Source organism: Rhizobium sp. CBN3 (assembly GCF_030518245.1).
Classification (GTDB): domain Bacteria; phylum Pseudomonadota; class Alphaproteobacteria; order Rhizobiales; family Rhizobiaceae; genus Rhizobium; species Rhizobium aethiopicum_A.
In genome coordinates, this window is sequence record NZ_JAULSE010000010.1 from 162,101 (window position 1) to 216,927 (window position 54,827).

At 60.7% G+C, this 54,827-nt stretch carries 57 protein-coding genes, 1 tRNA gene and 2 pseudogenes (2 of these 60 running past the window's edge); 32 read left to right on the forward strand and 28 right to left on the reverse strand.

The annotated features are described in order from the left end of the window. The 3 genes in view from nirB to QWJ46_RS17135 are tightly spaced (at most 10 nt apart) and all read left to right on the forward strand, a layout consistent with a single transcriptional unit that may run on beyond the window. Nucleotides 1–1,143: the 3' end of a nitrite reductase large subunit NirB gene (gene nirB / locus QWJ46_RS17125; protein ID WP_302752283.1), read on the forward strand. 1,308 nt of this gene lie to the left of the window's left edge; 1,143 of the gene's 2,451 nt are visible here — the last part of the coding sequence; its start codon lies beyond the left edge, outside the window; it ends in the stop codon at nucleotides 1,141–1,143. A gap of 10 nt (nucleotides 1,144–1,153) precedes the next feature. Beyond that, nucleotides 1,154–1,498, forward strand: a complete 345-nt coding sequence (gene nirD, locus QWJ46_RS17130; RefSeq protein ID WP_302752285.1) for a nitrite reductase small subunit NirD — start codon at nucleotides 1,154–1,156, stop codon at nucleotides 1,496–1,498. Next, nucleotides 1,499–4,156, forward strand: coding sequence for a nitrate reductase (locus tag QWJ46_RS17135; RefSeq protein ID WP_302752287.1), 2,658 nt, complete (start codon nucleotides 1,499–1,501; stop codon nucleotides 4,154–4,156). It begins immediately after the preceding gene. 25 nt (nucleotides 4,157–4,181) lie between these two features. Here QWJ46_RS17135 and QWJ46_RS17140 read toward each other — a convergent pair whose 3' ends face one another. Then, nucleotides 4,182–4,859 carry an HAD family hydrolase gene (locus QWJ46_RS17140; RefSeq protein WP_302752288.1) on the reverse strand — a complete coding sequence of 226 codons (678 nt, stop codon included), beginning with the start codon at nucleotides 4,857–4,859 and terminating at the stop codon, nucleotides 4,182–4,184. A gap of 248 nt (nucleotides 4,860–5,107) precedes the next feature. On the opposite strand from QWJ46_RS17140, the gene QWJ46_RS17145 reads away from it, so the two are divergent. Then, entirely contained in the window at nucleotides 5,108–5,434 is a 327-nt protein-coding gene (locus QWJ46_RS17145; RefSeq protein ID WP_184452628.1) for a hypothetical protein, read from the forward strand. 157 nt (nucleotides 5,435–5,591) lie between these two features. Here QWJ46_RS17145 and QWJ46_RS17150 read toward each other — a convergent pair whose 3' ends face one another. After that, nucleotides 5,592–6,428 carry an SDR family NAD(P)-dependent oxidoreductase gene (locus QWJ46_RS17150; protein ID WP_302752291.1) on the reverse strand — a complete coding sequence of 279 codons (837 nt, stop codon included), beginning with the start codon at nucleotides 6,426–6,428 and terminating at the stop codon, nucleotides 5,592–5,594. Between the two features lie 99 nt (nucleotides 6,429–6,527). Further along, nucleotides 6,528–6,989, reverse strand: a pseudogene (locus tag QWJ46_RS17155) (cupin domain-containing protein); the annotation flags it as partial. A gap of 255 nt (nucleotides 6,990–7,244) precedes the next feature. On the opposite strand from QWJ46_RS17155, the gene QWJ46_RS17160 reads away from it, so the two are divergent. From QWJ46_RS17160 to QWJ46_RS17180, 5 genes are all read left to right on the forward strand, one after another. Beyond that, the gene (locus tag QWJ46_RS17160) at nucleotides 7,245–8,282 is read left to right on the forward strand and encodes a cysteine synthase A (RefSeq protein ID WP_302752294.1); all 1,038 of its coding nucleotides are present in this window, start codon (nucleotides 7,245–7,247) and stop codon (nucleotides 8,280–8,282) included. 6 nt (nucleotides 8,283–8,288) lie between these two features. Further along, the gene (locus tag QWJ46_RS17165; RefSeq protein WP_302752296.1) at nucleotides 8,289–9,026 is read left to right on the forward strand and encodes an alanyl-tRNA editing protein; all 738 of its coding nucleotides are present in this window, start codon (nucleotides 8,289–8,291) and stop codon (nucleotides 9,024–9,026) included. Between the two features lie 14 nt (nucleotides 9,027–9,040). Then, nucleotides 9,041–9,910, forward strand: a complete 870-nt coding sequence (gene sseA, locus QWJ46_RS17170; protein WP_302752298.1) for a 3-mercaptopyruvate sulfurtransferase — start codon at nucleotides 9,041–9,043, stop codon at nucleotides 9,908–9,910. Between the two features lie 5 nt (nucleotides 9,911–9,915). After that, nucleotides 9,916–10,476 (forward strand): GNAT family N-acetyltransferase, encoded by a 561-nt coding sequence (locus tag QWJ46_RS17175; RefSeq protein ID WP_184452638.1) that lies wholly within the window; start codon nucleotides 9,916–9,918, stop codon nucleotides 10,474–10,476. A gap of 164 nt (nucleotides 10,477–10,640) precedes the next feature. Further along, complete coding sequence (locus QWJ46_RS17180) at nucleotides 10,641–11,816, forward strand: MFS transporter (RefSeq protein WP_302752301.1); 1,176 nt, start codon at nucleotides 10,641–10,643, stop codon at nucleotides 11,814–11,816. 55 nt (nucleotides 11,817–11,871) lie between these two features. Here QWJ46_RS17180 and QWJ46_RS17185 read toward each other — a convergent pair whose 3' ends face one another. Beyond that, a complete protein-coding gene (locus QWJ46_RS17185; RefSeq protein ID WP_368046091.1) occupies nucleotides 11,872–12,111 on the reverse strand; it encodes a hypothetical protein in 240 nt (79 codons plus the stop codon). Between the two features lie 23 nt (nucleotides 12,112–12,134). Between QWJ46_RS17185 and QWJ46_RS17190 the strand changes: the two genes are divergently transcribed. After that, a complete protein-coding gene (locus tag QWJ46_RS17190; protein ID WP_184452644.1) occupies nucleotides 12,135–12,644 on the forward strand; it encodes a DUF1203 domain-containing protein in 510 nt (169 codons plus the stop codon). A 16-nt stretch (nucleotides 12,645–12,660) separates the two neighbouring features. Here QWJ46_RS17190 and ald read toward each other — a convergent pair whose 3' ends face one another. Next, nucleotides 12,661–13,779 carry an alanine dehydrogenase gene (gene ald, locus QWJ46_RS17195; protein WP_302752304.1) on the reverse strand — a complete coding sequence of 373 codons (1,119 nt, stop codon included), beginning with the start codon at nucleotides 13,777–13,779 and terminating at the stop codon, nucleotides 12,661–12,663. 156 nt (nucleotides 13,780–13,935) lie between these two features. Between ald and QWJ46_RS17200 the strand changes: the two genes are divergently transcribed. The 4 genes from QWJ46_RS17200 to QWJ46_RS17215 all read left to right on the forward strand — a co-directional run bounded on the left by QWJ46_RS17200 (nucleotide 13,936) and on the right by QWJ46_RS17215 (nucleotide 18,215). Next, nucleotides 13,936–14,397 (forward strand): Lrp/AsnC family transcriptional regulator, encoded by a 462-nt coding sequence (locus tag QWJ46_RS17200; RefSeq protein WP_064802037.1) that lies wholly within the window; start codon nucleotides 13,936–13,938, stop codon nucleotides 14,395–14,397. A 72-nt stretch (nucleotides 14,398–14,469) separates the two neighbouring features. Further along, complete coding sequence (locus QWJ46_RS17205; protein WP_302752309.1) at nucleotides 14,470–15,381, forward strand: DMT family transporter; 912 nt, start codon at nucleotides 14,470–14,472, stop codon at nucleotides 15,379–15,381. Nucleotides 15,382–15,536: 155 nt separating this feature from the next. Beyond that, entirely contained in the window at nucleotides 15,537–15,938 is a 402-nt protein-coding gene (locus QWJ46_RS17210; protein WP_302752311.1) for a PilZ domain-containing protein, read from the forward strand. A 288-nt stretch (nucleotides 15,939–16,226) separates the two neighbouring features. Beyond that, complete coding sequence (locus QWJ46_RS17215) at nucleotides 16,227–18,215, forward strand: bifunctional 2',3'-cyclic-nucleotide 2'-phosphodiesterase/3'-nucleotidase (RefSeq protein WP_302752312.1); 1,989 nt, start codon at nucleotides 16,227–16,229, stop codon at nucleotides 18,213–18,215. 39 nt (nucleotides 18,216–18,254) lie between these two features. Here the strand turns inward: QWJ46_RS17215 and QWJ46_RS17220 are convergent, their stop codons facing one another. After that, nucleotides 18,255–19,223 (reverse strand): LysR family transcriptional regulator, encoded by a 969-nt coding sequence (locus QWJ46_RS17220; protein ID WP_184452654.1) that lies wholly within the window; start codon nucleotides 19,221–19,223, stop codon nucleotides 18,255–18,257. Between the two features lie 139 nt (nucleotides 19,224–19,362). On the opposite strand from QWJ46_RS17220, the gene QWJ46_RS17225 reads away from it, so the two are divergent. After that, nucleotides 19,363–19,977 carry an FMN-dependent NADH-azoreductase gene (locus QWJ46_RS17225; protein ID WP_064802027.1) on the forward strand — a complete coding sequence of 205 codons (615 nt, stop codon included), beginning with the start codon at nucleotides 19,363–19,365 and terminating at the stop codon, nucleotides 19,975–19,977. A gap of 48 nt (nucleotides 19,978–20,025) precedes the next feature. On the opposite strand, the gene QWJ46_RS17230 is transcribed toward QWJ46_RS17225, so the two are convergent. Continuing rightward, a complete protein-coding gene (locus tag QWJ46_RS17230; protein WP_302752317.1) occupies nucleotides 20,026–20,601 on the reverse strand; it encodes a TetR/AcrR family transcriptional regulator in 576 nt (191 codons plus the stop codon). 106 nt (nucleotides 20,602–20,707) lie between these two features. Here QWJ46_RS17230 and QWJ46_RS17235 point away from each other — a divergent pair, with 106 nt between their 5' ends. Beyond that, a complete protein-coding gene (locus tag QWJ46_RS17235; protein WP_302752318.1) occupies nucleotides 20,708–21,484 on the forward strand; it encodes an SDR family oxidoreductase in 777 nt (258 codons plus the stop codon). 75 nt (nucleotides 21,485–21,559) lie between these two features. Here QWJ46_RS17235 and QWJ46_RS17240 read toward each other — a convergent pair. From QWJ46_RS17240 to ilvA, 4 genes and pseudogenes are all read right to left on the reverse strand, one after another. After that, nucleotides 21,560–21,682: pseudogene (locus QWJ46_RS17240) on the reverse strand (MFS transporter); the annotation flags it as partial. 35 nt (nucleotides 21,683–21,717) lie between these two features. Then, nucleotides 21,718–22,989: a diguanylate cyclase gene (locus QWJ46_RS17245; protein WP_302752319.1), complete on the reverse strand. Its 1,272-nt coding sequence runs from the start codon at nucleotides 22,987–22,989 to the stop codon at nucleotides 21,718–21,720. A 234-nt stretch (nucleotides 22,990–23,223) separates the two neighbouring features. Then, a complete protein-coding gene (locus QWJ46_RS17250; protein WP_302752322.1) occupies nucleotides 23,224–23,550 on the reverse strand; it encodes an HlyU family transcriptional regulator in 327 nt (108 codons plus the stop codon). 37 nt (nucleotides 23,551–23,587) lie between these two features. Beyond that, nucleotides 23,588–24,838, reverse strand: coding sequence for a threonine ammonia-lyase (gene ilvA, locus QWJ46_RS17255; RefSeq protein ID WP_302752324.1), 1,251 nt, complete (start codon nucleotides 24,836–24,838; stop codon nucleotides 23,588–23,590). 179 nt (nucleotides 24,839–25,017) lie between these two features. Between ilvA and QWJ46_RS17260 the strand changes: the two genes are divergently transcribed. Next, nucleotides 25,018–25,392, forward strand: coding sequence for a VanZ family protein (locus tag QWJ46_RS17260; protein ID WP_302752326.1), 375 nt, complete (start codon nucleotides 25,018–25,020; stop codon nucleotides 25,390–25,392). A gap of 391 nt (nucleotides 25,393–25,783) precedes the next feature. Here QWJ46_RS17260 and QWJ46_RS17265 read toward each other — a convergent pair. Next, nucleotides 25,784–25,869, reverse strand: a tRNA-Leu gene (locus QWJ46_RS17265). A 252-nt stretch (nucleotides 25,870–26,121) separates the two neighbouring features. On the opposite strand from QWJ46_RS17265, the gene QWJ46_RS17270 reads away from it, so the two are divergent. Both QWJ46_RS17270 and QWJ46_RS17275 read left to right on the forward strand, forming a co-directional pair. Continuing rightward, nucleotides 26,122–26,898, forward strand: coding sequence for a competence/damage-inducible protein A (locus QWJ46_RS17270; protein WP_184452670.1), 777 nt, complete (start codon nucleotides 26,122–26,124; stop codon nucleotides 26,896–26,898). A 91-nt stretch (nucleotides 26,899–26,989) separates the two neighbouring features. Continuing rightward, nucleotides 26,990–27,832, forward strand: a complete 843-nt coding sequence (locus QWJ46_RS17275) for a universal stress protein (RefSeq protein ID WP_184452672.1) — start codon at nucleotides 26,990–26,992, stop codon at nucleotides 27,830–27,832. Nucleotides 27,833–27,864: 32 nt separating this feature from the next. Here QWJ46_RS17275 and QWJ46_RS17280 read toward each other — a convergent pair whose 3' ends face one another. Then, nucleotides 27,865–27,990: a hypothetical protein gene (locus QWJ46_RS17280; protein WP_302752330.1), complete on the reverse strand. Its 126-nt coding sequence runs from the start codon at nucleotides 27,988–27,990 to the stop codon at nucleotides 27,865–27,867. A gap of 16 nt (nucleotides 27,991–28,006) precedes the next feature. Between QWJ46_RS17280 and gpt the strand changes: the two genes are divergently transcribed. The 5 genes from gpt to QWJ46_RS17305 all read left to right on the forward strand — a co-directional run bounded on the left by gpt (nucleotide 28,007) and on the right by QWJ46_RS17305 (nucleotide 36,227). Next, on the forward strand, nucleotides 28,007–28,501 hold the full coding sequence (gene gpt / locus QWJ46_RS17285) for a xanthine phosphoribosyltransferase (RefSeq protein ID WP_184452674.1): 495 nt from the start codon (nucleotides 28,007–28,009) through the stop codon (nucleotides 28,499–28,501). 622 nt (nucleotides 28,502–29,123) lie between these two features. Beyond that, entirely contained in the window at nucleotides 29,124–32,936 is a 3,813-nt protein-coding gene (locus QWJ46_RS17290; protein WP_302752334.1) for a vitamin B12-dependent ribonucleotide reductase, read from the forward strand. A gap of 617 nt (nucleotides 32,937–33,553) precedes the next feature. After that, nucleotides 33,554–34,000 carry a hypothetical protein gene (locus QWJ46_RS17295; protein ID WP_302752335.1) on the forward strand — a complete coding sequence of 149 codons (447 nt, stop codon included), beginning with the start codon at nucleotides 33,554–33,556 and terminating at the stop codon, nucleotides 33,998–34,000. Continuing rightward, the gene (locus tag QWJ46_RS17300; RefSeq protein WP_302752337.1) at nucleotides 34,000–35,025 is read left to right on the forward strand and encodes a serine/threonine-protein kinase; all 1,026 of its coding nucleotides are present in this window, start codon (nucleotides 34,000–34,002) and stop codon (nucleotides 35,023–35,025) included. The genes QWJ46_RS17295 and QWJ46_RS17300 overlap by 1 nt, the downstream gene beginning before the upstream one ends. 665 nt (nucleotides 35,026–35,690) lie before the next feature. After that, nucleotides 35,691–36,227: a histidine phosphatase family protein gene (locus QWJ46_RS17305; RefSeq protein WP_302752339.1), complete on the forward strand. Its 537-nt coding sequence runs from the start codon at nucleotides 35,691–35,693 to the stop codon at nucleotides 36,225–36,227. A gap of 274 nt (nucleotides 36,228–36,501) precedes the next feature. On the opposite strand, the gene QWJ46_RS17310 is transcribed toward QWJ46_RS17305, so the two are convergent. After that, nucleotides 36,502–37,770, reverse strand: coding sequence for a patatin-like phospholipase family protein (locus tag QWJ46_RS17310; RefSeq protein ID WP_302752341.1), 1,269 nt, complete (start codon nucleotides 37,768–37,770; stop codon nucleotides 36,502–36,504). Between the two features lie 90 nt (nucleotides 37,771–37,860). Next, the gene (locus QWJ46_RS17315; protein WP_302752343.1) at nucleotides 37,861–39,192 is read right to left on the reverse strand and encodes a hypothetical protein; all 1,332 of its coding nucleotides are present in this window, start codon (nucleotides 39,190–39,192) and stop codon (nucleotides 37,861–37,863) included. Nucleotides 39,193–39,518: 326 nt separating this feature from the next. Here QWJ46_RS17315 and QWJ46_RS17320 point away from each other — a divergent pair, with 326 nt between their 5' ends. Beyond that, complete coding sequence (locus QWJ46_RS17320; RefSeq protein WP_302752344.1) at nucleotides 39,519–39,989, forward strand: MEKHLA domain-containing protein; 471 nt, start codon at nucleotides 39,519–39,521, stop codon at nucleotides 39,987–39,989. 3 nt (nucleotides 39,990–39,992) lie between these two features. Here the strand turns inward: QWJ46_RS17320 and maiA are convergent, their stop codons facing one another. From maiA to hppD, 4 genes are read right to left on the reverse strand one after another with little or no spacing between them, the layout of a single operon-like run. Further along, nucleotides 39,993–40,625, reverse strand: coding sequence for a maleylacetoacetate isomerase (gene maiA, locus QWJ46_RS17325; protein ID WP_302752345.1), 633 nt, complete (start codon nucleotides 40,623–40,625; stop codon nucleotides 39,993–39,995). Further along, complete coding sequence (locus tag QWJ46_RS17330; protein ID WP_302752347.1) at nucleotides 40,622–41,647, reverse strand: fumarylacetoacetate hydrolase family protein; 1,026 nt, start codon at nucleotides 41,645–41,647, stop codon at nucleotides 40,622–40,624. Before QWJ46_RS17330 ends, maiA begins: the two co-directional genes overlap by 4 nt. 49 nt (nucleotides 41,648–41,696) lie before the next feature. Next, nucleotides 41,697–43,058, reverse strand: a complete 1,362-nt coding sequence (hmgA, locus tag QWJ46_RS17335) for a homogentisate 1,2-dioxygenase (RefSeq protein WP_302752349.1) — start codon at nucleotides 43,056–43,058, stop codon at nucleotides 41,697–41,699. 38 nt (nucleotides 43,059–43,096) lie between these two features. Continuing rightward, nucleotides 43,097–44,206, reverse strand: a complete 1,110-nt coding sequence (hppD, locus tag QWJ46_RS17340; protein WP_302752351.1) for a 4-hydroxyphenylpyruvate dioxygenase — start codon at nucleotides 44,204–44,206, stop codon at nucleotides 43,097–43,099. A gap of 131 nt (nucleotides 44,207–44,337) precedes the next feature. On the opposite strand from hppD, the gene QWJ46_RS17345 reads away from it, so the two are divergent. Next, on the forward strand, nucleotides 44,338–44,838 hold the full coding sequence (locus tag QWJ46_RS17345; protein WP_064801992.1) for an Lrp/AsnC family transcriptional regulator: 501 nt from the start codon (nucleotides 44,338–44,340) through the stop codon (nucleotides 44,836–44,838). Between the two features lie 3 nt (nucleotides 44,839–44,841). Here the strand turns inward: QWJ46_RS17345 and QWJ46_RS17350 are convergent, their stop codons facing one another. Further along, nucleotides 44,842–45,303, reverse strand: coding sequence for an Lrp/AsnC family transcriptional regulator (locus tag QWJ46_RS17350; protein WP_064801990.1), 462 nt, complete (start codon nucleotides 45,301–45,303; stop codon nucleotides 44,842–44,844). A 123-nt stretch (nucleotides 45,304–45,426) separates the two neighbouring features. On the opposite strand from QWJ46_RS17350, the gene QWJ46_RS17355 reads away from it, so the two are divergent. Continuing rightward, nucleotides 45,427–46,218 (forward strand): phenylalanine 4-monooxygenase, encoded by a 792-nt coding sequence (locus tag QWJ46_RS17355; RefSeq protein ID WP_302752355.1) that lies wholly within the window; start codon nucleotides 45,427–45,429, stop codon nucleotides 46,216–46,218. 117 nt (nucleotides 46,219–46,335) lie between these two features. On the opposite strand, the gene QWJ46_RS17360 is transcribed toward QWJ46_RS17355, so the two are convergent. After that, on the reverse strand, nucleotides 46,336–47,091 hold the full coding sequence (locus QWJ46_RS17360; protein ID WP_302752357.1) for an AraC family transcriptional regulator: 756 nt from the start codon (nucleotides 47,089–47,091) through the stop codon (nucleotides 46,336–46,338). Nucleotides 47,092–47,181: 90 nt separating this feature from the next. On the opposite strand from QWJ46_RS17360, the gene QWJ46_RS17365 reads away from it, so the two are divergent. Further along, nucleotides 47,182–47,718: a peroxiredoxin-like family protein gene (locus tag QWJ46_RS17365; RefSeq protein ID WP_302752358.1), complete on the forward strand. Its 537-nt coding sequence runs from the start codon at nucleotides 47,182–47,184 to the stop codon at nucleotides 47,716–47,718. A gap of 73 nt (nucleotides 47,719–47,791) precedes the next feature. Here QWJ46_RS17365 and QWJ46_RS17370 read toward each other — a convergent pair whose 3' ends face one another. The 6 genes from QWJ46_RS17370 to QWJ46_RS17395 form a co-directional block, all read right to left on the reverse strand. Next, nucleotides 47,792–48,784, reverse strand: coding sequence for a L,D-transpeptidase (locus QWJ46_RS17370; RefSeq protein WP_302752360.1), 993 nt, complete (start codon nucleotides 48,782–48,784; stop codon nucleotides 47,792–47,794). Nucleotides 48,785–48,885: 101 nt separating this feature from the next. Beyond that, the gene (locus QWJ46_RS17375) at nucleotides 48,886–49,770 is read right to left on the reverse strand and encodes a hypothetical protein (RefSeq protein WP_302752361.1); all 885 of its coding nucleotides are present in this window, start codon (nucleotides 49,768–49,770) and stop codon (nucleotides 48,886–48,888) included. Between the two features lie 63 nt (nucleotides 49,771–49,833). Further along, nucleotides 49,834–50,148, reverse strand: coding sequence for a hypothetical protein (locus QWJ46_RS17380; RefSeq protein ID WP_064810147.1), 315 nt, complete (start codon nucleotides 50,146–50,148; stop codon nucleotides 49,834–49,836). Between the two features lie 114 nt (nucleotides 50,149–50,262). Beyond that, on the reverse strand, nucleotides 50,263–50,844 hold the full coding sequence (locus QWJ46_RS17385; protein WP_302752363.1) for a BA14K family protein: 582 nt from the start codon (nucleotides 50,842–50,844) through the stop codon (nucleotides 50,263–50,265). Continuing rightward, nucleotides 50,841–51,005 (reverse strand): hypothetical protein, encoded by a 165-nt coding sequence (locus tag QWJ46_RS17390; RefSeq protein WP_302752366.1) that lies wholly within the window; start codon nucleotides 51,003–51,005, stop codon nucleotides 50,841–50,843. Before QWJ46_RS17390 ends, QWJ46_RS17385 begins: the two co-directional genes overlap by 4 nt. Before the next feature lie 112 nt (nucleotides 51,006–51,117). Then, entirely contained in the window at nucleotides 51,118–51,516 is a 399-nt protein-coding gene (locus QWJ46_RS17395) for a DUF1236 domain-containing protein (protein WP_085777859.1), read from the reverse strand. Between the two features lie 192 nt (nucleotides 51,517–51,708). Between QWJ46_RS17395 and QWJ46_RS17400 the strand changes: the two genes are divergently transcribed. After that, the gene (locus tag QWJ46_RS17400; RefSeq protein WP_302752367.1) at nucleotides 51,709–51,981 is read left to right on the forward strand and encodes a hypothetical protein; all 273 of its coding nucleotides are present in this window, start codon (nucleotides 51,709–51,711) and stop codon (nucleotides 51,979–51,981) included. A 95-nt stretch (nucleotides 51,982–52,076) separates the two neighbouring features. Here QWJ46_RS17400 and QWJ46_RS17405 read toward each other — a convergent pair whose 3' ends face one another. Next, nucleotides 52,077–52,928, reverse strand: a complete 852-nt coding sequence (locus QWJ46_RS17405; protein WP_302752368.1) for a class I SAM-dependent methyltransferase — start codon at nucleotides 52,926–52,928, stop codon at nucleotides 52,077–52,079. A gap of 159 nt (nucleotides 52,929–53,087) precedes the next feature. Here QWJ46_RS17405 and QWJ46_RS17410 point away from each other — a divergent pair, with 159 nt between their 5' ends. The 3 genes from QWJ46_RS17410 to QWJ46_RS17420 all read left to right on the forward strand — a co-directional run. After that, nucleotides 53,088–53,264 carry a hypothetical protein gene (locus QWJ46_RS17410; RefSeq protein ID WP_176439481.1) on the forward strand — a complete coding sequence of 59 codons (177 nt, stop codon included), beginning with the start codon at nucleotides 53,088–53,090 and terminating at the stop codon, nucleotides 53,262–53,264. Between the two features lie 64 nt (nucleotides 53,265–53,328). Next, nucleotides 53,329–54,717, forward strand: a complete 1,389-nt coding sequence (locus tag QWJ46_RS17415; protein WP_302752372.1) for a sensor histidine kinase — start codon at nucleotides 53,329–53,331, stop codon at nucleotides 54,715–54,717. 2 nt (nucleotides 54,718–54,719) lie between these two features. Beyond that, a protein-coding gene (locus tag QWJ46_RS17420; protein WP_302752374.1) for a response regulator transcription factor crosses the window boundary here: on the forward strand, nucleotides 54,720–54,827 show its 5' portion. It continues 516 nt past the right edge of the window; the window shows 108 of its 624 coding nt (coding positions 1–108); its start codon is at nucleotides 54,720–54,722; the stop codon falls past the right edge of the window.

Here is a 54,827-nt window from a genome sequence, read left to right on the forward strand (position 1 = left end):
AGCAAGGGACTGACGTCGCTTGACGACGTGCGCGCCCATACGAAGGCGTCGGCCTCGTGCGGCTCGTGCACGGGCCTTGTCGAGCAACTCATGGCGCTGACGCTCGGCGACAGCTATAACCCGGCTGCTGTTCAGCCGATGTGCACCTGCACCGAACTCGGCCATGACGACGTTCGCCGGCTGATCAAGGCGAAGGGACTGAAGAGCATTCCCGCCGTTATGCAGGAGCTGGAGTGGAAGACCTCCTGCGGCTGCGCCAAATGTCGGCCGGCGCTCAACTATTACCTCGTCTGCGACTGGCCGGATGAATATGCCGACGACTACCAGTCGCGCTTCATCAACGAGCGCGTCCACGCCAACATTCAGAAGGACGGCACCTATTCCGTCGTTCCGCGGATGTGGGGCGGCGTCACCAATTCGAACGAGCTGCGCGCCATCGCCGATGTCGTCGACAAGTTCGAGATCCCGATGGTGAAGGTGACGGGCGGCCAGCGCATCGACCTGCTCGGCATCGAGAAGGAAGACCTGCCCGCCGTCTGGGCCGATCTCGGCAAAGCCGGCTTCGTCTCGGGCCAGGCCTATGCCAAGGGCCTGCGCACCGTAAAGACCTGCGTCGGTTCGGACTGGTGCCGTTTCGGCACCCAGGATTCTACCGGTCTCGGCATCCGCATCGAGAAGTTCATGTGGGGCTCCTGGACCCCGGCCAAGCTGAAAATGGCGGTGTCCGGCTGCCCGCGCAATTGCGCGGAAGCAACCTGCAAGGATATCGGCGTGATCTGTGTGGATTCCGGTTTCGAGATCCACTTCGCCGGTGCGGCCGGTCTCGACATCAAGGGCACCGAGGTGCTCGGGCTTGTGAAGACCGAAGACGAGGCGCTGGAGCATATCGTGGCGCTGACGCAGATGTACCGCGAGCAGGCCCGCTATCTCGAGCGTATCTACAAATGGGCCAAGCGCATCGGCCTGGAGGAAATCCGTCGGCAGATCATGGGCGACGCCGAAAAGCGCAAAGCCTATTACGACCGCTTTGTCTTCTCTCAGAAATTTGCCCAGGTCGACCCCTGGTCGGAGCGTGTCTCCGGCAAGGACAAGCATGAATTCAAGCCGATGGCGACGATCGGTTATCCGCAGGCAGCTGAATAGGGAGATTGATATGACCTGGTCCAATGAAAACTGGCATCCGATCGGTGACATCTCCGACATCCCCCTTCGCGGTGCGCGCTGCGTAAAGACACCGCAGGGCAAAATCGCCGTCTTCCGCACCGCCGAAAACGAGGTCTTCGCCATCGAGGATCACTGCCCGCACAAGGGTGGTCCGCTCTCCCAAGGCATCGTGCATGCCAAGGCCGTCACCTGCCCGCTGCACAACTGGGTGATCTCTCTCGAAACCGGTAAGGCGCTCGGCGCCGACGAGGGCGCGGTGCGGACCCTACCGGTCCGCAACGAGGGCGGCGCCCTCTTCATCACGTTCGAAAGCCTGATGATGGCGGCGGAATAGATGACGACAGAGGTCAAGACCACCTGTCCCTACTGCGGCGTCGGCTGCGGCGTCATCGCCACGGTCGATGAGGCGGGCGCCGTCAGCGTCAAAGGCGATCCCGAGCATCCGTCGAATTTCGGCCGGCTCTGCTCGAAGGGTTCGGCCCTTGCCGAAACCATCGATCTCGACGGCCGGCTTCTCTATCCCGAAGTCTCGGGCGAACGCAGCGGCTGGGACGAGGCGCTTGATCTCGTCGCCCAGCGCTTTTCCGAAACGATCGCCGAACACGGGCCGGATTCGGTTGCCTTCTACGTCTCGGGGCAACTGCTGACCGAAGACTATTACATCGCCAACAAGCTGATGAAGGGTTTTGTCGGCTCAGCCAATATCGACACCAATTCCAGACTTTGCATGTCCTCATCCGTCACGGGGCATCGCCGCGCCTTCGGTGCCGATACGGTGCCCGGAACCTATGAGGATATCGAACTCGCCGATCTGGTGGTCCTGACCGGCTCCAACCTCGCCTGGTGCCACCCTGTCATCTACCAGCGGCTTGCCGCCGCAAAGGCGGCACGCCCCAGCATGCGGATCGTCGTCATCGATCCGCGCCGGACGATGACCTGCGACATCGCCGACCTGCATCTCGCAATTCGCCCGGACGGCGACGTCGCGCTGTTCATGGGATTGTTTGCGCATCTCGCGACAAGCCCGGCAATCGACCAGAATTATATTGCCGCCCATACCGAAGGTTTCGGTGATGCTTTTGCGGCAGCGGCCGCGCTTGACATCAACGACCTCCTGGAACGGACCGGCCTGCCGGCCATGCAGATCCGGGAGTTCTTCCGCCTGTTCGAGACGACTGAGAAAGTCGTCACTTGCTACAGCCAGGGCGTCAACCAATCCTCCTCCGGCACCGACAAGGTCAACACCCTTCTCAATTGCCACCTGGCGACCGGCCGCATCGGCCGCCCCGGCATGGGGCCGTTCTCGCTGACCGGCCAGCCGAACGCCATGGGCGGGCGTGAGGTCGGCGGCCTTGCCAATATGCTTGCCGCCCATATGGCGATCGAGAATGCGGATGACCGCGACCGCGTGCAGCGCTTCTGGAATTCGCCCGTCATCGCCGCAAAGCCCGGCCTGAAGGCGGTCGACATGTTCCGCGCGGTGGCGGACGGGCGCATCAAGGCGCTCTGGGTCATGGCCACCAATCCTGTTGTGTCGATGCCGGATGCCGACAGCGTAGAAAGCGCGATTGCCGCCTGTCCCTTCGTCGTCGTGTCGGACATTCTGAGAGAGACAGATACGACCCGCCACGCCCATGTGCTTTTGCCCTCGCTCGGGTGGGGCGAGAAGGACGGCACTGTTACCAATTCTGAACGCCGCATTTCCAGGCAGCGGCCGTTTCTCGATGTCCCGGGAGACGCCAGAGCGGACTGGTGGCAGCTTGCGGAGGTCGGCCGGCGCATGGGATTTGGCGCCGCTTTCGATTTCCACGCACCGGCGGCAATCTTTGCGGAACATGCAGCGCTTTCCGCCTTCGAAAACAACGGCAGCCGCGACTTCGACATCGGCGTCCACGCCGACATCAGCGGTTGCGCCTTCGACGAACTGTCGCCCTTTCAATGGCCGCAGCCGGCAGGGACGGCGCCCGGCGTCACCCGCTTCTTCGCCGAGGGCGGCTTCTACCATCCCGACGGCAAGGCGCGCTTCGTCGCGGTCAAACCACCGGCAACCGATCGCACCAATGCCGATTTCCCCTTCACGCTGAACACCGGCCGCATCCGCGACCAGTGGCACACGATGACAAGAACCGGGAAGAGCGCGCGGCTTTCCGCCCATATCGCCGAACCCTTTGCCGAGATCCATCCGCGCGATGCGATCGAGAACGGCATATCAAGCGCCGGCCTCGTCGAGATCGAGAGCCCCCACGGCAAAGCGATCGTGCGAGCGCTGGTGACCGACCGCCAGGCGCGCGGCGGTGTTTTCGCACCCATGCACTGGAACGACCAGTTCGCGGCAAAAGCGCGGATCGACGCCGTGGTCGCGCCGATCACCGACCCTCTTTCCGGCCAGCCGGCGTCGAAGAACGTTGCCGTCGCCGTTCGGCCCTTCCGCGCCAGCCATTATGGTTTCGCGGTCTCGGCCATCAAACCGGACAAACCCGACGCGGCCTATTGGGCGGTGGCGAAGGCTGCCGGCGGCTGGCGGCTGGAAATTGCCTTCACCGAGGCTGTCGAAGACTGGACGGCTTGGTGCCGGAGGGTGTTCGCCATTCCGGCCGAGATCGAACCCCTGGGTTACGCCGACCGGCAATCGGGCGACCTCAGGCTCGCCTTCTTCGATGGCGAGATCCTGCTTGCCGCACTGTTTCTTGCAGGCGAACCGGTTGCCGTCGCACGCAACTGGGCAATCTCGCAACTCTCTGTCGTGCATGGCGACCTCAGGAAACGCTTTGCGCTGGTCGCAGGTCGTCCCGGCGGCGGCCGACCGGATCCCGGTGCGACCGTCTGCTCCTGCTTCAGTGTCGGGGTCAACCAGATCGCCGCCGCGGTGCGCGGCGGATGCCACAGCGTCGAAGAGGTGGGCAAGGAAACGAGCGCCGGAACCAATTGCGGCTCCTGCCGCAGCGAAATCGGCAGGATCATCGATCGCTGTCTCGCCGCAGCGGCGGAGTGAATGCGCACCGGCGAATCTGGCGATGTCAGGCGGCGTTCGGGACCACAAGCATTTTATGGTCGGCTGAGATGCGGACGGCGATTTCGTCATAGGACGAGATCGTCGAATGCGGCGTCTCCATCTTATGGTGATGGGTTGCGGTAACGACCATGACATCGGCGCCGGCCGCCTCGCCGGCCTTGATGCCGGCTGCGACATCCTCAAACACCAGACAATCCCGCGTGCTGACGCCGAGGCGTTCGGCGCCGAGAATATAACATTGCGGATCGGGCTTTCCGACCGTCACATCTTCCGCCGTCACCATGAATTTCGGCAGAGGCAGGCCGGCCGCTTCCAGCCGGCGGCGGGCAAGGCGCAGGGGCGACGAGGTAACGATCGCCCAGCGATCGGGCGGCAGCGAGGCCAGGAAGGCGGCTGCGCCTGGAATGGCAACGACATCGCCGACATCGGCAACTTCAGCCTCGGTCACCAGCCTTGCCTCATGTTCGGGATCGACACCCGGCAGGTTCAGCCGGGTGATTGTGTCAATGCCGCGCGATCCGTGCATCTTCGGCAAGAAGGCGGCGACATCGAGCCCATGGCGTCTTGCCCAGTCGCTCCAAACACGCTCGGCGGCGAGGATCGAATTGAGGATGGTGCCGTCCATGTCGAAGAGGAAGGCGGCATAAGGCTTCTCGAAGCTGTGGGGCATCGGCGGGTACAAGAGCGTATCTCGATAAGGAGGAGTGTCGGATGGTGGTGGTGCCGATGAAACGGCAAATCGCTGCGTTTTGCAAGCCTGGGCAGGACAGCGACGCTGCGTGCTTTGGAGCCTTTCCAGCAACTTCGGCCATTAAGGTTTGCGCACGATGCAAACTCCGCGTGCAGGTTTTTCAAAAATATCGGAACAATGACTCCTGCAGGTGGTTACCCAGAGGTCATCCATGATGAAAATCAAAGGAGGATATCCTCATGACCAAATCCCTCATTGCCGCTTCGCTGCTCGCGATCGGCATGGCAACGTCAGCCTTTGCCCAGTCGAATCCGGATCCCATCGGACCGACGAATGGCGGCTCGACCGATCCGGGTTCAGGTAACTATTCGTCCGATTACACCAACAGCGACAATGGCATGCACCCCGTCCAGGTCGCGCCCGTCGATCCGACCACGACCCAGAGCATCCGACCGCCGCAGGCGATGGAATGCGCCGGCATGCCGCAGCAGGGGACCGGTGTCGATACGCGCGGCGGTGAGAGCGGCGCATCGATCAGCGAAGCCTGCCGCGAATACGACAACTGAGCAGGTAATCGCCGCTTTGAAACATGTCGCGCAAAAGCGCACCACCTCGGAAAAGGCCGGTTTATGCCGGCCTTTTCATGTCACGGCGGATAAAGACTCCCTCCGCATAAGGTTTTGATCCCTCGCGTTCCGACCACCCGTCTTCCCGAGCCGTTGATCATTCCGCAGGGTGCGGCATCACCGGGTGGTGATCATCCAGCGGCGGCCGTTGCCGCCGGCCAGTCAGATGATTCATCAGTGGGAAATAAGCGCCATAGGGGAGCAGACGCGCCAGCTTCAGCATCGTGGTGAAGCGTCTGGGGAAAGCGATCTCGAAAGCCTGCGATTTCAGCCCGGCGGCAATCTGGCGGGCAGCCTTCTCGGACGACACCCGCGCCACTGGCATAGGAAAGGCGCTCTTGCCCACCGTCGGCGGGTCAACGAAGCCCGGGCTGATGAGCTGGATGCGGATGCCCATCTTGTCGAGATCGAATTTCAGGCTTTCGGCCATGTTGATCAACGCCGCCTTGGTGGCGCCATAGGCAGCCCCCGTCGGCAGGCCGCCATAACCGGTGACGGAAGAGACGATGGCGATCTGTCCCTGCCCTTTCGCCCTCATATGGCGGATCGCCGGCAACAGACAGTTGACGACGCCGGACAGATTGACGGCAAAGCTCTTTTCGAAATCGGCGCGGTTCAGGTCCTCGGCGTGGACCGGCAGGTAGACACCGGCATTGAGGATCGCCATGGCCAGCGTGCCATGCTCATATTCGATGGAGGCCAGGACATGTTCCATGTCCTCGGCATCGGTGACATCCCCGTCGAGGACGATAATATTGCCGGACAGGCCGCTGGCTTCGGCCTGCAGCTCGACCAGCTTCTCGTGGCTTCTGGCGGTGACGGCGACCTTATATCCTTCGGCGGCAAGCTTGAGCGCAAGGGCCCGGCCAATACCCGAGCTCGCGCCTGATATCCAGACGATTCCATGTTCGGGACGGGCAATGAAATCACGCATCACATGCTCCTCCGGCTCTGCCTGACCAGCACGAAAACAGGTCCGGAAGTTCTTTGCGCCTCCCGGATTTACGGCTCTATCACACCATTGTGGCTGCTTTCAGCCGATCAGGTCGCCGATTATCTGACGAAAGGACCCGGTCAGCCGGATCGGTCCGTCGGACACCGCGAAAGCAATGCAAGGCCTGTCCTGTTCGGCAACCGGCCGATGACCGCCAGTTTCGTCGGCAATCGAGATGTCGCCGGGGCCAAAATGGCCGCGCTCATCGTTGAAAGCGCCGTCGACAACGAGGATCAGCTCCACGCCTTTATGAGTGTGCGCCGGCAAGGCGCAGCCAGGGCGGATCCACATCAGACGGACCTCGCAGCCGTCCATGTCACGCGAATATTCCTTAAGGCCGGGCAGCCACTTGCGCCAGGGGACGTCCGCGACCTCGAAGCCGACAAGAGCGCGCAATGCCCGGGGAAACAGGGCGGTTTCGGGTCTCCTGGCGGCCTGCGGCTCAGAATCGGGAGAAATGGAGGAGAAGATTGCCGCAAGGCGCTGCCCGCGGTCGGCAATCTGCTCGTGAATCATCTCGGTTTTCGGCCACGCCCGGCTACCCGTGTTCCGTTGTCGCCTTGTCATCATCCGTACGGGGAACGTCAATCTTCGGATCACCGCGACACGGTGGGATCGCGGTCGAGCGCTATTTCGGGTAAGGAAAGCGAAATTATATCGTGGCAGCCAGGGGCATGGAATAGCATTTCTTGCCAACACAGCCTTGTGAAGGGAAAAGACCGTTCCTAAAGTAAGAGTTCGAAAGAGGCAGATTCCATGACCTTCCATCCCTCCGTCCTCGAAGCCATCGGCAATACGCCCCTGATCAAACTCAAGGGCGCCTCGGCGGCAACCGGCTGCACCATTCTCGGCAAGGCGGAGTTCCTGAACCCCGGCCAGTCGGTCAAGGACCGTGCCGCGCTCTACATCATCCGCGATGCGGAGCGGAAGGGGCTGCTTCGGCCCGGCGGCATCATCGTCGAAGGCACGGCCGGCAATACCGGCATCGGGCTGACGCTGGTCGCCAAGGCGCTCGGCTACCGCACCGTCATCGTCATCCCGGAAACGCAGAGCCAGGAAAAGAAGGACGCGCTGAAACTGCTCGGCGCCGAACTCGTCGAGGTGCCCGCCGTTCCCTACAAGAACCCGAACAACTATGTGAAAGTGTCCGGGCGCCTTGCCGAACAAATGGCGAAGAGCGAACCGAACGGTGCGATCTGGGCAAACCAGTTCGACAACGTCGCCAACCGCCAGGCGCATATCGAAACGACCGCACCGGAAATCTGGAACGATACGGATGGCAAGATCGACGGCTTTATCTGCTCCGTCGGCTCCGGCGGCACGCTGGCGGGTGTGGCGACTGGCCTGAAGGCTTTCAAGGCCGACATCAAGATCGGCATTGCCGATCCCGACGGCGCCGCACTCTATGAGTTCTATCAGAACGGCACGCTGAAATCCGAGGGATCCTCGATCACCGAAGGCATCGGCCAGGGCCGCATCACTGCCAATCTCGAGGGTTTTACCCCCGATTATGCCTATCGGATTTCCGATGCCGAAGCGCTTCCCTATCTTTTCGACCTCGTCGAAAACGAGGGGCTGTGCCTCGGCGGCTCGACCGCGATCAACATTGCCGGCGCGGTCAATCTCGCCCGCGATCTCGGACCCGGTCACACGGTGGTGACAATCCTCTGCGACTACGGCAACCGCTACCAGTCGAAGCTTTTCAATCCGGATTTTCTGCGGTCGAAAGGACTGCCCGTTCCGGGCTGGATGACTGGTGCGTCCGACATAAACGTTCCCTACGAGCCCGTGTGAGACCTCATGCGCGTCAATGCCCTCTACCGCGACGACTTCTATCTCTCGACGTGCGAGGCGGTCGTCACCGCCATTCACGACGACGGGGGCATCGAACTCAACCAGACCTGCTTTTATGCCACATCAGGTGGCCAGCCCGGCGACACTGGCCAGCTTGAACGCGCAGACGGTACCAAGATCATACTCGGCCAGACGAAACACGGCGCCGGCAAGGACGTCATCATCCACGTGCCGCTCGAGAACGAGCCGCGGCCGGAGGTTGGCGAGACGCTGGTGCTGCATGTCGACTGGCCGCGCCGCTACCGGCTGATGCGCATGCACACGGCCTGCCACCTGCTGTCGGTCATCTGCTCCTATCCGATCACCGGGGCCGCCGTCGGCGAGGAGGAAAGCCGCGTCGACTTCGACATGAGCGAGACGATCGACAAGGACGAAGTCACGGCCAAGCTGATGGAACTGGTCGGCCAGAACCACCCGGTCTATCTGCAATGGATCACCGACGACGAGCTGGCGGCCAACCCCGACATCGTCAAGTCGAAGAACGTGCGCCCGCCGATGGGGCTCGGTCGGGTCAGCCTCGTCTGCATCGGCGAAAACTCCTCGATTGACAGCCAGCCCTGCGGCGGCACACATGTGTCGGAGACGCAGGAAGTCGGCCAGATCCACATCGCCAAGATCGAAAAGAAGGGCAAGGAGAATCGGCGCTTCCGCATCCGCTTCGGCACGCCCGGCCAAGAAGCCTGACAAGGGAGACCAGAATGACTGAGAGCAAGAGCCGTTTCGTCGTCTCGGCCGAATGGCTGCAGGCCGAACTCGGCAAGCCGGATCTGCGGGTGCTGGACGCCTCTTTCTACCTGCCAGCGCAGAAGCGTGACGCCGACGCCGAATATGCGGCCGGCCATATTCCCGGAGCCATCCGCTTCGATCAGGACAAGATCGCCGACCACTCGACGGCGCTGCCGCACACGATCCCCTCGCCCGATTACTTCGCCGCCGAAGTCGGCAAGCTCGGCATCAGCGAGAATGATCGCATCGTCGTCTATGACGGTATCGGCGTGTTTGCCTCGCCCCGGGTCTGGTGGCTGTTCCGGGTGATGGGGGCAAAGAACGTCTTCGTCCTCGACGGCGGTCTCGACGGCTGGAAGGCCGAGGGCCGTCCGCTCGAAACAGCGGCCCCCAACTATGCGCCGGCGACGTTTACGCCTGACTTCGACGACAGCCGGGTGGTGACGCTGGATACCATGCGCGACATTGTCTCCAGCGGTGCGATGCAGATCGCCGACGCCCGCAGCGCCGGCCGCTTCACCGCTACCGAAGCCGAGCCGCGTGCAGGCATGCGCTCCGGCCATATGCCCGGCGCCCGAAGCCTGCCCTCCGGTGTCTTCACCAACCAGGGTCGGTTCAAATCGCTGCCCGAACTCAGGCAGACGATCGAAGAGGCAGGGATCGATCTCTCCAAACCGGTCGTCACCTCCTGCGGCTCGGGAATCACGGCCGCGATCATCACGCTGGCGCTGGAATCGCTCGGCCATCACGACAACAAGCTTTATGACGGTTCATGGAGCGAATGGGGCAGCCGTGACGATACGCCTGTCGTCACCGGCCCGCCGACGCCTGATAAAGCCTGACCGCCATGGGAAAGACGCCCGCTTCTCTCAAAGCGCATATCACCCGTCTTGAAATGGCGGCGCCGCCGAAGGCCAGCATGCCGGTGCCCGTCAATATCCAGACGGCGATCATGCGCGCGCCCGGTATACCGCTGCCCTTCTATCGCTATCTCTACCGACAGGTGGGCGCGCGCTGGCAGTGGGTGGACCGGCTGCGTATGAGCGACGAGCAACTGGCAGAAACGCTGAACGACAAGCGCAACAATATCAGCGTCCTCTACGTGAACGGCGCTCCGGCCGGCTTCTACGAATATTTCTGCGAGGACGAGGAGACGATCGAACTCAGCCATTTCGGCCTGATCGAACATGCGCTCGGGCTCGGCATCGGCAAATGGTTTCTGCTGCAGGCGCTCTATGCCATCTGGGCGCTCGATCCGAAGCGCGTCACCACGACCACCAATAATCTCGACCATCCGCGCGCACTGCAGCTCTATCAGATGTACGGCTTCTCCCCTGTGTCCACAGGCACCGGCATCGTGCGGCCGCTGAGTGACAAGGAGCTATTGGAACTTGCGCGGAAAAGCTGAGACTTGCTGCCCATGGTGGGATTTATGCTGACAGCAGCTGTCAGCAGCGGTGTAGATAATCCGGAAGCCGCCGGTTTCTGAACCGGTCGCCATCTCACCGGAAAGCCTCGCTATGCCGGCATCAGCTGGGTTTCAATCCATATCCGATCGGAGCAGGTCCCGAGATGAAGCCGCACCACCGCATTTTCTTCATCCAGTTTGCCGTAGCCCTTTGCGTAGGGGCCTTTCTTTCGCGACTGCCGGATCTTCAGCGCAAGTTTGGCCTAACCGAAGGCGAGCTCGGACTTCTGCTGGCTGTTATGTCATCAGGGGTTCTCTGCGGATTGACGTTTTCGGTGAGGATCATCGAGAGGCTCGGTGCCCGCACCACCGCCTTCGTCACGGTTTTCGGTGCGTCCATATCTTTTGCGGTGATCGCCTGGATGCCTTCAGCCCTCTCCGCCATGCCATTGTTCTTCATCGCCGGTCTTTTCACCGGCGCATTCGAGATCAATGCCAATATCGAAACCGACCGACACGAAGCGCTGCTTGGACGGCGCATCATGAGCCGTGCACACGGTATGTGGAGCCTCGGTTTCTGCATGACTGCCCTTGTTGCCGCCGGCATGCGGCAAGCCGCCGTCTCCATCGAACTGCACATCCTCCTCGTTCTCCTGACCATACTTATTACAGGATCGGTCGTTTTCTCGAAGATCGAGACAGCGCCGCCGCGACAGGGCGCGCACACCGGAGAGAATCCGCGCGTCGCTTTTCCCACCATCGGGCTGTTACCCCTTTGCCTGATAGGCGCGGCGCCGCTGTTGGCTGAAGGCGCGAGCGTCGATTGGGCGGCCATCTATATGCGTGACGTCTTTGCAGCCGCACCCTTCGTCGGTGGGCTCAGCGTGACGATATTCTCGCTGTGCATCGCTGTCGGCCGGCTTGGAATGGACCCTGTGATTGATCGCTTCAATCCATACCCGGTCGCAACGGTTCTTCTCGCAATCGTCGTCGTCGGGCTTCTCATGGTCGCAACGGCGGCACACCCCGTCATTGCCCTTATCGGCTTCGGCCTTACCGGTATCGGCTGCTCGTCGGTCTATCCGCTCGCCATCTCAGCTGCGGCCCGACGCAAGGACCGGCCGGCTCCGGTCAACGTCGCGGCGCTGGGGCAGACAACCTTCATCGTTTTTTTCGCTGGTCCACCGCTGCTCGGTTTCATCGCCGAATATTTCGGTATCCGCTTTTCCTATTGGGCGGTCGTCCCTGTTGTCGTCACAGCGCTTCTGATCACCAAGGCACTCGCCCCTGCTCCCATGCCGGTCGCGGGAGATCCCGAATCTGTGCAGGCCCACGGCTGACACGCCAGATGTGCTGCTGTGGCAGGACCTTAGCTAGAGGCGGGAGCAGAAGCAGCTAACGCTGCGTTAGGCTGGTTGGGCGGCGTGGATCATTGCGGCGCTCGAAGTCGAGCGTGCGGTCCGACTGCTCCTTCAGTTCCGCCACCTCCCGACGCAAAGCCCTGAGTTCTTCCAATATTTCGGCATTTTGCTGCGCCAGCAGCGCCAAATTGATTTCAGCCAAGGCAAGTCTCCTTTCACGATCCCGCTTCGCAAGAAACGGGTGGCTTGGGCGGAGGCCCGGGTGCAATTTCATGGCAATCACAAAGGAGATTTGTCATGACCGCCATTCGTTTTGTCGCCATGCCGACCAGAGACGCCGAGCATCTCTGGAACGGCGGGCGCGACGCTTATGACAGGCCGCCCGAGACGATGGTTTCCGACGGTGACGGCAACCCTTGCCGCCATTGCTTGAAGAATATCGAGGAGGGCGAGGAACTGCTGGTCTTCGCCTACCGGCCCTTCCCAGCGCTGCAGCCCTACGCCGAAACTGGGCCGATCTTCCTGCATAAACAGCGGTGCCGACGCTACGTCGCCGAGGAGGTCCAGCCGCCAATGCTGATGATGAGCCCCGATTTCATCGTCCGCGGCTACAGTGCGAATGATCGCATCGTCTACGGCACCGGCGCGGTGACCGATATCGACGAAATCCCGGCCTATGCCGAGACACTGCTGGCACGAGCCGACATCGCCTATGTCCATGTGCGTTCGGCGCGCAACAATTGCTTCCAGTGTCGGATTGACAAGGCAAAGGCGCCGGCCCTGGCAGAGACCGGCGCCCTCACCTGACCGTGGGTCAAGCAGCTTACGCTACGTTCAGCACGCTTTCCGCAGCGAAGACCTCGTAACCAAGCGCCTCGGCGACCGGCTTGTTGGTGATACGGCCCTTGTGCACGTTGAGACCGTTCCGCAAATGCTTGTCCTCGGCAATGGCGCGCAGGCCGCGATCGGCAAGTGCCAGACCATGGACCAACGTGGCGTTGTTCAGCGCATGCGCCGACGTGACCGGTACTGCGCCGGGCATATTGGCGACACAATAATGCACGACGCCATCGACTTCATAGGTCGGATCGGAATGGGTGGTCGCATGCGAGGTTTCGAAGCAGCCGCCCTGGTCGATGGCGACGTCGACGATGACGGCGCCCTTCTTCATGCCGGACAGCATCTCGCGGGTAACGAGCTTCGGAGCGGCAGCACCCGGGATCAACACGGCGCCGATGATGAGATCGGCCGAGAAAACCTCCTCCTCCAACGCCTGAATGCTGGAATAACGGGTGTGGATGCGGCCCGCGAAAATATCGTCCAATTGGCGCAGGCGCGGCAGGGATTTGTCGAGGATGCTGACATCGGCGCCGAGTCCGGCGGCCATTCTGGCGGCATGCAGGCCGACGACGCCGCCGCCGATGACTGCGACCTTGGCCGGCAGCACGCCGGGCACGCCGCCGAGCAGAACACCGAGACCGCCATTGGCCTTCTGCAGGGCTGTCGCTCCGGCCTGGATAGACAGGCGCCCGGCGACTTCGGACATCGGCGCCAGCAGCGGCAGGCCGCCGCGCTCGTCGGTCACCGTCTCATAGGCGATTGCGGTGACGCCGGAGGCGAGAAGACCCTTGGTCTGGTCGGGATCGGGCGCCAGATGCAGATAGGTGTAGAGCAGCTGACCATCGCGAAGCTGCGCCCATTCGGAGGGCTGCGGCTCCTTGACTTTGACGATCATGTCGCACTTTTCGAAAATATCTTTGGCGGAGGCGGCGATCTTGGCGCCAGCCGCGGCATAGGCGGCATCATCGGCACCGATGCCAGCGCCCGCCTTGGTCTCGACCCAGACCTCGTGGCCGTGCGCCACATATTCGCGCACCGAAGCAGGCGTCAGGCCGACGCGATATTCATGGTTCTTGATTTCCTTCGGGCAACCGACACGCATTTCGCGTTCCTCTCCTTTTGTCTCCGCGGTCGCGGATCTCCTCTGCGACCGATCCAACCACCAAGGCTGCGAAATGTCCTTGCAAAGACGGTTTGCGCAAACGCGATTTTTCGGTGATTATTGCGTCGCTACCCCCTATCTTCGAAGGTTCTTCGAATGGCCGATCTCGATACCATCGATCTTGCGATTCTGAAGGTTTTGCAGGCCGATGCCCGTATCACCAATGCCGAGCTCGCCGAGAGGATCGGGCTTTCCCCTTCGGCCTGTTCGCGCCGGCTCGACATTCTTGAAAGAAGCGGCGTCATCGACGGCTACCATGCGCGGCTTTCGCACAAGGCGCTCGACTATAAGATGATCGCCATCGTGCATATTTCACTCTCGGGCCAGTTCGCCAAGACGCTGGCGGAGTTCGAGTCGGCGGTGAAGCTCTGCCCCAACGTGCTCGTCTGCTACCTGATGTCGGGCGAATATGATTACATCCTCAGGGTCGCCGCCCGCGACCTCGAAGACTATGAGCGTATCCATCGCGACTGGCTGTCGGCCCTCCCCCATGTGGTCAAGATCAATTCGAGTTTCGCGCTCAGAGAAATCATCGACAGGCCGAATGTGGGGCTTTGAGCCCTTGCTTATTTTCCGAATGCCTGACCAGACTTTCGGCGCGCGCGGGCGTCTCCCGCTTATTGGCATGTCATGAAATCGAAGACCCACGGTTACATTTTCGCCCTGCTGGCGCTGACCATCTTTTCGCTGCAGGACGCCATCTCCAAACACCTGGCATCCGCCTATCCGCCGATCTTTGTGACGATGATCCGCTACTGGGCCTTCGGGCTTTTCACAGTCATTCTCGCTTCGAAGATGCGCGGCGGTCTCGAGGCGACGGCCCGCACCAAACGCCCCGCCTTGCAGGTGGCGCGCGGTCTGCTGCTTGCGGTTCAGGTGGTTCTGGCCATCACCTGTTTTGCCGTGATCGGCCTTGCCCGTTCACAGGCAATCTTCTCCGCGACGCCGATCCTGATCGCATTGCTGGCAATGCCGATCCTCGGTGAGCGAGTCGGATGGCGGCGATGGGCGGCAATCGGCGCCGGGCTTTTCGGGGTGCTGTTGATCCTGAAGCCGGAAGGCGATTTCTTCGACCTGAGGCTGCTTCTCGCCGTCGCCTCCTGCTTCAATTTCGCCTTCTACGTCATCGCCACACGGCTCGTCAGCCGCGACGATTCTTCGACGACCAGCTTCTTCTATACCGGTGTCGTCGGCGCCGTTGCGATGACGCTGATCGGGCCTTTCTACTGGAGCTGGATGTCATCAGGCGACTGGGGCTGGATGGCGCTGGTCTGCGTGACCAGCATTTCCAGCCATTATTTCCTGATCCGCGCCTACGACAGTCTCGATGCCGCCGCCGTTCAGCCGCTGACCTATCTGTCGCTTGTCTATGCCTCCATCATCGGCGTGACTATCTACGGCGAAACGCTCAGCCTCAATACGGTCATCGGCTCGGCGATCGTGGTCGCCGCCGGCATCTTCACGGTCTGGCGCGAACATGTGGTGGCGCGCAGAAGGGGCAACGCCCGCAGCGTCGCATTTGATTCAGGCGACCTGCGTTAACCGGTCCTACACCATTGGCTTTCCAGAATCGCTGCACGCATCTCGGCGACATGCAGTAACGCCAACCGGCAGTTTCATTGCAATTTTAGCCAAGCCACTAAAACCATTTCAACTTTCGGGCGGTATGCTCTTCGACTGTATCCGAGGGAGACAGTATGACCCGCAACTTGAAAATCACGGCGAGAAAGGCCGATCGGCAAAACTGCCGTGTCTTCGGCATCGTCAAATATCTGAACAGCGAAGTGGATGTCCGCATTCTCAACCTGTCGGTGACCGGCGCCGCCCTGGAGACGAAGACGCCACTCCATGCCGCTTCCGGCAGCAAGGTGCGCATCGAAGCCGAAAATATCGGACTGCTCGAAGGCATCATCCGCTGGAAGCACAATGGCCGTATCGGCGTGCAGTTCGATGTGAATTCGAATGCGCGGGCACAGGTCGCCTCCTATTTCCGCTTTTTCCATAAGGAAATACGGCCGGTGCTGGCGGTGCGCCAGCTGAGAGCCGCGACCAGCGGCGACCGCCCACCTCATTTGGCGACGTCGACGCTGAAATCGTAAGGCCGCACCGCTTTTGCGCCGAGGCACATCGCGGCCGCAAAGCGCCTGCGCTTTGTCGACCAGACCGGGCGCGGTGCGCCCGAATCTTTTGACCCTTTGCAATGACGACCCTGCTCGCGCCCCTCCCCGAGGGATTCGGTCGGAAGATCTCGCGATAAGTTGCGTTTTAAAACCATTTCCCCTTTGCCACGGATTGTGTCCGTCCTGTCATTTTCGCAGTGTACTCCTCGCCAAATCGTCCTAATGCTGAGGGGCCGGACGATGCATGATCTTTGAAGGAGAGCTTCCATGTCTTCCATTTTCGATGTCGGCCTGATGAGCCGTCGTTCCCTGCTTGGCGGCCTTGCCGCCACCTCCGCCCTGGTGCTGCTGCACCCATTCAGTGCGCGTGCCAGCGCCAACCAGGCGCATCTCCGGTTGATGGAAACGACGGACATTCACGTCAACGTTTTCCCCTATGACTATTATGCCGACAAGCCGAACGACACGATGGGTCTGGCGCGCACCGGGACGATCATCGACAATATCCGTGCGGAAGCCGTCAACTCGCTGCTGATCGATAATGGCGACGTGCTGCAGGGCAATCCGATGGGCGACTATATGGCCTATCAGCACGGCATGAAGGACGGCGACGTCCATCCCGTGATCAAGGCAATGAACACGCTCGGCTATACCGTCGGCACGCTCGGGAATCACGAGTTCAACTACGGTCTCGACTTCATGTTCAAGGTGCTGTCGGGCGCCAACTTTCCCTTCGTCTGCGCCAACCTGACGAAGGGCCAGCTCGCCTCGGACCCGAAGCAGGACGACCTCTTCTTCAAGCCTTACGTCATCGTGGAAAAGCAGATCAAGGACGGCGCCGGCAAGGAGAGCCCGGTCAAGATCGGCTTCATCGGCTTCGTGCCGCCGCAAATCATGCTCTGGGATATCAAGAACCTTGAGGGCAAGGCGCAGACGCGTGACATCGTCGAGGCCGCCAAGGCGTGGGTTCCGGCAATGAAGGAAGCCGGCGCCGACATCGTCATCGCCCTCTCCCATTCCGGCATCGACGGCAGCGCGCCGTCCGAAAAAATGGAAAATGCCTCGCTGCATCTGGCCGCCGTGGAGGGGATCGACGCGATCTTCACCGGCCATCAGCATCTCGTCTTCCCCGGCCCGAAGAGCTGGGACGGCGTCGCCAATGCCGACCCGGTCAAGGGCACACTGCATGGCAAGCCCGCCGTGATGGCAGGCTTCTGGGGCTCGCATCTCGGCCTCATCGACCTGCTGCTCGAAAAGGACGGCAACAGCTGGAAGATCGTCGATTTCACCTCCGAAGCCCGGCCGATCTATCATCGCGACGACAAGAAGAAAGTAGTTGCCGATTACGCCGACAAGAAAGAGGTGGTCGAGGCCGCCAAATCGGAGCATGAGGCGACGCTCGCCTATGTCCGCACGCCCGTCGGCAAGACCTCCGCGCCGCTCTATTCCTATTTCGCGCTGGTTGCCGACGATCCTTCCGTGCAGGTCGTCAGCCAGGCCCAGACCTGGTACATCAAGCAGATGCTCGCCGACACGCAATTCAAGGATGTGCCGGTGCTTTCGGCCGCGGCTCCCTTCAAGGCCGGCGGTCGCGGCGGCGCGGATTATTATACCGACGTTCCGGCCGGCGATATCGCCATCAAGAACGTCGCCGACCTCTACCTCTATCCGAACACGGTGCAGGCTGTCGCCATCACCGGCGCGCAAGTGAAGAACTGGCTCGAAATGTCGGCCGGCATGTTCAATCACATCGAAGCCGGCTCGAAGGATACGCCGCTGCTCAACACCGACTTCCCATCCTATAATTTCGACGTCATCGACGGCGTGACCTATCAGATCGACCTATCGCAGCCGCCGAAATATGATTCATCCGGCAAGACGATCAATCCGGACTCCAACCGCATCCAGAACCTCGCCTTCGATGGCAAGCCGATCGATCCGGCTCAGCAGTTCGTCGTCGTTACCAACAATTACCGCGCCGGCGGCGGCGGCAGTTTCCCGGAGATTGCAGCGGACAAGGTGATCTTCCAGGCGCCTGATACCAATCGCGACGTCATCGTCCGCTACGTCCACGACCAGGGCACGATCAATCCGTCGGCTGATGCGAACTGGACCTTCAAGCCGCTGCCGGGCACGACCGTTACCTTCGAAAGTGGTCCCAAGGCAAAGCAGTTCCTCGCGGCGGTCAAGAGCGTCAAGATCGAGGATGCCGGCGACGGTGCCGACGGCTTCTCGAAGTTCCGGCTGGTCCTTTAAGCGAAGGGATACCAATGAAGGCGCGGTTCCGCGCCTTCATCATTCGGCGGCAAGCGGCGGAGCGGTGTCACGCAGTTCCGCCATTTCGGCATGGAAATCGGCCTGGTTCGGGCAGTGGGATAGCCGCGTGCGGAACGCATCGATCATCCAGCTGGCGGCTGGCCCGGGCGGGTTGGCGAGCTGGCGCATCGAATAGATGGCGTACTCGCCCTGTTCATAGGCATCGAGATCGAGATGGACGAGTGCGCCGCTGCGCAAATCATCATGCATTATCGAAGCCGGAAGACCGCCCCAGCCAAGACCGGCCTTGATAAGCTGGTGTTTCGTCGCGATATCGCTGACCCGCCACGTCTTGTACGACAAGACATTGAAGTCCCGTCCCTTGGTGCGGCCCGAGGCGTCGGTGACGACGAGCTGCACTTCCTCGCGCACATCGCCGAGTGTCAACGGCCGGCTGATTTGGGCAAGCGGGTGGTTGGGCGCGGCAACGGGCAACATGAAGGAATGGCCAATCCGCTCGGTGATGATCGAATCATCCTGCTTCAGCACAGCGCCGCCGATGCCGATCGTCGCCTTGCCGCTCAATACGAGATCCATGACCATTCCGAGCTCGCCGACATTGAGGTTCAATGAAACGGTCGGAAACGTCTCGCGGAATTCGTGCAGCACGTCCACCACGGCCCGCGAGGGCACCATGACGCTGATGGCCACGGAAACCTCGGCTTCAAGCCCTTCCCTCAGGCTTTTGACGCGCGCCCGCATGACCTGCAGATCACCCAGAATACGGCGCGCATCCTCGAGCATCGCCTTGCCCGCCTCGGTCAGCTTCGGCTGGCGCGCGCCGGAACGCTCGAAAAGCGCCACTTCCAGCTGCGCCTCCAGGTTGGCGATCGTATAGCTGATAACCGATTGCGCCCGGTTCAATGCCCGCGACGCGGCCGAGAAGCTGCCGGTTTCGGCAACGGTCAGAAACACCTGCAATTGATCCAGGGTGGGGTTCGGAAGCATCTTCCATCCATTCCATCGATAGTTTCGATCGACATTATCTCCGTTTTTTCGATAGCAAGCCAGACTTATTTTCCTGTTCGACACCGCGGCTCACCTCCCAGCAACGAGCCGTTCCGTTCAATTCGAAAGGAAATGATCCATGTCGTCCATTCTTCTTCTGACGTCCAGCCCGCGTGCCGAATCGCTCTCGACGCCGATCGCCGCCGATCTCGCCGAAAAGCTGAAAAACCAGAAGCCGGGCAGCGTCGTCGTTCGCCGCGACCTTGCCGCCACCCCGCTGCCGCATATCGACGACCTCTTCACGGGCGCGATCCGCAAGCCGGCGGAAGCCCGCACCGCCGAAGAGATCGCCGCCATCAAGACCTCCGACGAACTGGTCGCCGAACTGTTTGCCGCCGACACGATCGTCATCAGCACCGGCCTGATCAACTTCAACATCTATTCGTCGCTGAAGACGTGGATCGACAATGTCGCCCGCGCCGGCGTGACCTTCAAGTACACGGAAAGCGGCCCGGTCGGCCTCGTGACCGGCAAGAAGGTTTATGTGGTGCTTGCTTCGGGCGGCGTCTACTCGCAGGGACCGGCGGCACCTTTGAACCATGCCGTGCCTTACCTGAAATCGGTTCTCGGCTTCCTCGGCATCACCGACATCGAAACCATCTATGTCGAAGGCCTGGCTTTCGGCCCGGAAGCCGCTGAAAAGGCCATCGGCGCCGCCAAGTCGCGCGTCGAGGAAATCGCACTCGCAGCCTGATCGGCTTCAGTGCCCTCCATTGAACGGCCGGCACCTGCCGGCCGTTCGTCATTTGCCGATATCGGCGGCGAAATCCCGGATCGTCTCCAGGATTTCGCCCGAAAGCCCCTCATCCGAGGAAACCCTGGCAAGGCCGACGCCGCCTGCCATCATGGCGAAAGCCATGATTGCCTTTCGCCGTCTTTCCGCTTCATGCGCTCCCGTGGCCTTGCTGGCCAAAGCCTCGAAATTGCGTTCGAGCCGCTCCGTCGCAATGCGCCGCGCCTTCTCGCCGCTGCGCGCGATATCCGAGGTCAGCGCGGCGAAAGGACAGCCTTCGCCCGGATTGTCGCGGTGATAGACGCTGACATAGCGATCGGCGACGTCGGCAGCCGTCATCTTCGCCGGGTCAACACCCTCTGCTTCCAGCCTGTGTCCCCATGAATCGAAGGCGGACTCAATCGCTTCGGCGACGAGATCGTCACGCGAGGCGAAGTGCTTGTAGAAGCCGCCGACGGTCAGGCCGGCTTCCTTCATCAGGTCGGCGACGCCGATGCCATCAAGCCCCTCTTCGCGCAGCCGCTTTGACGCGGTCTCGACGATCTTCTCGTGCGTCTTCTGTTTTTCCAGCTGCGAACGCCCCATCGGAACCTCCTCGAATTGTCTCTTGACTCACGTGGATTACAATCATAATCCTTATAGATAACGATCATAATCCAGATCGTTGCCATTTCCAAGAGGAGCATGAATCATGCGTCTAAGAAACAAGGTAGCCCTGATCACCGGCGGAAACAGCGGTATCGGTCTTGCGACCGCCAAAGTCTTCATCGACGAGGGTGCCAAGGTGGTGATCACCGGCCGCAATCCGGAAACGCTTGCCGCCGCCGAAAAGGCGCTTGGGAGCGGTGTGCTGGCGCTAAAGGTCGATGTCACCGATGCCGCCGCCACCGAGAAGGCTTTTGCGGAAGCTGCCGCGAAGGTCGGCAAGTTCGACATCGTCTTCGCCAACGCCGGCATCGGCGGCGCAACACCGCTCGGTGACACGTCGCCGGAGCAGTTCAATCGGATCATCAGCACCAATCTGACGGCAGTGTTCTTTACCGTGCAATCGGCCCTGCCGCATCTCAGCGACGGCAGCTCGGTCATTCTCAACGGTTCGGTGCATGCCGTGCTCGGCGCTCCCGGCTGGTCGGCCTATGCGGCAACCAAGGCGGCGGTGCGTGCCATGACGCGTAATATGGCGTCGGAACTTGCGCCGCGCGGCATCCGCGTCAACCAGGTAACTCCAGGCGGCACGAAGACGCCGATCTGGTCGCCGCTGGCGCCAACGGAAGATGCGATGTCGGCGCTCGAAGCTCGCATGGGCGGCCTCAGCCCGCTCGGCCGCATGAGCGAAGCCGAGGAAATCGCCAAGGCAGCGCTCTATCTCGCCTCGGATGATTCCGCCAACGTCACCGGCATCGAAATCACCGTCGACGGCGGCATGACGGGCGCGCCATCCGGCGCCAAGATCTTCCGCGCCGCCTGATTAAAGCGGGGCTGGCAAGTCAAATCTGCCCAGCCCCGTTCCCTGCGCAGCCAGTCTTGCTACGGCTACTTTGTCTCAGCTCTTACGCATAGCGCGATGAGTAATACGAAACAGGACGATTGCCGCATTGAGAACGGCAAGCAGGAGCAGGACATGCAGCATGGCCTGGATTCCGGAGGAAACGATCAGGTTGCCGGCAGCTTCGCGCTGCGGTGATCGACGCGATCAGCCGCCTAACTCGGTTGCATCATACCGGAGCGGCCGACGACGCAGTTGCGGCCGCTTTTCTTTGCCGCGTAGAGCCTGCCGTCGGCGGCGGTGAGCACCGTCGTAAAGCTGATGCCGTCCTCGTCAGCTGTGGCAACGCCGATGCTGACCGTCACCGGCTTGTTGTCCGGTGTTTTGACGCTGGTCTCAATCGTCCAGCGCAGCCGGTCGGCAAGCAGCAGCCCTTCCTCGTGGCTTGTGCCGGGGCAGACGGCGACGAATTCCTCGCCGCCGAAGCGGAAGATGCGGTCGCTGGATCGCAGCGTCGAGCCGAGCCGGGCGGCGATCGCCTTCAGCACCTCGTCGCCCTGAAGATGGCCATGACCATCGTTGACATCCTTGAAGTGATCGGCGTCGATAATAAGGACGGTGGCAAACAGCCCCTGCCTCAAGGCCTCGCGCAGCATCAGCGGCGCTTCGAGTTCCATGCGCGTGCGATCATAGACGCCGGTGAGCATATCGCGGCCGGTGCGCTCCAGAAGGTCGTTATAGCGCTCGCGAAAGGTGAGATCACCGAAGACGTCGCTGATGGAGCGCGCGGCGGCGTCGGCGCCAAGGCGGCGGATCCGATATTCATAGACGGCAAACATCGCCCCATAGAGGCAGACGGAGAGCATCTTCGCCTTCCAGCCACCCCAGAATACGGCGACCGGAACATCGAGGAAATAGTGCAGCGCGGCGAAGAAGCCGACCTGATCGAAAGTCAGCAGCACAAAGCCGGAGATCATGAAACGCAGGACGACACGCCTGCGGAAGAAATCGCCGAGTTTTTCATAGAGCAGGATGATGCCGAGCGAATCGACATAGAGCAGCGCCGTGCCCCAGATCATCAGCCAGCCCATCTCCTTCAGGAAATCGACGTCGGGCGTGTGGTTCGACGACAGCTGCAGCGGCTGGTGCAACTGCAGCACCCAGGCGATGCCGACAGTCAGCAGATTGCCGAGAAACAAACCGTAGATCGGCTGGCGCACCGTCGCGGCATCCTCCCACAGATACAGCATCAGGATCATCATCAGCTTGCCGGAGAAGAAGACCGATGAGCCCGGGGACACATCGCCGAACGGCAGCGAGACGTAAAAGACCGCCGCCAGGTACGTCTCCATGAAATGCATGACGCCGAGCGCCGTTAAGAAAACCCCGAGGCCGAGCCGATGGCGGAAATGCAGAAGCGTCACCATCAGCACGAAATAGGCGATGGCTTCGACGACGAAGAGCGCGAGGTTGAGTGTTTCCATCACGGCACCGAGACGTCCGGGAGGCGTCTTCGCGGCCGGGCGGGCACTGCGATCACGACAGCGGATCCTTTGATCGATCGTCTGAAAAATTGAAGCACAAGAGCGGCCCCGCAAATCCTGCAAGCGATAGCTTTCGCCGCAATCCTTTAAGATTGCGTGTGCAAGATCACCTGACCGGAATCAGAACCGAGGACATACGATTGAAAAGCAATCGCCGAACGGGACTGGATTCCGACTTCAAACCTGACGGATCTTCTCGCCATCACTGAAGAGTGACGACCCATGCTGATCGATAATCTGCTGCGCCTTGCGCACCGTGCATTCGATCGCGTCGTCGGAGGAGGAAAACATATCGGCGCGGATGAAATTGCGCACCAGCACCTCGTCGCCGACCTTCTTTTCGATGCGGCCGGCCAGACGATACTGGCTGCCTTCCTTGCGCGGCTCCGCATAGATCGTGCAATCGCCGTAAAGCTGCGGCTCGCTGGACGGGCCAGCCGCCTGCGAGGCTGGTTTGGCTCCGCCGGAGAACATCGAAAAGAGATTTGAAATGAATGAAGCCATGACGCGTCTCTAGCACGGCGGCCTTGCGATCGCCAAGTCAAATGATCAGGTTGGCAAGGATCTCGTTTTCGGTGATGTCCTCGTAACCCATGCCGGAAGCTTCGAAATTTGCAATCAGCCGGGCAAAATTCTCCGGCGCCTTGGTTTCGATGCCGATCAGGATGGAGCCGAAGTTGCGCGCCGATTTTTTCAGATATTCGAAGCGGGCGATGTCGTCGTCGGGGCCAAGTAGATTGAGGAAATCCCTGAGTGCCCCGGGGCGCTGGGCCAGCCGCAGGATGAAGTATTTCTTCAGCCCTGCGTAACGCATAGCTCTTTCCTTTACGTCAGGCAGGCGCTCGAAATCGAAATTGCCGCCGGAGACGACGGCGACGATGGTCTTGCCGCGGATCGCTTGGGCGTCCATCGCGGCGATTGCCGTCAGCGACAGGGCGCCGGCCGGCTCCAGCACGACGCCCTCGACGTTCAGCATCTCCTGGATGGTGACGCAGATGGCGTTTTCCGGCATCAGTTGCACTTGGCTAGCCGGGAAATCGCGAAGGGCGGCGAAATTCAGATCGCCGATGCGGGCGACCGCGGCGCCGTCGACGAAATTGTCGACTTTGGCAAGCGTCGTCACCTTGCCGGCCTCGATGCTGCGCCTGAGGCTCGGCGCGCCGGACGGTTCGGCGAAGACGAAGGCCGATTTCGGCACGATGCCGTCGAGATAACCGGTGATGCCGGCGGCCAGTCCGCCGCCGCCGACCGGCAGAACCACCATATCGGGCACCGTACCCTCAGGCAGCTGCTGCATGATCTCGGCAGCGACCGTCGCCTGCCCCTCGATGATATCGGCATGATCGAAGGGCGGCACCATGACGCCGCCGACCGCCTCGACATGCTCGCGCGCCGCCTGATAGCACTGATCGAAAAAGTCGCCGAACAGCCGGATGGTGATGAATTCAGCGCCGAACATGCGGGTCTTGTCGATTTTCTGCTGCGGCGTCGTCACCGGCATGAAGACGACGCCCGGCACGCCGAAATGACGGCAGACATAGGCAAAGCCCTGGGCGTGATTGCCGGCCGAGGCGCAGACGAAGGTCTTGCCAGCCGCTCCCTGCCCGATCGCCTTGCGGAAAAAATTGAAGGCGCCGCGGATCTTGTAGGAGCGCACCGGCGACAGATCCTCGCGCTTGAGCCAGATATCGGCGCCGTAGCGGGCCGAGAGATGGTCATTGAGCTGCAGCGGCGTTGCCGGAAAGAGGCTGCGCATTGCCTCTTCGGCGCTTTCGACTTCAAGTCTCGTCACGGGCGTGGTCCATTCTCATGATTGGTCACCGCCGCTATGGCACAGGCCGGCGGCCAAAGGAAAGGGTTCACTGACCGGCCGGCTCAGCCCATAGGGCCTTTCTTAAGCCAATCGCAAAATCGACGGCAGATGACCTGATTTTAACTGTCAATGGAAAGCCCTGCCACTTATATGGAGCGATGATGATCTTCAAATTCGCAAGACCGCTCGCCTGGCTGCTGCTCGCCCTTATCCTGTTTGTCACGGTTTCGCCGATCGGGCTGAGACCGGATACGGTCACGACGGTCGACACGGACCGCGGCGCCGCCTATGTTCTTCTCGGCCTCGCCTTTGCCCTCGCCTATCCGAAACAGTGGAAACTGGTGGCCGTGCTGCTGATCATTGGGGCAGTCGCCATCGAATATCTGCAGTATTTCTCGCCGACCCGCCATCCGCGCCTGCATGACGCGGGCATCAAGGCCATGGGCGCCGCCGTCGGCCTCGTCGCCGGCTGGGTGATCAACAGATGGCGCGAGAGCAAAGCTCCAGACAGCCTGCCTTTCGCAGAACGCTGATTATTGCCGATCAGAAACCCGGCAAATCCAGTGCCCAGAAAAACAGCGGTATCGCAGCCACAACAGTTGCAAGAACAAGTGCGACGCTCGTCTTGAATATCCGGACGCGCCGAACCCTGGTCCCGCTCCAATCGTAAACCATCGTCTTACTCCCAGAAGACAACACTTACTCGCCGCGGCGCAATCCTTGCACCGAAAATGTCATTGTCAAGCAATAACGCGCTTTTGCGCGCAATATACAGGCATATTCAAACACGATTATGAAGATTGTTGCGGCTAACCGGAGCATTATCGAACCAGTCCGCCTTCGTTCCCAACAGAACTACGGCGCGACAGCCTTCGCTTGGCTGCTCTCTTCGGCTCGCCGAGCCGAAGCTCACAGAGCGTAGGCTGGTGCGGGCGACGGGGATCGAACCCGTATAGCCTAAGGCCGAGGGATTTTAAGTCCCTTGCGTCTACCAGTTTCGCCACGCCCGCTTGCGGCGTTTTCAATATCTCGCGTCATTGACTATGGGAAGAGCCGTGTGGCGTAAAAATAAATTTCGGCTCCGCCGGCAGCGCCACGGAATGAATGAGCAGACACTTCAGCGCGAAAGTGACGCATCGGCCGGTGCCAAAGAGCATGATATCCTCCGAAAACCGCTCACATTTTTCGGCATTACGCGCGCGTGTTTGCAAAGCGGCCCAAGGGCGCTACCTATCGACCAGCCTCACATCACGGAACATCCCATGAGCCATGACACCGTCGTCACCGCCGCCATGCTTGCCATCGGCGACGAACTCCTTTCCGGCCGCACCAAGGACAAGAATATCGGCCACCTCGCCGATCTGCTCACCCTGTCCGGCATCGATCTCAAAGAAGTGCGCATCGTCGCCGACGACGAGGAGGCGATCGTCGAGGCGCTGAATGCGCTTCGCGCCCGATATGATTACGTCTTCACCTCGGGCGGCATCGGGCCGACGCATGACGACATCACCGCCGATGCGATCGCCAAGGCGTTTGGTCTGCCCTGCGAATATGACGAAGCGGCAATGACCCTGCTTGCCGATATGTACCGTCGCCGCGAGATGGAATTCACCGAGGCGCGCCAGCGCATGGCGCGCATGCCACGGGGTGCCGTCCATATCCCCAATCCGGTGTCGACGGCGCCGGGCTTCATCATCGGCAATGTCTATGTCATGGCCGGCGTACCGCAGGTCTTTCAGGCGATGGTCGATAATGTGCTGCCGACGCTTCGGACCGGCACGCCGGTGCTCTCGCTCGCCATCGCCTGCCCTTATGGCGAAGGTGATATCGGGACCCCGCTTGCCGCGATCCAGAAAGCGCATCCGGATACCAGCATCGGTTCCTATCCGCGTTATATCGGCCAGAAATTCTCGACCGAGATCGTCGTGCGCGGCCGCTCGCAACCGGCAATCGATGCAGCCGGCGCCGAGGTGCACGCGATGATCGACGCCATCCGCCGGAACAAGGAGATCGCAGAAAACCATTCCGCCGAGGCATGAGGGGCCGGACTTGATTCCCGTCAAGGAACGGGAGAACCATCCGGTGCATTCCGTCCCTCGCGCACGTCATTTCAGCGCAAGGAGAATTGATATGTCTTACAAAACCATTCTCGCCATTCTCGATACGGCAGACAATAGCGCCGCCGTTGCCGATTTTGCCTTTGCCATTGCCGCAGAAAGCGGTGCTCACGTGATCGGCCTGCATGCCGAAATCATATCGGCCGTGCCGCTGGTGGCGCCGATGGAAATTCCCGATCCCGTCGCGGTGCAGGCGCTGCAGGATATGGCGCATGGTGAAACGGTCGCCGTCGAGCGCATCTTTCAGGCGAAAGCGCAGGCCGCCGGCGCCTCCTCGGAATGGCGCAGCTTTGCCACCTCCACCGGCTACGGTTCCGCACCGCTGATCGAAAGCGCCCGCAGCGCCGATCTTCTGATCGCATCGCAGGCCGACCCGGCCAACCCCTCCGACAGCCATGTCGACGTCGACGGCTTCCTCTTCGAAGCCGGCCGGCCGGTCCTGATGATCCCTTACGTCATCCGCCAGCCGAAGCCGATCAAGCGCGTGCTGATCGCCTGGAACGGCTCGAAGGAGGCGGCGCGCGCAACCTTCGATGCGCTGCCCTTCCTGAAAGCGGCCGAAGAGGTGGAGATTTTTTCGGTCGATCCGGCCGATACCGCTCTGCAGTCGCCGCTCACATCAGGCGCCGAAATCGCCGCCGCACTTGCACGCCATGGCGTGAAGACGACGCTTGCGACGGGCCACAGCGTCGACAGGAATACCTCGCATGTCATCGAAAACCGGCTGTCGGACAGCAGCATCGATCTTCTCGTCATGGGCGCCTATACCCATTCCCGGCTTTGGCAGGCGATCTTCGGCGGCACGACGAAGAGCCTACTGCAATCAATGACGGCGCTGACCCTGTTGTCGCGATAGCGGCTGCTCTTGCGTTTTACCGGCAAATCCCGCTAATTGCTGCGACCGATGAAGGCTTCCAGCCCCGGCGACCTGTCGCGCAGTTCCGGCTGCGCGATTTGCATTTTGCCGCTCCAAGCCGTCCGGTCGCCGGTGAACGGCGTTTCATCTCTATTCATGCCGCGGAGCAGCCCGATGTCCCTTCCCGATAAAGCCTTTCCCGTTTCCTGGGATCAGTTCCACCGCGATGCGCGCGCCCTTGCCTGGCGGCTTGCCGGCCTCGATCAGGCCTTCAAGGCGATCGTCTGCATCACCCGCGGCGGCCTGGTGCCGGCCGCAATCATCTCGCGCGAGCTGAATATCCGGCTGATTGAGACTGTCTGCATCGCCTCCTATCATGACTATGTGAACCAGGGCGACATGGTGCTGCTCAAGGGAATCGCGCCCGAGCTTGCCGAAAACGGCGGCGAAGGCGTGCTCGTCGTCGACGATCTGACGGATACCGGGAAGACCGCCGCACAGGTGCGCGCCATGCTGCCGAAGGCGCATTTCGCCTGTGTCTATGCCAAGCCGAAGGGTGTGCCGACTGTTGATACTTTCATCACCGAGGTCAGCCAGGACACCTGGATCTACTTCCCCTGGGATATGGGCTTCACCTACCAGGAACCGATTGCCAAAGGCGCGCGCTGATCGCCGCAAATACGGAGTGCGCCGCCATCGGCGCACTTTGACAGCGCTCGCTTCATCAGCGAATCGGCATGCGCATTTGCGCCGGAAATGCCATCACAAGATTTGCCGCAGGACGCTTTTTTGCCGCTGCGGCATTTTCCTTAACCGGCAACGCCCGCAAGTCATTGTATTTTCAGCACTCCCCGGCTTTCCCCAATCTCCACAGGCGCATCCACAAGATGTTGTGGTTACCATTCAATTAAAAACCAGCCCTTGACGGAATCAGCGGTTTCCAACTTTACTGTTCCTGATGTTGCGGCGGCGACAGGACCGGAGGTAACGAGCCCGGTTCCCTTTGAAAAACAAGACGCAGAATCAGGCTGTTGCGCCGGAACCGACCCGGGCCAGAGTGGATTTCTGCGCGGTTTTCTGCCTCCAAAAAAAGTGACATCGGGACTGGCGATAATAAGCTGTTAATACTATATTTAGCGTTTGCAGCCACCATCACCACAAGATACAGGAAGGACATCTCCGGATGACACCCCTGTCACGATACGGAAACGAGACTGGCTGCACGACGACAATGTGCCGCCGGATAGGAAATTTGCGCCCTGGGGACGGGCGCCAACGCGAGGTCAAGACTATGCGCATCGAACGTCGTTTCACGAAGGCCGGCCAAGGCGCCTATGCGGATATCGAATTCCGCAAGGCGACGAGCGAGATCAAGAACCCGGATGGGTCGATCGTCTTCCGCCTCGAGAATATCGACGTTCCCGCGCAGTTCTCCCAGGTCGCGACCGACGTTCTGGCGCAGAAGTATTTCCGCAAGGCCGGTGTTCCCACCCGGCTGAAGAAGGTCGAGGAAAACGACGTTCCTTCCTTCCTCTGGCGCTCCGTTCCCGACGATGCCGCGCTGAAAACCCTGCCCAAGGACGAGCAGACCGGCTCCGAAATCGATGCGCGTCAGGTCTTTGATCGTCTCGCCGGCACCTGGACCTATTGGGGCTGGAAGGGTGGCTATTTCTCTTCGGAAGAAGACGCGTCCGCCTTCAAGGACGAGCTTGCCTATATGCTCGCCACCCAGCGCGTCGCGCCGAACTCGCCGCAGTGGTTCAACACCGGCCTGCACTGGGCCTACGGCATCGACGGTCCCGGCCAGGGCCATTTCTACGTCGATCCCTTCACCGGCAAGCTGACCAAGTCCAAGTCTGCTTACGAACATCCGCAGCCGCATGCCTGCTTCATCCAGTCCGTCGAAGACGATCTCGTCAACGAAGGCGGCATCATGGACCTCTGGGTGCGTGAGGCGCGTCTCTTCAAATACGGCTCCGGCACCGGCTCCAACTTCTCCATGCTGCGCGGCGAAGGCGAAAAGCTTTCCGGCGGCGGCCGCTCCTCCGGCCTGATGAGCTTCCTGAAGATCGGCGACCGCGCGGCCGGCGCCATCAAATCGGGCGGCACGACACGCCGCGCCGCCAAGATGGTTGTCGTCGACATCGACCATCCCGATATCGAGGAATACATCAACTGGAAGGTCAAGGAAGAGCAGAAGGTCGCGGCTCTCGTCACCGGCTCCAAGATCGTCGCCAGGCATCTGAAGGCGATCATGAAGGCCTGCTTCAATTGCGAAGGCGACAACGGCGATTGTTTCGACCCGGCCAAGAACCCTGCCCTGAAGCGCGAGATCCGCGCCGCCAAGAAAGACCAGGTTCCGGAAAACTACGTCCAGCGCGTTATCCAGTTCGCCCGCCAGGGCTACAAGGATCTCGAATTCAAGACCTACGACACGGACTGGGATTCGGAAGCCTACCTCACCGTATCGGGTCAGAATTCCAATAATTCCGTCTCGATCAAGGACGACTTCCTGCGCGCCGTCGAAAATGACGGCGAATGGAAGCTGACCGCCCGCAAGGACGGCAAGGTAATGAAGACGCTAAAGGCGCGCGACCTCTGGGAAACGATTTCCTATGCCGCGTGGGCTTCGGCCGATCCGGGCATCCACTTCAACACGACGATGAATGACTGGCATACCTCGCCGGCCGGCGGCCCGATCCGCGGCTCGAACCCGTGCTCGGAATACATGTTCCTCGACGACACGGCCTGCAACCTTGCCTCGCTGAACCTCTTACAGTTCAAGGACAAGGCCACCAAGCGCATCAATATCGTCGACTATGAACACGCCGTTCGCCTGTGGACTGTCGTGCTCGAAATCTCGGTGATGATGGCGCAGTTCCCGTCGAAGCGCATTGCCGAACTCTCCTACGAATACCGCACGCTCGGCCTCGGCTATGCCAATATCGGCGGCCTGCTGATGTCGTCGGGCATACCCTACGACTCCACCGAGGCCCGCGCCATCGCCGGTTCGCTGACCGCGATCATGACCGGCATCTGCTATGCGACCTCGGCCGAAATCGCCGGCGAACTCGGCCCCTTCCCGAACTTCGCGCCGAACCGCGACAGCATGCTCAGGGTCATCCGCAACCATCGCCGCGCCGCTTACGGCGAAACCTCCGGCTATGAGGCGCTGTCGATCGATCCGGTCGCGCTGATCCATTCGGAAAACCCGGACCAGGATCTTGTCGCCCATGCCAAATCGGCCTGGGACAAGGCGCTCGAGCTCGGCGAAAAGCATGGCTACCGCAACGCCCAGGTCTCGGTCATCGCGCCCACCGGCACGATCGGCCTCGTCATGGATTGCGACACCACCGGCATCGAGCCCGACTTCGCCCTCGTCAAGTTCAAGAAGCTCGCCGGCGGCGGCTACTTCAAAATCATCAACCGCGCCGTGCCGGAAGCGCTGCGCACGCTCGGCTATTCGGAAAGCCAGATCGCCGAGATCGAAGCCTATGCCGTCGGCCACGGCAACCTGAACCAGGCGCCGGCGATCAACCCGTCGACGCTGAAGGCCAAGGGCCTGACCGACGAGAAGGTGGAAGCCGTCAACGCTGCGCTGAAGAGCGCCTTCGACATCAAGTTCGTCTTCAACCAATGGACGCTTGGCGCCGACTTCCTGAAGGAGACGCTGAAGGTTTCCGACGAGCAGCTCGCCGACATGAGCTTCAACCTGCTCGACCATATGGGCTTCTCGAAGAAGGACATCGAAGCCGCAAACATCCATGTCTGCGGTGCGATGACGCTGGAAGGCGCGCCCTTCCTCAAGGCCGAGCATCTGCCGGTCTTCGATTGCGCCAATCCCTGCGGCAAGATCGGCAAGCGCTACCTCTCCGTGGAAAGCCATATCCGCATGATGGCGGCTGCCCAGCCCTTCATCTCCGGCGCGATTTCCAAGACGATCAACATGCCGAACGAGGCGACCGTCGAGGATTGCAAGAACGCCTATATGCTGTCCTGGAAACTCGGCCTCAAGGCGAACGCGCTCTATCGTGACGGCTCGAAGCTGTCGCAGCCGCTCAACGCCTCGCTGATCGAAGACGAGGACGAGGAGGATGCGCTGGAGGAACTGCTGCAGGCGCCGGTCGCCGCGCAGGCCGTCACCATCACCGAGAAGATCATCGAGCGGGTGATCGAGCGTGTTTCGCGCGAACGCGAGAAGCTGCCGAACCGCCGCCAGGGTTATACCCAAAAGGCCGCCGTCGGCGGACACAAGGTCTATCTCAGAACCGGCGAATTCGGCGACGGCCGCCTCGGCGAGATCTTCATCGACATGCACAAGGAAGGTGCTGCCTTCCGTGCGATGATGAACAACTTCGCCATCGCCATCTCGCTCGGCCTGCAATATGGCGTGCCGCTCGAGGAATATGTCGAGGCCTTCACCTTCACCAAGTTCGAACCGGCCGGCATGGTCATCGGCAATGACGCGATCAAGAACGCCACCTCGATCCTCGACTATGTCTTCCGCGAACTGGCCGTCTCCTATCTCGGCCGTCATGACCTCGCGCATGTCGACACGTCGGATTTCTCGAACACGGCGCTCGGCAAGGGCATCCAGGAAGGCAAGACCAACCTGCTCTCCACCGGCTGGACCCGCGGCTACAAGCCGACCCTGGTCTCCGGCACCGGCGGCGAACGTCAGGCGGGCGAACCCAAGGGAGCGGCCACCGCAGCCCCTGCCCGCGCCGCCTCCACCGGCACCGTGACCGCCTTTGCAGGTGCTGCGGCGCGCAAGCTGGAGCCGACGGTCGCCATCTCCACCTCCGAAATCGTCGCCTTCAAGCGCGATTATGAGGAGCGCGCCAAGGAATTGGCCGAAGAGATCGCCGAAGAAGTGAGCGAGGAAATCACCAGCGACGCCACCGCCCTCTTCTCCGACAAGGCGGCAGCCGACGCAGCAACGGCCAAGACCGAAGCCAAGAAGGTGGAAGCCGAACGCCGCCAGCGCTCGATCATGCAGGGGTACACGGGCAACATGTGCTCGGAGTGCCAGAACTTCACGATGGTGCGGAATGGCACGTGCGAGAAGTGCGACACGTGCGGTGCGACGAGCGGGTGCAGCTGAGCAGGCTTGCGGTTCTTCATGTGGCGCGCCACTAGGTTCGCCACTGTGCCACTGAAATGTCATTAGATCGGCGATTTGGCTCGCTGATCAGAAGCCTCTCCGGCCGCTTCTGCGGCCGGAGGCACCGGAGACTGAAAGTCAATGCATCGGCGGATGAACAAGGTCACAGCACCGACGTAAACATCGGGACAGGCGAATTCCATCTTAGGTTCAGGGCTTGAACGGATGACCGAACATTTCTTCAGCAACGGCGGTAAATGGATCGCGTTCAGGCGCTCCTCGGATGACAAGTACTTGTTCGACGCTCGCGGCAAATGGGTGGGCTGGTTTCCCTGGGGTGACGAGGATGTGGTCGATACAACCGGAGCTTATCTCGGTTCTGTTTTCGGAAACCGCCTTCTACGGGAAACATCCGTGCCATACCGAGGGTATCCAGGTTATCCAGGTTATCCTGGTTATCCAGGCTACGCAGGGTATGTGGCTGGAACAGTAGACGTAAAACTTGGGAGCTAACCCCTAGTTTCATCGAATTCATGAAAGGGCTCGGCTGTCATTCGCTCGGGCGCTCTGATTCAGGGCTCGCGTCGAAGGCGTGCCTTCCGTAGAAAGGCAGATTGATGGCGATCCTCGGGTTTAATCTTCAGAAGGGCGAGCTGCACTTCTGCTTGATGGAAGGCACGAGAGCTAATCCACGGTACCTCGAGCATGACCGTCACCGGTTCGAAGTAGACCAGCCGAAGCCAGAGATGGCAAACTTTTTCAAGCAGACGTTCAACGAGCTGATCGAGGCGCGGCAGCCGCAAGGACTCGCATACCGCCTGTCGATGGACGGCAAAAAGGCTGATCAGATCGCCTATTTAACCTTCCCCTTCGGGATTCTTACCCTTGTTGCCCACGAGCGGGGGTTGGCCGTTGACCAATCGACCATCCACACCTTCACGAAGAAGGCGCTGGCGCATCCGGGTGACAAGTTCACGGCTTGCGATGAACGGATTGCGGATTGCCCTGCGGCCTGGCCGAACGCCGCCAAGCTCGCCGCCCTTGCCGCTTGGATGAGCCTTTGATGTCCGCCGTCGCTCCCCTGACGTTCCAGCCCGGCGAGATCGTGCTGAACAAGTACGAGATCGTCCGGCCGCTTGGGAGCGGTCAGTTCGGCGATGTCTTCCACGTCATCAATCGGAACCTGGGTCGTGAGTCTGCGCTGAAGCTAATCCGAGTCCACAATCCCGTGGAGCACCGCGCGGTCGTCGAGGCGCAGGCGCAGAGCCTCTGCGGCCACGACCACGTCGTGAAGGTGCTCACCGCCGACGTCTTCGACGGCGCGGTGCTCATCGAAATGGAGTACCTGGAAGGCGGCTCGCTGGCCGATCGGCTGCATCAGGAATTCGTGCCCGTCATCGAAACCATCGGTTACCTGAAGCAGATACTGTTCGCCCTCGAGCACGCCCACAACCGCGGAATCGTCCACCGCGACGTAAAGCCAGGCAACATCATGCTGACGGGCGGCATTGCCAAGCTGTCGGACTTCGGCACCGTCATCCATCCGGAGAGCGGGGTGAGGGTCACGGACTTGTTTTACAAGCCGCACGCCTCGCCGGAGGCCATCAACAACAGGGAGTTCTCGGCTGCCAGCGACGTGTTCGCCGCAGGTATGACGCTGCTCCGTGCCGTGAACAACATGAGCGGCTGGGACGCGGTCTTGAGCAACTCAAGGTGGCCTGCTCTTGTTAAGGAAGGTAAACTCGCGAACCAGGTGGGCTTCGCCGACCATATCCCGTTGAAGCTGAAACGTATCATTAAAAAGGCGATCAACCCCGTCGTTGCCGACAGGTACCCGACGGCTGCCGCCCTTCGCCAGGAACTAGAGCGGCTGCGGCCGGCTCGGCGCTGGATCCGCTTGAACGACAACGAGTGGACATGCAACTTCCAGGGAAGGGAGGAACGCGCCTTCTTCCAACCCGGCATGAAACCGTCGGTCGAATACACGATCGGCGGACGTCGCAATCGCTCGGATTGCCAAAGCTACAGAACGGAGCGCGAAGCTCGGACTCGTCTGGCAGATCTGGTGGCACGCTCGACGTTGGCGTGATGACATCGTATCGGGGTGAGCGGAACGGCACCGGCTCACCACTCCAGAGGTAGAACAGGTGCTCGCCTTCCCAGTAGGTAACCTCGCCGCTCCTGACGGTCCTCCTTGCACGCCACACAGTCTATCCGTTGAGGCGGCCGATGGTAGATCCGTCGAGCAGGGGAACTTCGGTTCCGCGTTGTCCGTAGCCGTCGTGGCTGACGGTACTTCATAAGGAGTGCAGCGTGCCTCGGTTCTTGTATGACCAGGGCGAACTGGTTCATGACGGCACTGTGAGGCCGTCCGGGCACTAAAAGTGCCCGGAGAGATAGCGCCCGTTTTGCGGATGTGCAGCGAATAGCCGTGCACCAGCCTGCGATCTGGAGTATCTAAATGGGTTGACGCGTGCTCGAAGACCTCCTGCGGTTCTCCTGGCAGATCGGAACTCAAGACGACGTCCTGAGTTTCGTCTGCGAGGTCGAACTTGATTTCGATTTCGGACAAGAGGCGTTCCAGGTTCGATTGAACACCGGCCACGCCGAAATCCGCGGGATGCTCAACTTTCACAAATGTAGGACGAAACGACTGACCTGCTAGTGACATCCGCCAAGTTTACGAGCTGTATCGGAGGCCCTTCAAGCTCCAGGAGTCAACACGAAACGAACCGACCTAGGCCTCGCTATAAAATGACGCTGAACCCCATACTGCCGAAACACCGCCTCATCCTTCTGCGCCACGCCAAATCCGCCTGGCCCGACGGTGTGGCCGACCGTGAACGGCCATTAGCGGATCGCGGGCGCAAGGCAGCACTCGTCATCGGCACCTATTTGATGCGCGAAAAGCTGATCCCCGATCTCGCCCTCGTCTCGCCGGCCCGCCGGGCGCAGGAAACCTGGAAGCTCGTCCGCCGGGCCCTTTCGAAAAAGGTCTCCGAACGAGAGGCGCCGGATATCTACGAGGTGTCGGCGGAGCGCATCCTCAATGTGATCCGGGCCGTCGAACCTGGCATCCGCACGCTGCTTATCGTCGGCCACAATCCCGGCATGGAGAATGCGGCCTCGCTCATCGTGGCGGATGGCAATGCCGATGCCGTGGGGCGCATGCGGGAAAAGTTCCCGACGGCGGGACTCGCCGTCATCGACCTCGATCTCGACAGATGGGACGAGATTGCGGCGGGCACCGGTTATCTCGAGCGGTTCATAACCCCACGATCATTGGGATAATAAGGCCACTTTCCGGTTTGAATTTGGTGGACATGGTGCACGGTCCCGATTCTGCCCGCGCCGGTCCGAACGGGCCGTCCACGGCAGAATGGTTCGACAGCGCCGACCTGGCCGGAGAACCCGTTCTCGTCAACGAATTGGGATCGGTTCTACAAGGTGATCCATTGCGGGCATCTCTTCCCTATATGGTGATGCTACACGCCGGGCAGCCGCTTCCCTCACCCGGTCAGAGTTCCGCCTTCGGGCTCTCCTTGGCCGGTACCTCCGGCCATTGTCAAAATGGCAGAATGTTGAACAGGCGCTTGCTCGCCCTCGCCGCCCAAGTCGGCTTCACCGTCCCGGCTGCCAACGGCGGGCCTGAGGACGGCGCCGGTGGCGATTGGTAGAACCGGTTGAGCATCGCGTCGCACACATAGTGACCCCAGTTGGTCAGGTGCTCGGTCTCCTCAGCGCCGAGGAAATGAAGGTAAGTGCCTACCTGCGCGGGAACGACCGATGACGGCGGCAGTGTGTAAGAGGCGTATGGCTTGAGTTCGGCGTCCTTGCTGTCGATCGACCAGTAGACGCCACGGGTTCGTGCGCGCAGCGCCGATTTCGCGAGATCGTCGAGGCCAAGCATATCGGCCTGCTTTGCAGCCTTGAAGCCGCCGATCAGGTCTCGGCGCCGCAAAGACCGCACCTGATTGTCCGTCGTATCGAGAACGCGCTTGAGCTGGGAGAGATAGTTCCAGTATCCTCGGGTCGAGGAGCGCCAAGGCGCGCCGGCATCGCCGACAAGCAGGCAATCGCAGCGTTTCAGCGCCGGCTCGATGCCGTGATTGTCGTAAACGCCGCCGTCGCTCAATATCGCCCGGCCCGGAGCGACTGGTTCGCCAACGGTGTCATCGAGTTTTTCTCTCTTCCAGGAAAACTGCGACAGGTCCAATCGCAGCGGTGACAGCACCGGCGGAAATGCGGCCGAAGCGGCAACCGCGGTTGCGAGCGAAAGTGTCGGATGGAACGACACCCCGATCCGGTAATCCGCGATATAGCGGTTCGACATCCGGAAGAGCGAACCGGTGCTGAGATTGCTGGCGCAAAATACGAACCAGGGCGAGCTCGGAAGCTCGCGCAGGCTTGGCGATCTTCCATCGAACAGATGTCGCTCGTAGAGTTTGGCGGCTTCCTCGGCCGCACTCGAGAAGGGATTGAACACCCCCTTGAGGAAGCTCGTCCCATCCGCGAACAACTGACTGAAGGCCAGAACGCGATCCAGATATTCGGTCCTGAAGTTGACGGCGATGTCGTTCTCGAAGATCAGCCTGGGCCAGATGTAGGCGAGCAGGCCGGAGGCGATGGAGCCGCCCGAGACCGACGAAATCATATCGAGTTTCGCCAGAAGACCGGCCTCGTTGAGCCTCGCAAGCGATCCAGCATGGAAAAGCATGGCCCGGTAGCCGCCACCGGAAAGGCAGAGGCCGAGTTTATAACGCTCAGCCGGCTTCTCGGGCTCGTCGGATCCCGACAAGACGGCATTCGATGGGGCATGCTCGTCTTCCGACATGCTCGGCCTCACTCAGGCTGAGTTTTCACCGATCTTTTTCTTCGGGCAAGCTGCCAACCTTTGCGGTCGCTTCCTGCAGACCGGCGATATCTACTCTGCATACCTCCGGGAGTTGGCATCGCATTTGTGCCACTCCCAGTTTATTTCGGCTTCATCCTTATAGCCATAGCACCAGTCGGCGCGATTGAGCAGCGGACCGAGTTCGTCGCGCCGTTTGCATGCCCGCAGCGTATCGGGTCCCTTGCGATCGACACTCGTGCGGCAGATGTCGTCCAGTCCTGTCCACTGATGGATCAACCGATCCGGCGCCTTGGCCCCCTTGTCCGTGGCGAGCACCTTTCCGGTCTCGGACTCGATCTGCAGAGAGGCCGTGTTCCACACGAAAGAGAATTCGGCCATCCCGGAGGACGTCTTACCCGTGTCTCTGTTTCCGGCAAACCACTCGACAATTCCCGACATTTCGCATTTTCCGGCACAGCTGGCCGTCACAGAGCCCGGCTTGACGCTGTAGATGCGCTCCGGCCAGCGTTGGGCGAAGGCTGCCTTTTCCTTCAGGACGGCATCTTTGTCGACCGAGTTTCCGAAGAAGGAGACCTCGTCGGCATAGACGCCCTTCATAAAGGCCAACGCCGAGGCACTTTCTTTCGACCATTCGTCATTGTATCGGTTGACGAAATCAATCGCCTCCGTGGTCAGGTCGCCGGGTTCGGAGCCGGCCATTTCTTCGGAATCGCTCGGGTCTGACGGCATGTCGGCGGGTGTTGCGCTCTCCTGCGGTGCGGCGCCCGGCGGGGGCGGCGCGCTTTCCTGGGCCGAGGGCATATCCTCGGGCGTGTTGATGTTCCAGTCCCGCATTTCCGCAGCGGTGAGATACCGTATATCGGTGCTGTCGATCGACAGGCTGAGCTGCAGCAGATTGGGGCTTACCCCCATCTCGGTGAGATAGCCGATGATCTCGCCGGTCAGTGCTTGAACAGTCGAGATGGCCAATTTGTTGTCGATGGCAACATCGTCGGACAGGGAAACCCGATGCACGCCGATAGAGCCCGGCTCGGCAAATCTTTCAACGCCACCGACGAAGGCGAAGGCGCAAGCCGACGCGCACTCGGCGGCTCTGATCTGTATCGTTTTTGCATTCAGGAGGCGGAGGGCCCGGCCGAACCTGATCGCTGCGACCACGTTTCCGCCGGGCGAGTCAAAGGTGACATAGCTCGGCTGGTACTGCATATATTCATCGACAAGCGTCATCGCATCGTCGGAACCCTCGAACACGCCTTTTATCGTCAGGGCGCGCTCTCCCGGCGCGGTCTCCAGACGTTGGTAGGAAATGGCTGCATGCCCCTCTCCGGCCATGGCGATGAACGCCAGCAGCGTGGATATCAACGAGACGAATTTCCGCATTCTTCCCCAGCCCTCGAGCACCCGTACCTTCTCCTGTCGTCATTCGCAGAATAGCTTGCGCAGGTCTGTATAGCCGGATGATGAAAATCACCTGCTCCACCCCAGCCTCATCCGCGACCGGCCGACGCCGATTACGGTCCGAAGAACAATAGCTTCGCAGAGAATGTTGACAGCTACCCCAGCAGCTCAGATCAATGCACAAGGGCGATCTTCTGGCAAGCGTCACAATCAGAAGTGATGAGACAAGGTAAATGCCGGCCCTTCGGAGGGCACAAGGCGTCATAGACGCGTGCAATTGATATCGGCTATGTCGCCTCGACCGACGCATTTGACCAGCGAGGCAGTTCGTGACTTCTTCCTATGACAACCACGCCCTTGATCTGAGGAATGATCCCGATTTCTTCGCCCTTCTTGCCGGCAGCTATCAGCGCATCGTCGGCCGCCCTCTTGTGGAGGATGGGCAAGGGCCGGACTGGCTTTACAGCCAAGCGCCTTTCGTGGTCCTCGCGCATAATACCCTGCCCGACCCGCGCTTCATCTATGCAAACAGGACTGCGCAGAACTGCTTCGAATATAGCTGGGACGAATTCATCATGCTGCCGTCGCGACTATCGGCCGAGCAGCCCGATCGCGCCGAGCGCCAGCGGCTGCTCGATGCCGTCACGCGCGATGGTTTCGTCGACAACGGACGCGGCCTCAGGGTCGCGAAATCGGGCCGCCGTTTCTGGGTCGACAACTTCACCGTTTGGCAGCTCGTCGATGAGACGGGCAAGCGGTTGGGCCAGGCGGCGATATTCTCTTATTGGCGGGACGCGTAGTTCCTACGGTTTCACGCGGTCCGGATGCGCTGCCTGAAAGGCGGGGAGTTCGGCGCATCTGGCGTCGATATCGCTGATGCGTCCGAAAGCAGTCATATCAACTCCCCAGCGGCGGGCATTGTAGACCTGGGGAACAAGGCAGAGATCGGCCATCGTCGGCCTGCCGCCAAAGCTGAACGCGCCATCGGATTCGCGGAGCATGATCTCCAGCTTGCGAAGTCCATCGCCGATGAAATGCTTCATCCATTCCTCGCGAGCCTCGGCCTTATCGGTCAGCGTCAGAAGATGCGAGACGACATGCAGGTTGCAGATCGGGTGGATGTCCATGGCAACCGCATATGCGAGAGCGCGCACTCTGTGGCGACCGAAGCTATCCGATGGCAACAATCCGTATTCCGGCCGAGACTCGGCCAGATATTCGATGATGGCCAGCGACTGTGTCAGCGTTTTCCCATCGATCATCAGTGTCGGCACGAGCCCCTGCGGGTTGAGCGCGAGATAGTCCGGCATTCTGTGCGCACCGTCGAGCAAGTTGATCGGCACGGTCTGGTAGTCGAGGCCCAAAAGATTGAGCGCGATCCGCACGCGATAACTCGCCGATGACCGCCAGTAGTCGTAGAGAATGATTTCGTTCATCCCCCGGCAGCTCCCTCGTATCGTCCGACCGTCTGCTCGATCGCTCCGAAGATCGAATGGCCGGCATGATCCTTCATCTCGATGCGGACCTGGTCGCCGAACCTCATGAAGGGGGTCTTCGGCGATCCACTCTCGATGGCCTCGATCATTCTCAATTCGGCAATGCAGGAGTAGCCATTTCCTCCCTCGCCCACCGGCTTGCCGGGGCCACCGTCGAGCTTGTTGGAGACCGTGCCGGAGCCGACAATCGTCCCGGCCACCAGGTGGCGGGTTTTGGCGGCATGGGCGATCAGCTGGCCGAAATCGAATGTCATGTCGATGCCGGCATTCGCCCTGCCGAATGGCCTGCCATTCAAGCTCACGAGCAGCGGCAGGTGCAGCTTGCCGCCATCCCACGCCTCTCCAAGTTCGTCGGGCGTCACCGCCACCGGCGAGAATGCCGATGCGGGCTTGGATTGGAAGAAGCCGAAGCCCTTGGCGAGCTCCTCGGGGATCAGGCCGCGCAACGACACGTCGTTGACGAGCATCAGCAGGCGGATGACGCCGCGGGCAGCCTCGGGGCTGGCTCCCATGGCGACGTCGCCGGTGATGACGGCGACTTCTCCCTCCATGTCGATCCCATAGGCCTCGTCCGCCATCAGGATCGGATCGCGGGGCGCAAGAAAACCATCCGACCCGCCTTGATAGATCAGCGGATCGGTCCAGAAGCTGGCCGGCATCTCGGCGCCGCGCGCCTTGCGCACCAGCTCCACATGGTTGACGTAGGCCGAGCCGTCGGCCCACTGGAAGGCGCGCGGCAAAGGCGATGCGGCGTCATGTTCGTGAAAGCGGATGGTCGGCTGAGCGCCCGTCTCGATGCCTTCGGCAACCCGCCGAAGTCTCGGAGCGACATGCTCCCAGTCGTCGAGCGCCGCCTGCAGCGTGAGGGCGATGTGGCCGACCTCCGAACAGCGGGTCAGATCGCGGGACACGACGACGAGGCGGCCGTCCCTGGTGGAGTCCTTCAAGGTCGCAAGTTTCATGTCTCAATTCCAGTGCCGGAGGAAGCTTCGCCGATCTTGATCGATCCTGTCACTTGATGCCCGGAGTTCCGTCGAACTTGCGTTCGAGGCCATCCCAGCATTCGAGGTAATCGTCCTGCAGCGTTTCGAGCTCGGCCGCATATTTGGTCAGCTGCTGCGGATAGCGGGTCTCGAACATGAAGGCCATGGTGTTATCGAGTTTCACCGGCTTGAGTTCGCTGTTGGATGCCTTTTCGAAGGCGAGCGCATCCGGCCCGTGGGGCAGCATCATGTTGTGCAGGCTGATCCCGCCAGGCACGAAGCCCTCCTCCTTGGCGTCATACTGGCCGTGGATCAGCCCCATGAACTCGCTCATGATGTTGCGGTGGTACCAGGGCGGGCGGAAGGTGTGTTCGGCGACCAGCCAGCGCGGCGGAAAGATCACGAAATCGACATTCGCCGTGCCGGCATCTTCCGTCGGCGCCGTCAGCACCGAGAAGATCGACGGATCGGGGTGATCGAAGCTGATCGCGCCGACCGGCGAAAATGTCCGCAAGTCGTATTTGTAAGGCGCGTAGTTGCCGTGCCAGGCAACTACATCAAGCGGCGAGTGGCCGATCTCGGTGACATAGAATTTGCCGCACCATTTCACGTGGACGCGGCAGGGTGTCTCCTTGTCTTCAAAGGCGGCCACCGGCGTCTTGAAGTCGCGCGGGTTTGCCAGGCAATTGGCGCCGATTGGCCCGCGGTCCGGCAATGTGAATTTCGCGCCATAGTTCTCGCAGATATAGCCGCGCCAGACCGTCTGCTCGCCCACTGACATGATCTTGAACATCATGCCGCGGGGAATGAGGCATATCTCCAGGGGCTCGACGTCCATGATGCCCATCTCGGTGAACACTCTGATGGCGCCGAGTTGCGGCACGATCAGCAGCTCGCCGTCGGCGTTGAAGAAGTAATCGTCCACCATATCTTCATTGAAGACATAGGCATGAGCGGACATGCCGACCTGGGTCGCGGCATCGCCCGCCGTCGTCATCGTCCGCACCCCTTGCAGAAAGGTCAGCTTCTCCTCAGGCGCGGGGATCGGATCCCAGCGGAGCTGGCCGAGCGGCAGCGAATTCTCGTCGAGACAAGGCGCGGTTTTCCAGAGCGGATAGGACGCGTTCGAGAAGCGGCGCGTGTGGCGCACGCTCGGGCGAATGCGGTACAGCCAGGATCTTTCATTCGTGCCCCGCGGAGCGGTGAAGGGCGAGCCGGAAAGCTGCTCGGCATAAAGGCCGTAGTTGCATTTCTGCGGGCTGTTCTGGCCCTGCGGCAAAGCGCCCGGCAGCGACTCCGTCTCGAAGTCGTTGCCGAAGCCCGGCATATATTTCAGTCTGTTTGCCGTCGCCGCTTCCGCATCGGCGGCCTGGATCGTTGTCTGGTCCATGCTCAACTCCTCCCGAAAACTCTACTGCGCCGTAGAGTTTACTCCGCTGCCGTGCCGATGACACCACGCTTGATCTGATCTGCCTCGATCGACTCGAAAAGGGCACGGAAGTTGCCTTCGCCGAAACCCTCATCGCCCTTGCGCTGAATGAATTCGAAGAAGATCGGGCCGATTACCGTCTTGGAGAAGATCTGCAGCAGGATTTTCGTCATGCCGCCGTTCACCACACCTTCGCCGTCGATCAGGATGCCGTGCTTCTTCATGCGGTCGATCGGTTCGTCATGGCCATGCACGCGTTCATAGGACATGTCGTAATAGGTCTCGGGAGGGCCTGGCATGAAGCGCAGGCCGTTATTGGCAAGCCGGTCGGTCGCTTCGTAAATATCCTCCGTCCCAACAGCGATGTGCTGGATGCCCTCGCCCCGGTACTTCTTCAGGTATTCCTCGATCTGGCTGGTATCGTCCTTCGATTCATTCAGCGGAATGCGGATTTTGCCGCAGGGCGAGGTGATGGCGCGGCTGACCAGACCGGTGATGCGGCCGTCAATATCGAAGAAGTGGATCTGCTTGAAATTGAACAGATTGCGGTAGAAATCCCACCACTTGTCCATGTTGCCGCGGAAGACGTTGTGGGTGAGATGGTCGAGATAGTAAAAGCCGATCCCGGGCGGCTTCGGATTGGGCTCGCCCAGCCAATCGAACTCGGCCTCGTAAGCCGATCCCTTTGCCCCATAGGTCTCGACGAAATAAAGCAGCGAGCCGCCGATGCCGACAATCGCCGGAACGTCGAGCACCTTGTCGGTTCCCTCATAGGGAACGGCGCCTTTCGACACGGCGTGATCGAAGGCGTGCCTGGCATCGACCACGCGCCAGGCCATCGACGGGGCGCAGGGGCCGTGTTTTGCGACGAAACGGGCGGCATGACTGCCGGGCTCGGCATTCACGACATAATTGATGTCGCCCTGGCGCCAGACGGTGATGTCTTTCGACTTGTGCCTGGCGACCGCGACATAGCCCATGCGTGTGAAGAGCTCGCTGAGTTTCCCAGGCTCGGGGTGAGCGAATTCGACGAATTCGAAGCCGTCGGTGCCAGCCGGATTGTCGGCGGTGATTTCCGACGGAGGCGCATCATGCGGGAACGGACCCATTTTCTTTTCCTCCAGAGCAGATTGCATTTTCTATGCAAACTATGGCTCAAAACACGCGCAAAGTTCTTGCGTTCTTGATGCGTAAGGAACAGTTTATGCACGACCTGTGAGCATTTTGGAGATTTTGCGCAATGGATGAGCCCCTCGACAAATTGGACCTGCGCCTCCTCCTGGAACTTCAAAAGGACGGCAGGCTCACGAACAACGAGCTTGGTGAGCGGATCGCGCTTTCGCCGTCGCAATGCTCACGCCGACGCACCAGACTGGAGGCCGAGGGATATATTCGCAGCTACCGTGCCCACCTCGATCGGGAGAAGCTGGGGCTCGATATGCTGGTGGTCATTTCCGTCACGCTTGCCACCCACAACCGAGATAATGCCCGCCGATTTTCGCAACTGATCAACGGCCTGCCCGAGGTTCTCGAAGCCTATGCGCTGACCGGCGAGATGGACTATCACCTCAAGGTGGCGACCCGCGGGCTCGCCGATCTGTCGAAATTCGTCAACGACGTTCTGCTGCCGCACGAATCCGTGCAGCACGTGAAAACCTCAATCGTGCTCGACACGCTGAAGACGTTCGAAGGCTACCCGGTGATGATGCCGGGCAGCCGGCATGGCGACAGCGCGCGATAAAAGTCAGAGCGGCAGTTCGGTGGAGAATTTCAGCTCGCGCAACACGAAGCTCGATACGACGGTGCGCACATGCGGATTTCGCATCAGATAGCGGGTCATGAAGGCTTCGTAGCTTTCGACGTCCCTCGCCCTTATCTTCAGCATGTAGTCGAAGGCGCCCGACAAGGCGTAGCACTCCATGATCTCCGGCCGCTCCAGCACCACTGAAGCGAAAGAAGCCACCGCCTCCTCATGATGATCCTCCAGCGTGACATGGGCAATCACGCAGAGCTTGAGATCGAGTTTGCCGGGATCGAGCAACGTCACGCGCTTGCGGATGACGCCGTCGGCTTCGAGTTCCTGGATCTTCCGCCAAGCCGAGCTCTGCGACATGCCGGCCTTTTCCGCCAGGTCCGCCAGCGACAGAGTGCCGTCGGCCTGGATCAGTTGCAGAAGCTTGCGGCGGAAATTCCCAGTTTCTTTCATTTTCACCACCACATTCGAGAATATCTCCCACCACTATGGCGACAGCCGGCATGAAAGAAAAGAAAATCCGTCAAACACGGAGCATAATGACAGAAATATTGCCATTCCCGGGAGGATAAATCGATGACCAAGGAAAGCAGCTACACCGCCAAACTGCCCGGCCCGGACGGCCTCTATGACTATACATCCGAAGAAGATGCGATCTGGGGCGAACTCTACCGGCGTCAGATGAAGCTCTTGGCCGACAAGGCTTGCCAGGAATATCTGGACGGCGTCAAACTGCTCGGGCTCAGGCCGGAGAAAGTGCCGCAGCTCCTCGATGTGAACAGACGCCTGAACGAGACCACCGGTTTCGGCGTGGAAGGCGTGCCGGCGCTCATTCCGCCTTCGCGCTTCTATGAACTTCTGTCGCAGGGCAAGTTCCCGCTGGCGACCTTCCTGCGCCGCCGCGAGCATATCGATTATATCGAGGAACCGGATCTGTTCCACGAAGTGTTCGGCCATTGCCCGCTGCTGACCAATCAGAGCTATGCCAATTTCGTCCGGCATTTCGGTGAAACCGCCATGAGCCTCGGCAAGGGCTATTCATGGCATCTGTTCCGGATTTTCTGGTTCACCGTCGAATTCGGCCTGATCAACACACCGCAGGGCCGCCGCTGCTTCGGCGCCGGCATCGTCTCCTCTCCGAGCGAAGCGAAGGCGGCGACGGAAGGCACGGCGTGCGAATTCCGGCCGTTCGATTTGATGAGCGTGCTTCGGACACCCTACCGCATCGATATTCTCCAGCCGATCTACTATGTGATCGACAGCTTTGCCGATCTCGAGGCAATCGTGGAGCAGGATATCGGCGGCGCGATCCTCAAGGCGAAATCGCTGGGAGATTTCGCCCCGGCTTTCGAAGCCAAGGCTTCGTGATTGAAAGCCAACGTCTGGAGAAAATGGCTGAGCCACAAAATGAAAGTTTGGCTTCCACGCGTGGTGGATGCCACGACCCTGCCACCTGATGCGCTAAGCGCAACCTCTATCGCGCACCTACGATGGGACTGATGGCCAATCCCCGAATTTCCGGAAAAATGCGCGGGAGAAAGCAGCCGCACTGCCAAATCCGACTTGACGCGCCACCGCCTTCACCTTCGCCCCTTTGGCGAGCTTTCGTCGAGCAAGAATCAAACGCCACCCCGTCAAATAGGCCTGCGGCGTTGTGCCGACCACGTTACGAAACAGGGCCATGAAATGGCTCCTTGACATCCCTGCCGCTGCAGCAAGGTCATCGCTGTTCCAGGCGCGCGCCGGCGCATCATGCATTGCCACCAAGGCCCGATGTAACGAGGGATGAGACAGGCCCGCTAGCAAGCCAGGCCCGGTCGCCCCACGATCAATCGCCGACCTCAGAATGAGCAGAACAATGACTTCGCCAAGGCGATTGAGGGCGGCGCTGCGTCCGCAGCGAGATTCCAGCGCTTCCGCCATGAAGGCGGCCGTGATGTCCCGAAGAGCTGGAATATCGTTGATGCCGATGAGGACCTGGTCAGGCAATGCATTCATGAGCGGGTTATGCGCCCCCTCGAAATCGACCGCCGCGGTCATCAACGCCGATGGCTCGGGAACGCTGTCGCTCCGTGGTTGGAGAACGATTGCTTCGACTGGGCCGCCTGCTTCACCAATCACGAACAGCCGGGCACGGCCATACCTCATCGGCGTTGGGTCTAGCGAGACTTCCAGTTCGAATGCGTCAAAGAAGGCCGTCAGGCGATCAACTTTTCGAAAAGGCTTCGGGCTTTCGATCATGATTCTCGGACTAATGATGATCAGAATTATGGAATGGTGAGGCCTTGACGTCAACACGGCGTCTGGCGTTTGACCTAAGGGAGTTGATCAATGTTGATCCCGAGAACACTAGCCCCCAATTTGACCATCAAGACCCTTCAGCATGGCGAGTTCAATCTGACGAGCGAAAGCCCATCGCTCATGACGCTTGTGTGCTTCTACCGTGGGCTCCACTGCCCCGTCTGCGCAAACTATCTCAAAGAGTTGGATCGGATGACGCCAGCCTTCGAAGAGCGCGGGGTAAGTACAATCGCTATAAGCTCTGATGGGGAAGACCGCGCCAGGCAGATGGCGGACAAAATCGGTGCTGAACACCTGCGGGTCGGTTATGGCCTGTCGTTGAGCGTGGCGCGGCAATGGGGTCTTTATATTTCCAGTTCGCGCGGCAAGACATCGATTGGCATCGAGGAACCCGAACTTTTCTCAGAGCCGGGCGTGTTCTTAGTCAGGCCGGATCGGACGATCTATTGGCTCTCGGTGCAATCCATGCCGTTTGCGCGGCCAAATTTCGCCGAGATGGTGCAGGCGTTGGATTTCGTGATCAAAAACGGCTACCCGGCAAGAGGTGAATATACGGGAGGGGTCTAACGCCGCCTGGTCGCGACCCGCCGGAAGGCAGCTGCGGCCATCATCTTGTTCAAGTGATCGTCAGATCTGGGTTTCACTTCGGATCGGCGGGACTGCGATTGACGAACTCGACCAGGACGCCCGGTCTGACCATGCCGGCCAGCTCTTCGGCGTCCCAATTCGTCAGCCGTACGCAGCCATGCGAGCCGACCTTATCGATGAGCTTCGGCTCCGGCGTCCCGTGTATGCCATAGGTCGGCTCGGTCAGGTCGATCCAGACGCTGCCGACCGGACCATTCGGCCCCTTCGGGATCGTCAGGACCTTGTCGTTCTTTCCCTGCTTGAAGTTGCGCTTCGGATCATATCGGTAGACCGGCATTCTCGATACGCCCTTGACCTTGTGCTTTCCTGAAGGCGCCGGATTGTCCTCGCTGCCGATCGTCGCGGGATAGACGGCAAGCAGCGAGCCATCCTCGCCATAGGCCAGCACCTGCCCTGTCTTCTTATCCGCCTCGATGCTCTTGACCTTACCTTCCCTGGGAGGGCCGGGATTGACGACCCACACCTTGTCGCCGGGCGCGAAATGCGAACCTGGGTTGATCGCGTTCAAGAGATCGAGATCCATGTGGAAGCGTTCGGACAGCTTCTCCGCAACGCTGGTATAGCCGAGGCTCTGCATCTTTGCCTTCTCGCCATAATCCTCAGGGATTCTGTCAACGAGCTCCGTGGCGTCCTCCGGCGAGACGACATAGCTCTCGACGATGGGCGAATTGTCCTCCAAGCGGGAGGCGACATCCGGATCCGGCCTGCCGTCGACCGGAAGCTTGTTCATCGCCTCGAAGCCGGCCACCGCCTTGTCGACGTTCTCGCCGGAGAGGCCGTCGATCACGCCGGGAGACGAGCCGGCACGGTCGAGCAGGACCTGGAGGCGGACGATCGCCGGATCCGGATCGGCGGGCGACAGCTTTCCTTTCCCGATGTCGGCAAGGGAAGCGGCGTTGATCGTTTCGGGGAGAAGCTCTCGCGCCGGGGCGCCGCCAACGGAGAGGGCCAGAGCGAGCAGCGACATCGGCAGGGCTGTTTTCATGGACAACAAATGACCAACGTGGGAATTTGTTCCCACCACCGGTCGGGCATCGTCGACGCAGCATCTGCTAAAAGTCCGCGAGACCGATAGCAGGCTCTCGGTCACGGCGTCTTCGCTTGATTCCTGGCCTCGCGTGATCTTGCGGCGCGGCGGGCGGGCCTCAGTTCTTCGATCGTCGGCTGCCACCATTCGGCATCCCGACGGGGAGGCGTTTTCGCAGGCCAGGTACGGACAAGTTCGTCGAATGTCGGCACCCGCCAATACCCCCAGAGATGATCCTCGGTGACGCCGGGATAGAAATCCGCGACGAGAGCCGGATCGACCAGTTCGCCGGTGATATAAGTAAAGACAACGATCCCATACGAGGTGGCCACCGGACGCCCTGTCGGCGGCAGATCGTCGGCCGGAAGCGGGTAACGGCGGCGCTTGCGTTCTGCTGCGCGAAGCCTGCTGCGCAGCTCCTGTTCGGTTCCCTTCCGCTCGTCGGCACGCCGTCGCCTCTCCTCCGGTTCGTTTCTGCGAGCCGCCGTTTCGATCTCAGGCCATCTGCGTCTCAGTTCCTCATAGGATCGAAAGGGCACGTGCCATATTCGAAGATCGCCATCCCATCGCGAGAACGGCACCTCGCGAAGCTCGTCGACGACGGTTTTTGAATAGGGCGTGCGGATTCGAAAGCCGGCCTTGCCGAGTTCCAGATATGGACTGTCGATGGGATCGAAGGCGAAGGCATCGCGCCCCTTCGCATCCGCATGCGCGTCGGCTTCGGCCTCCAGCTCGGCAAGCCATCGGCCGATGCGACGGGACGCGGTTCGGCCGGGAACGAACCAGGCCTTTCGGACGTCGTTCCAGCGGGCACGCGGGAAACGGTTTCGGAACTGCTCGACAGTCATCCTGTCGTAAGGGAAGGAAACTTCTGCGCCTGGCTTCGGCTCATCGTCACGGGGCGACATCTCGTCCTGGTCGGCGGGCGATTTTGTTTCGGTCATAGGAGGAGAACGCTTCCGCGCCGGGATCGGTTTCCGGCGCGCCCGTCCGTCGCCTTAACGACGCTAGTGAACCGTCTTCGACGGCTTCTGCGGGTGCGAAATGTTATGCAGCGTTGCCATGAGCTTTTCGAACTCGTTCAAGACACGGTTGAACTCGGCGTCCGGCATCGTGACGATTTCCGATACTGTCGAAGAAACTGACGCGATCAGTTTATCGATCCAAACGCAGCGATCGGCCGACACATTCCCGAGAACTTCGCGACGGAGTATCTTCAACTCGCGAAGAATGCGAACGATAAGGGCTCCGCGCTCCGCCCTGCTCAAGAACGGAAGCCTTGTCTGCGCCTGGTGGATTTCTGCTATCAGCGTCGTCGCCATCCCCGCTCTCCGCCCCTCAAATACAACCGGATATCACAACCGATGCGATTACAACACGGACTTTAGTCTGGCTAGCCAGCACGGTACCATTTTGTACAAGCTGCCCGACCATGGTTAATTGCTCGTCGCGACCAGATCCGACAAGTCGCAGCTTCGGCGCGGACCATCCCATGGCTGATAGGTGTTGTCTTCCGGTCGGTACGATCTGTAGCGGGCGGCGCATCGGGCAGCCGCCTGGGCATTGACTTTCGTGCCGCCGGCCTCAGGGCTTGCGGCGATATTCTGCTGGAACGGCGAAGAGCATTCGCGGATGTCGCCCTTATAGGATCGGTAGCTGTTGGTCGCAGGATCGAAGGAACGGTAGCGTTCGGCACACCAGGCAAGGTGCTCGGCGGAGAATTTTGGCTGCGGTGCCTGTAGTTCTGTCGACGGACGAGCGGGTTGCGAAGCCATCCTTGGCGCGACGGTCGCCGGAGCCTCGGTGACATAGCTGGAATAGACAGGCGGAATTCGCTCATAATGCTGCCGATGGGGATCGACCTTCACCGGATTCGTCGTCCATAGATCGGGGGCGGCAAGGTCCGTGAGCGCGGGTGGTCCGGGATCCGCCACCACATGCGAGGCAAGGGAGGCCGCTGCCATGCAGGCGCCAACCGAGCTGGCAATGCCGAAGGCGACGCTTGCAATGGCATTCATTGGCCCGCTCCCTGCTGTTGTGCCTGGGGAACCCAGACACGCGGCCCGGCGCTGCTGTGACCGCCGGTGGCGACCAGCACGGCGATAATGCCGACGATCGCCAAGAGAATGGCGATCAGCGGCACGGCGAGACCAGCGGATTTCTCTTCGGAATAGATCATGTTCCCTCTCCTCGATCCGTGCGGCCGCACGACGACGCTGCCGTCCATCGTGCGGCTGATCTGAAGATGATTTGCGAAAGGAAGACGCGGCAGAGCCACGTGAACGATCAGGTCACTTGATCACCTGGATCACCTTGCGCGACGACGGTTCGACAATGACACGCTCGTCGTTGACGACCGCGTAGGCATATTTCGGGTCGTCCGGAACGGGGGTCACGACGACCGTTTCCGGCAGGGGCTGGCCGACGACCACCTTTTCCTTCACAACGACGCGTGCCGACGGTGCCGGCGCCTCGCGAACATAGGTGACGACCTTTTGCGGCGGCGGATCGATTGCCGTACCGACGACTGCGCCGGCAACGCCGCCGATGGCAGCACCGGCCGGACCACCAACGATAGCTCCGGTGATTGCGCCACCAGCCGCACCATTGACGGTCGAGGACTGGGCGAATGCGACACCTGACATCAGGGTCATGGCAGTTGCTGCGCCTGCAATTAGCTTGAAGAGCATCTTTTCCTCCTTGCTTTTCAATGCGGCCTGCTTGCCGCTGCCAAACCAACTTGCTGGCAACGAGGTCGTTCCACGCCTCGGACCTCGGTCTGAGGCATCCCGGCCCTTGGTCTGGATTTCATTATTCGTCAGCCGCGCTATTCTCGAGCCGAACGCCATCGCATCGCGGGCTTGGGCAGGAGACCGAGGGAGATGACACGATCTAACCGCCGGGAAGCAGGACGCAGGCGCCTGGCGATGCGTCTGCCGCAAATGCGGACGCTGATCATGCAGGCGCGCGACCCGTGGCAGCTCGAGCTTTTCGAGGCCTATCAGATGGCAGTCGAGGCGCGTGATCGGCTTCGAAGACGACGGTTCAATTTAAAGCTGGTGCGGGAATATGACGAAACCTGTGTCGAGATCGAACAGCACGTCATCGGCGCGATGCATGCCCCTCCCTACCCCGACTACTGCCTCATCCCCTAATCGGGGACCGTAGGTTTAATCCAGGCGCCAGGGCAATGATTGTCCGCACGAGCCCCGGCACCGGCAATCGGCGCGCGAGAGGATGCCGGAAGAGGTTAAGCGGCCCGGCCGGAGACGACCAGGGCGCTCATGCTGCCGCAAGGACGGACGCCATAGCGGGACGCGACCCGCTCGGCCACCTCATCAACGATCTCCGACATGCGCTCCGGCGCCCGCCATTCGATTTCTCCGCTGAGCGGCGTGCCCCGGCAGAAGGCGGTCGCGACATCCTGTGCTGTGGCCGCGATAGAGGTCCGTTCGAGCCGTTCGCAGGAAACCGCCTCGAATCCCGCCGATGATACTTCAGCCTTGATCGGACTGGGGTCGAAGTAAGAATATGGCAAGCGCCTGAGGAAATCGGGAGGGTCCGACGGGAAGAGGTCTGTCAGACATTCGTCCACACATCTTGCGAAGTCGTTGGCAGCAAGCGAATCCCACGTCGAAAACAGGAAATGGCCCCCGCTCCGCAACACTCTTTTCGCCTCGCCATAGGCCTTCGGCTTATCCGGAAAGAACATGACGCCGAACTGGCAAACGACGAGATCGAACATCAAAGGGGCGAACGGCAGATCTTGCGCATCCGCGTGCATCCAATGCGTTCGCGACATCGTCACAGATGGTGCGCCGACGTCGATCATCGCCTGGCTGAGGTCGGTGGCAACGATCTCGGCGGCCGGATCGAGCCTCGCCCGCAGAGCGCGTGTCAAGGCGCCGGTCCCCGCCGCGACTTCGAGCACGCTGACCGGCTTCGACCGTTCGGCGGCGATTGCCATTTCCAACGCATAGGGCTCAAATAGAATCGGCACGAGAAGGGCTTGGTAAAGATCGGCGACGCCTGCCCCAAACGGAGGGGGAGACGCGACAAATGCGGCATCTGCACCGTCATCGATGTTCGCAGAAACTGTCACCACATGTCTCCCAACACAGCTCCATCGAAGTTGAAATATGGCTGAATCTGCTGTTGTCCACGGGGACGGACCTTGGTCCCAGGCCTCTTCGACCGAAGTCCCCGAAGCGGAACGGTCACCTAACCGCGTCGTTTGAACGATATGGAAGGAGATCCGCTTATGCCCCAGAGGAACAGATCCCATGTCAACGACGCCTGGAACGCCTCCGTCATTGCCCTTGTCATCGTTCTGGCCGGTCTCCTCTATGTCTTCGGCGCAGCCATGTCAGGCGATAGCATTCATTTGACCGAGAGCATCAGAGGCGCTGAGGTCTTCGATACCAGGAATCTGCCCTGATACAGTCTGGAAAAACTCCAAAGACGCTGTAGGTTAGTCGGCAAAGTCTCTTGCCGGTATCAAAATGAATTGGCTGCGCCGCTGGAATGCCCGCTCACTCGCCTCGCAATTTTTCATCGCGGGTGGCTTGGTCTCGATCGCCGCCATGTTTCTCGTGGGCATCCTTGTCACCCATCTGATCGAGGAAGCCGTCATTCATAATTCCGGCGCGGCGACGGCACTTTACGTCGACAGTGTGGTGGCGCCGCTGCTTCCCGACATGCAAACGGAATCGCTGCTGGACGAAGGCAGCGCTCAGGCTCTCGACGAAACGCTCGGCCAGGGGGCGCTTGGCAGGCGCCTTGTCTCATTCAGGTTATGGCGAAACGACGGCACCATCCTCTATTCGAAGGACAAGGAGCTGGTGGGCCAGAAGTTTCCGCTGAACGCCAAGCTGCAGAAGGCATTCGCCGGCTCGCTGGTTGCGCGCTACGAGATTGCCGATGACCCGGAAAGCGGTGCCGAGCGCGCGCTCGGCAAGCCGCTGATGGAAATCTACAATCCGGTTCTCCAGCCGTGGTCCGGCCAGGCGGTCGCTGTGCTCGAATTCTACGAGACCGCGGAAGGCCTCGGCGACAGTCTGGCGCATGCGAGGCTGCAGAGCTGGGGAGCAGTCGCCACTCTCACAGGCGTCTTTTTCCTCGTTCTCTCCGCCCTGGTGTTTCGCGGAAGCCGCACGATAGAAGCGCAGCGCAGGGATCTCAAGGAACGGGTCAAGGAATTGTCTGCGCTGCTGGCGGAAAATCGCGGCCTCCAGCGGCGGCTGCAGCGCGCCTCGCAGCGCGTGGCGGCGCTGAACGAAACATATCTGCGCAGCATTGGTGCCGATCTGCACGACGGTCCGGCACAGCACATTGCCTATGCTTCACTGAGACTGGACAGCGACTTATTGATCAACGCATCCACCGAACCCGAAGCACGCGAAAAAGAACTTGCCTGGATACGCTCGAGCCTCGCGGAGGCCATGACGGAAATCCGCAATATCTGCAGCGGACTGGTGCTCCCGCAGATCGAAAAGTCCTCGATCACCGATATCGTGCTGCGGGTCGTCGAAGCGCACCGGCACAAGACCGAAACCGTTGTCGAAACGATCATCGACGAGGATGGACCCGAGCTCGCTGCTGCCGTAAAGATCTGTATCTATCGCTTCGTTCAGGAAGCCTTGAACAACGCCTATCGCCACGGCGGCGGCGTTCAGCAGACCGTGAAAGCCGTGTCGCACAATGGTCATGTTTGTGTGGAGGTCAGTGATCGTGGCGATGGGTTCGATCCGACGGAGGTGAGGCCGACAAGCCTCGGCCTGGTAGGGCTGCGCGAACGCATCGACAGCCTGGGGGGATCTTTCGATATCAAGACGGGTGAAGGAGGAACGACCGTGACCATGACCTTCGAGCCTATGGAAGCTGGAGAATAGAGATGAAACCAATCACCGTCGGCGTCGTGGACGACCACCCGCTTTTTCGCGAGGGTGTAACGCGGAGCTTGTCGGAGATGAGCGACTTCGTGGTCATTGGCGAAGGGGCC

Bases quoted from the DNA above. Each gene is read 5' to 3' on its own strand.
- nirD (WP_302752285.1), top strand. From the start codon at position 1,154: ATGACCTGGTCCAATGAAAACTGGCATCCGATCGGTGACATCTCCGAC.
- QWJ46_RS17135 (WP_302752287.1), top strand. From the start codon at position 1,499: ATGACGACAGAGGTCAAGACCACCTGTCCCTACTGCGGCGTCGGCTGC.
- QWJ46_RS17145 (WP_184452628.1), top strand. From the start codon at position 5,108: ATGACCAAATCCCTCATTGCCGCTTCGCTGCTCGCGATCGGCATGGCA.
- QWJ46_RS17150 (WP_302752291.1), bottom strand. From the start codon at position 6,428: ATGCGTGATTTCATTGCCCGTCCCGAACATGGAATCGTCTGGATATCA.
- QWJ46_RS17160 (WP_302752294.1), top strand. From the start codon at position 7,245: ATGACCTTCCATCCCTCCGTCCTCGAAGCCATCGGCAATACGCCCCTG.
- QWJ46_RS17165 (WP_302752296.1), top strand. From the start codon at position 8,289: ATGCGCGTCAATGCCCTCTACCGCGACGACTTCTATCTCTCGACGTGC.
- sseA (WP_302752298.1), top strand. From the start codon at position 9,041: ATGACTGAGAGCAAGAGCCGTTTCGTCGTCTCGGCCGAATGGCTGCAG.
- QWJ46_RS17175 (WP_184452638.1), top strand. From the start codon at position 9,916: ATGGGAAAGACGCCCGCTTCTCTCAAAGCGCATATCACCCGTCTTGAA.
- QWJ46_RS17180 (WP_302752301.1), top strand. From the start codon at position 10,641: ATGAAGCCGCACCACCGCATTTTCTTCATCCAGTTTGCCGTAGCCCTT.
- QWJ46_RS17185 (WP_368046091.1), bottom strand. From the start codon at position 12,111: ATGAAATTGCACCCGGGCCTCCGCCCAAGCCACCCGTTTCTTGCGAAG.
- QWJ46_RS17190 (WP_184452644.1), top strand. From the start codon at position 12,135: ATGACCGCCATTCGTTTTGTCGCCATGCCGACCAGAGACGCCGAGCAT.
- ald (WP_302752304.1), bottom strand. From the start codon at position 13,779: ATGCGTGTCGGTTGCCCGAAGGAAATCAAGAACCATGAATATCGCGTC.
- QWJ46_RS17200 (WP_064802037.1), top strand. From the start codon at position 13,936: ATGGCCGATCTCGATACCATCGATCTTGCGATTCTGAAGGTTTTGCAG.
- QWJ46_RS17205 (WP_302752309.1), top strand. From the start codon at position 14,470: ATGAAATCGAAGACCCACGGTTACATTTTCGCCCTGCTGGCGCTGACC.
- QWJ46_RS17210 (WP_302752311.1), top strand. From the start codon at position 15,537: ATGACCCGCAACTTGAAAATCACGGCGAGAAAGGCCGATCGGCAAAAC.
- QWJ46_RS17215 (WP_302752312.1), top strand. From the start codon at position 16,227: ATGTCTTCCATTTTCGATGTCGGCCTGATGAGCCGTCGTTCCCTGCTT.
- QWJ46_RS17220 (WP_184452654.1), bottom strand. From the start codon at position 19,223: ATGCTTCCGAACCCCACCCTGGATCAATTGCAGGTGTTTCTGACCGTT.
- QWJ46_RS17225 (WP_064802027.1), top strand. From the start codon at position 19,363: ATGTCGTCCATTCTTCTTCTGACGTCCAGCCCGCGTGCCGAATCGCTC.
- QWJ46_RS17230 (WP_302752317.1), bottom strand. From the start codon at position 20,601: ATGGGGCGTTCGCAGCTGGAAAAACAGAAGACGCACGAGAAGATCGTC.
- QWJ46_RS17235 (WP_302752318.1), top strand. From the start codon at position 20,708: ATGCGTCTAAGAAACAAGGTAGCCCTGATCACCGGCGGAAACAGCGGT.
- QWJ46_RS17250 (WP_302752322.1), bottom strand. From the start codon at position 23,550: ATGGCTTCATTCATTTCAAATCTCTTTTCGATGTTCTCCGGCGGAGCC.
- QWJ46_RS17260 (WP_302752326.1), top strand. From the start codon at position 25,018: ATGATGATCTTCAAATTCGCAAGACCGCTCGCCTGGCTGCTGCTCGCC.
- QWJ46_RS17270 (WP_184452670.1), top strand. From the start codon at position 26,122: ATGAGCCATGACACCGTCGTCACCGCCGCCATGCTTGCCATCGGCGAC.
- QWJ46_RS17275 (WP_184452672.1), top strand. From the start codon at position 26,990: ATGTCTTACAAAACCATTCTCGCCATTCTCGATACGGCAGACAATAGC.
- QWJ46_RS17280 (WP_302752330.1), bottom strand. From the start codon at position 27,990: ATGAATAGAGATGAAACGCCGTTCACCGGCGACCGGACGGCTTGGAGC.
- gpt (WP_184452674.1), top strand. From the start codon at position 28,007: ATGTCCCTTCCCGATAAAGCCTTTCCCGTTTCCTGGGATCAGTTCCAC.
- QWJ46_RS17290 (WP_302752334.1), top strand. From the start codon at position 29,124: ATGCGCATCGAACGTCGTTTCACGAAGGCCGGCCAAGGCGCCTATGCG.
- QWJ46_RS17295 (WP_302752335.1), top strand. From the start codon at position 33,554: ATGGCGATCCTCGGGTTTAATCTTCAGAAGGGCGAGCTGCACTTCTGC.
- QWJ46_RS17300 (WP_302752337.1), top strand. From the start codon at position 34,000: ATGTCCGCCGTCGCTCCCCTGACGTTCCAGCCCGGCGAGATCGTGCTG.
- QWJ46_RS17305 (WP_302752339.1), top strand. From the start codon at position 35,691: ATGACGCTGAACCCCATACTGCCGAAACACCGCCTCATCCTTCTGCGC.
- QWJ46_RS17310 (WP_302752341.1), bottom strand. From the start codon at position 37,770: ATGTCGGAAGACGAGCATGCCCCATCGAATGCCGTCTTGTCGGGATCC.
- maiA (WP_302752345.1), bottom strand. From the start codon at position 40,625: ATGAACGAAATCATTCTCTACGACTACTGGCGGTCATCGGCGAGTTAT.
- QWJ46_RS17330 (WP_302752347.1), bottom strand. From the start codon at position 41,647: ATGAAACTTGCGACCTTGAAGGACTCCACCAGGGACGGCCGCCTCGTC.
- hmgA (WP_302752349.1), bottom strand. From the start codon at position 43,058: ATGGACCAGACAACGATCCAGGCCGCCGATGCGGAAGCGGCGACGGCA.
- hppD (WP_302752351.1), bottom strand. From the start codon at position 44,206: ATGGGTCCGTTCCCGCATGATGCGCCTCCGTCGGAAATCACCGCCGAC.
- QWJ46_RS17345 (WP_064801992.1), top strand. From the start codon at position 44,338: ATGGATGAGCCCCTCGACAAATTGGACCTGCGCCTCCTCCTGGAACTT.
- QWJ46_RS17350 (WP_064801990.1), bottom strand. From the start codon at position 45,303: ATGAAAGAAACTGGGAATTTCCGCCGCAAGCTTCTGCAACTGATCCAG.
- QWJ46_RS17355 (WP_302752355.1), top strand. From the start codon at position 45,427: ATGACCAAGGAAAGCAGCTACACCGCCAAACTGCCCGGCCCGGACGGC.
- QWJ46_RS17360 (WP_302752357.1), bottom strand. From the start codon at position 47,091: ATGATCGAAAGCCCGAAGCCTTTTCGAAAAGTTGATCGCCTGACGGCC.
- QWJ46_RS17365 (WP_302752358.1), top strand. From the start codon at position 47,182: ATGTTGATCCCGAGAACACTAGCCCCCAATTTGACCATCAAGACCCTT.
- QWJ46_RS17370 (WP_302752360.1), bottom strand. From the start codon at position 48,784: ATGAAAACAGCCCTGCCGATGTCGCTGCTCGCTCTGGCCCTCTCCGTT.
- QWJ46_RS17375 (WP_302752361.1), bottom strand. From the start codon at position 49,770: ATGACCGAAACAAAATCGCCCGCCGACCAGGACGAGATGTCGCCCCGT.
- QWJ46_RS17380 (WP_064810147.1), bottom strand. From the start codon at position 50,148: ATGGCGACGACGCTGATAGCAGAAATCCACCAGGCGCAGACAAGGCTT.
- QWJ46_RS17385 (WP_302752363.1), bottom strand. From the start codon at position 50,844: ATGAATGCCATTGCAAGCGTCGCCTTCGGCATTGCCAGCTCGGTTGGC.
- QWJ46_RS17390 (WP_302752366.1), bottom strand. From the start codon at position 51,005: ATGATCTATTCCGAAGAGAAATCCGCTGGTCTCGCCGTGCCGCTGATC.
- QWJ46_RS17395 (WP_085777859.1), bottom strand. From the start codon at position 51,516: ATGCTCTTCAAGCTAATTGCAGGCGCAGCAACTGCCATGACCCTGATG.
- QWJ46_RS17400 (WP_302752367.1), top strand. From the start codon at position 51,709: ATGACACGATCTAACCGCCGGGAAGCAGGACGCAGGCGCCTGGCGATG.
- QWJ46_RS17410 (WP_176439481.1), top strand. From the start codon at position 53,088: ATGCCCCAGAGGAACAGATCCCATGTCAACGACGCCTGGAACGCCTCC.
- QWJ46_RS17415 (WP_302752372.1), top strand. From the start codon at position 53,329: ATGAATTGGCTGCGCCGCTGGAATGCCCGCTCACTCGCCTCGCAATTT.